At 57.0% G+C, this 49429-nt stretch carries 46 protein-coding genes (1 of these 46 cut by a window edge); 21 read left to right on the top strand and 25 right to left on the bottom strand.

Annotated elements, in window-relative coordinates:
* Positions 1-543: 543 nt before the first annotated feature.
* The 4 genes from pgaA to pgaD are packed head-to-tail and all read left to right on the top strand — an operon-like array spanning position 544 to position 6680.
* Positions 544-2982, top strand: coding sequence for a poly-beta-1,6 N-acetyl-D-glucosamine export porin PgaA (gene pgaA / locus ACOTXT_RS08115; RefSeq protein ID WP_333164706.1), 2439 nt, complete (start codon positions 544-546; stop codon positions 2980-2982).
* A gap of 2 nt (positions 2983-2984) precedes the next feature.
* Positions 2985-4928, top strand: coding sequence for a poly-beta-1,6-N-acetyl-D-glucosamine N-deacetylase PgaB (gene pgaB / locus ACOTXT_RS08110; RefSeq protein ID WP_333164709.1), 1944 nt, complete (start codon positions 2985-2987; stop codon positions 4926-4928).
* Positions 4921-6249, top strand: a complete 1329-nt coding sequence (pgaC, locus tag ACOTXT_RS08105; protein ID WP_333164712.1) for a poly-beta-1,6-N-acetyl-D-glucosamine synthase — start codon at positions 4921-4923, stop codon at positions 6247-6249. The genes pgaB and pgaC overlap by 8 nt, the downstream gene beginning before the upstream one ends.
* Positions 6249-6680 carry a poly-beta-1,6-N-acetyl-D-glucosamine biosynthesis protein PgaD gene (gene pgaD, locus ACOTXT_RS08100; protein WP_008499789.1) on the top strand — a complete coding sequence of 144 codons (432 nt, stop codon included), beginning with the start codon at positions 6249-6251 and terminating at the stop codon, positions 6678-6680. The genes pgaC and pgaD overlap by 1 nt, the downstream gene beginning before the upstream one ends.
* 52 nt (positions 6681-6732) lie before the next feature.
* Here the strand turns inward: pgaD and gss are convergent, their stop codons facing one another.
* The 6 genes from gss to ACOTXT_RS08070 form a co-directional block, all read right to left on the bottom strand.
* Positions 6733-8595, bottom strand: coding sequence for a bifunctional glutathionylspermidine amidase/synthase (gss, locus tag ACOTXT_RS08095; RefSeq protein WP_025912482.1), 1863 nt, complete (start codon positions 8593-8595; stop codon positions 6733-6735).
* Between the two features lie 183 nt (positions 8596-8778).
* The gene (locus ACOTXT_RS08090) at positions 8779-9756 is read right to left on the bottom strand and encodes an ABC transporter ATP-binding protein (RefSeq protein ID WP_023294544.1); all 978 of its coding nucleotides are present in this window, start codon (positions 9754-9756) and stop codon (positions 8779-8781) included.
* Entirely contained in the window at positions 9753-10730 is a 978-nt protein-coding gene (locus tag ACOTXT_RS08085) for an ABC transporter ATP-binding protein (RefSeq protein ID WP_025912484.1), read from the bottom strand. Before ACOTXT_RS08085 ends, ACOTXT_RS08090 begins: the two co-directional genes overlap by 4 nt.
* On the bottom strand, positions 10723-11568 hold the full coding sequence (locus tag ACOTXT_RS08080) for an ABC transporter permease (protein ID WP_032675491.1): 846 nt from the start codon (positions 11566-11568) through the stop codon (positions 10723-10725). Before ACOTXT_RS08080 ends, ACOTXT_RS08085 begins: the two co-directional genes overlap by 8 nt.
* Before the next feature lie 5 nt (positions 11569-11573).
* Positions 11574-12527, bottom strand: coding sequence for an ABC transporter permease (locus ACOTXT_RS08075; protein ID WP_025912485.1), 954 nt, complete (start codon positions 12525-12527; stop codon positions 11574-11576).
* A gap of 45 nt (positions 12528-12572) precedes the next feature.
* Positions 12573-14162 (bottom strand): ABC transporter substrate-binding protein, encoded by a 1590-nt coding sequence (locus tag ACOTXT_RS08070; protein WP_055321448.1) that lies wholly within the window; start codon positions 14160-14162, stop codon positions 12573-12575.
* Positions 14163-14407: 245 nt separating this feature from the next.
* Between ACOTXT_RS08070 and yghU the strand changes: the two genes are divergently transcribed.
* The 3 genes from yghU (at position 14408) to ACOTXT_RS08055 (ending at position 16362) form a co-directional block, all read left to right on the top strand.
* Complete coding sequence (gene yghU / locus ACOTXT_RS08065) at positions 14408-15274, top strand: glutathione-dependent disulfide-bond oxidoreductase (protein ID WP_023294549.1); 867 nt, start codon at positions 14408-14410, stop codon at positions 15272-15274.
* 158 nt (positions 15275-15432) lie between these two features.
* Positions 15433-15765, top strand: a complete 333-nt coding sequence (locus ACOTXT_RS08060) for a glycine zipper domain-containing protein (RefSeq protein ID WP_008499797.1) — start codon at positions 15433-15435, stop codon at positions 15763-15765.
* A gap of 273 nt (positions 15766-16038) precedes the next feature.
* Positions 16039-16362 (top strand): hypothetical protein, encoded by a 324-nt coding sequence (locus tag ACOTXT_RS08055; protein WP_023326061.1) that lies wholly within the window; start codon positions 16039-16041, stop codon positions 16360-16362.
* Here the strand turns inward: ACOTXT_RS08055 and ACOTXT_RS08050 are convergent.
* The 4 genes from ACOTXT_RS08050 to ACOTXT_RS08035 form a co-directional block, all read right to left on the bottom strand.
* On the bottom strand, positions 16340-17143 hold the full coding sequence (locus ACOTXT_RS08050; protein ID WP_021242104.1) for a DUF4225 domain-containing protein: 804 nt from the start codon (positions 17141-17143) through the stop codon (positions 16340-16342). The genes ACOTXT_RS08055 and ACOTXT_RS08050 overlap by 23 nt on opposite strands.
* A gap of 169 nt (positions 17144-17312) precedes the next feature.
* Complete coding sequence (locus ACOTXT_RS08045; RefSeq protein WP_055321449.1) at positions 17313-18215, bottom strand: alpha/beta hydrolase; 903 nt, start codon at positions 18213-18215, stop codon at positions 17313-17315.
* Positions 18202-19101 carry an alpha/beta fold hydrolase gene (locus ACOTXT_RS08040; RefSeq protein WP_055321450.1) on the bottom strand — a complete coding sequence of 300 codons (900 nt, stop codon included), beginning with the start codon at positions 19099-19101 and terminating at the stop codon, positions 18202-18204. Before ACOTXT_RS08040 ends, ACOTXT_RS08045 begins: the two co-directional genes overlap by 14 nt.
* 24 nt (positions 19102-19125) lie before the next feature.
* Entirely contained in the window at positions 19126-20181 is a 1056-nt protein-coding gene (locus tag ACOTXT_RS08035; RefSeq protein ID WP_055321451.1) for a sugar phosphate isomerase/epimerase family protein, read from the bottom strand.
* Positions 20182-20322: 141 nt separating this feature from the next.
* On the opposite strand from ACOTXT_RS08035, the gene ACOTXT_RS08030 reads away from it, so the two are divergent.
* Positions 20323-20913, top strand: coding sequence for a TetR/AcrR family transcriptional regulator (locus ACOTXT_RS08030; RefSeq protein ID WP_021242108.1), 591 nt, complete (start codon positions 20323-20325; stop codon positions 20911-20913).
* Positions 20914-20998: 85 nt separating this feature from the next.
* Here the strand turns inward: ACOTXT_RS08030 and ACOTXT_RS08025 are convergent, their stop codons facing one another.
* From ACOTXT_RS08025 to ACOTXT_RS08015, 3 genes are all read right to left on the bottom strand, one after another.
* Entirely contained in the window at positions 20999-21271 is a 273-nt protein-coding gene (locus ACOTXT_RS08025; protein ID WP_021242109.1) for a hypothetical protein, read from the bottom strand.
* A gap of 203 nt (positions 21272-21474) precedes the next feature.
* The gene (locus tag ACOTXT_RS08020) at positions 21475-21729 is read right to left on the bottom strand and encodes a hypothetical protein (RefSeq protein ID WP_021242110.1); all 255 of its coding nucleotides are present in this window, start codon (positions 21727-21729) and stop codon (positions 21475-21477) included.
* A 126-nt stretch (positions 21730-21855) separates the two neighbouring features.
* Complete coding sequence (locus tag ACOTXT_RS08015) at positions 21856-23403, bottom strand: methyl-accepting chemotaxis protein (protein ID WP_023326068.1); 1548 nt, start codon at positions 23401-23403, stop codon at positions 21856-21858.
* 550 nt (positions 23404-23953) lie between these two features.
* Here ACOTXT_RS08015 and ACOTXT_RS08010 point away from each other — a divergent pair.
* Together ACOTXT_RS08010 and ACOTXT_RS08005 are read left to right on the top strand one after the other, a co-directional pair.
* Entirely contained in the window at positions 23954-26500 is a 2547-nt protein-coding gene (locus tag ACOTXT_RS08010) for an autotransporter domain-containing protein (RefSeq protein ID WP_421625300.1), read from the top strand.
* Positions 26501-26681: 181 nt separating this feature from the next.
* Complete coding sequence (locus ACOTXT_RS08005) at positions 26682-27722, top strand: aldo/keto reductase (protein ID WP_023326069.1); 1041 nt, start codon at positions 26682-26684, stop codon at positions 27720-27722.
* A gap of 64 nt (positions 27723-27786) precedes the next feature.
* Here the strand turns inward: ACOTXT_RS08005 and ACOTXT_RS08000 are convergent, their stop codons facing one another.
* Both ACOTXT_RS08000 and ACOTXT_RS07995 read right to left on the bottom strand, forming a co-directional pair.
* On the bottom strand, positions 27787-28275 hold the full coding sequence (locus tag ACOTXT_RS08000; protein WP_008499805.1) for a TIGR00645 family protein: 489 nt from the start codon (positions 28273-28275) through the stop codon (positions 27787-27789).
* A gap of 82 nt (positions 28276-28357) precedes the next feature.
* Positions 28358-28861, bottom strand: coding sequence for an ESA_00282 family adhesion-associated protein (locus tag ACOTXT_RS07995; protein WP_008499806.1), 504 nt, complete (start codon positions 28859-28861; stop codon positions 28358-28360).
* A gap of 103 nt (positions 28862-28964) precedes the next feature.
* Here ACOTXT_RS07995 and ACOTXT_RS07990 point away from each other — a divergent pair, with 103 nt between their 5' ends.
* Entirely contained in the window at positions 28965-29369 is a 405-nt protein-coding gene (locus ACOTXT_RS07990; protein ID WP_008499807.1) for a hypothetical protein, read from the top strand.
* A 1-nt stretch (position 29370) separates the two neighbouring features.
* The gene (locus ACOTXT_RS07985) at positions 29371-29820 is read left to right on the top strand and encodes a hypothetical protein (protein ID WP_023294557.1); all 450 of its coding nucleotides are present in this window, start codon (positions 29371-29373) and stop codon (positions 29818-29820) included.
* A 43-nt stretch (positions 29821-29863) separates the two neighbouring features.
* On the opposite strand, the gene exbD is transcribed toward ACOTXT_RS07985, so the two are convergent.
* Both exbD and exbB read right to left on the bottom strand, forming a co-directional pair.
* A complete protein-coding gene (gene exbD / locus ACOTXT_RS07980) occupies positions 29864-30289 on the bottom strand; it encodes a TonB system transport protein ExbD (protein ID WP_008499809.1) in 426 nt (141 codons plus the stop codon).
* Between the two features lie 4 nt (positions 30290-30293).
* Complete coding sequence (gene exbB, locus ACOTXT_RS07975; RefSeq protein ID WP_045409516.1) at positions 30294-31025, bottom strand: tol-pal system-associated acyl-CoA thioesterase; 732 nt, start codon at positions 31023-31025, stop codon at positions 30294-30296.
* A gap of 251 nt (positions 31026-31276) precedes the next feature.
* Between exbB and metC the strand changes: the two genes are divergently transcribed.
* Both metC and yghB read left to right on the top strand, forming a co-directional pair.
* Positions 31277-32464, top strand: coding sequence for a cystathionine beta-lyase (gene metC / locus ACOTXT_RS07970; RefSeq protein ID WP_023344922.1), 1188 nt, complete (start codon positions 31277-31279; stop codon positions 32462-32464).
* 143 nt (positions 32465-32607) lie between these two features.
* Positions 32608-33267 carry a DedA family general envelope maintenance protein YghB gene (gene yghB, locus ACOTXT_RS07965; RefSeq protein ID WP_333165459.1) on the top strand — a complete coding sequence of 220 codons (660 nt, stop codon included), beginning with the start codon at positions 32608-32610 and terminating at the stop codon, positions 33265-33267.
* A 48-nt stretch (positions 33268-33315) separates the two neighbouring features.
* On the opposite strand, the gene ACOTXT_RS07960 is transcribed toward yghB, so the two are convergent.
* Positions 33316-34215: an AraC family transcriptional regulator gene (locus ACOTXT_RS07960; protein ID WP_008502996.1), complete on the bottom strand. Its 900-nt coding sequence runs from the start codon at positions 34213-34215 to the stop codon at positions 33316-33318.
* A 194-nt stretch (positions 34216-34409) separates the two neighbouring features.
* On the opposite strand from ACOTXT_RS07960, the gene yqhD reads away from it, so the two are divergent.
* Together yqhD and dkgA are read left to right on the top strand one after the other, a co-directional pair.
* Positions 34410-35573, top strand: a complete 1164-nt coding sequence (yqhD, locus tag ACOTXT_RS07955) for an alcohol dehydrogenase (RefSeq protein WP_008502995.1) — start codon at positions 34410-34412, stop codon at positions 35571-35573.
* 105 nt (positions 35574-35678) lie between these two features.
* Entirely contained in the window at positions 35679-36506 is an 828-nt protein-coding gene (gene dkgA, locus ACOTXT_RS07950) for a 2,5-didehydrogluconate reductase DkgA (protein WP_055322131.1), read from the top strand.
* A 41-nt stretch (positions 36507-36547) separates the two neighbouring features.
* On the opposite strand, the gene ACOTXT_RS07945 is transcribed toward dkgA, so the two are convergent.
* Entirely contained in the window at positions 36548-36949 is a 402-nt protein-coding gene (locus ACOTXT_RS07945; RefSeq protein WP_025912494.1) for a carboxypeptidase-like regulatory domain-containing protein, read from the bottom strand.
* A gap of 115 nt (positions 36950-37064) precedes the next feature.
* The gene (locus ACOTXT_RS07940; RefSeq protein ID WP_023344923.1) at positions 37065-39239 is read right to left on the bottom strand and encodes a YgiQ family radical SAM protein; all 2175 of its coding nucleotides are present in this window, start codon (positions 39237-39239) and stop codon (positions 37065-37067) included.
* Between the two features lie 199 nt (positions 39240-39438).
* On the opposite strand from ACOTXT_RS07940, the gene ACOTXT_RS07935 reads away from it, so the two are divergent.
* Positions 39439-40914 (top strand): TrkH family potassium uptake protein, encoded by a 1476-nt coding sequence (locus ACOTXT_RS07935; protein ID WP_333165464.1) that lies wholly within the window; start codon positions 39439-39441, stop codon positions 40912-40914.
* A 31-nt stretch (positions 40915-40945) separates the two neighbouring features.
* Here ACOTXT_RS07935 and ftsP read toward each other — a convergent pair whose 3' ends face one another.
* The 4 genes from ftsP to ACOTXT_RS07915 all read right to left on the bottom strand — a co-directional run bounded on the left by ftsP (position 40946) and on the right by ACOTXT_RS07915 (position 46096).
* Positions 40946-42358, bottom strand: a complete 1413-nt coding sequence (gene ftsP / locus ACOTXT_RS07930) for a cell division protein FtsP (protein ID WP_008502991.1) — start codon at positions 42356-42358, stop codon at positions 40946-40948.
* A 58-nt stretch (positions 42359-42416) separates the two neighbouring features.
* Complete coding sequence (gene plsC / locus ACOTXT_RS07925; protein WP_008502990.1) at positions 42417-43154, bottom strand: 1-acylglycerol-3-phosphate O-acyltransferase; 738 nt, start codon at positions 43152-43154, stop codon at positions 42417-42419.
* A 163-nt stretch (positions 43155-43317) separates the two neighbouring features.
* The gene (gene parC / locus ACOTXT_RS07920) at positions 43318-45576 is read right to left on the bottom strand and encodes a DNA topoisomerase IV subunit A (protein WP_008502989.1); all 2259 of its coding nucleotides are present in this window, start codon (positions 45574-45576) and stop codon (positions 43318-43320) included.
* 118 nt (positions 45577-45694) lie between these two features.
* Positions 45695-46096 carry a YgiW/YdeI family stress tolerance OB fold protein gene (locus ACOTXT_RS07915; RefSeq protein WP_106105447.1) on the bottom strand — a complete coding sequence of 134 codons (402 nt, stop codon included), beginning with the start codon at positions 46094-46096 and terminating at the stop codon, positions 45695-45697.
* A 138-nt stretch (positions 46097-46234) separates the two neighbouring features.
* Between ACOTXT_RS07915 and qseB the strand changes: the two genes are divergently transcribed.
* The 4 genes from qseB (at position 46235) to ACOTXT_RS07895 (ending at position 49273) form a co-directional block, all read left to right on the top strand.
* Positions 46235-46894 carry a quorum sensing response regulator transcription factor QseB gene (gene qseB, locus ACOTXT_RS07910; RefSeq protein ID WP_023326078.1) on the top strand — a complete coding sequence of 220 codons (660 nt, stop codon included), beginning with the start codon at positions 46235-46237 and terminating at the stop codon, positions 46892-46894.
* Positions 46891-48240, top strand: a complete 1350-nt coding sequence (qseC, locus tag ACOTXT_RS07905) for a quorum sensing histidine kinase QseC (RefSeq protein WP_333165468.1) — start codon at positions 46891-46893, stop codon at positions 48238-48240. Before qseB ends, qseC begins: the two co-directional genes overlap by 4 nt.
* 105 nt (positions 48241-48345) lie before the next feature.
* The gene (locus ACOTXT_RS07900) at positions 48346-48927 is read left to right on the top strand and encodes an NAD(P)H-dependent oxidoreductase (protein ID WP_014833281.1); all 582 of its coding nucleotides are present in this window, start codon (positions 48346-48348) and stop codon (positions 48925-48927) included.
* A 31-nt stretch (positions 48928-48958) separates the two neighbouring features.
* Positions 48959-49273, top strand: a complete 315-nt coding sequence (locus ACOTXT_RS07895; RefSeq protein ID WP_008502984.1) for a putative quinol monooxygenase — start codon at positions 48959-48961, stop codon at positions 49271-49273.
* 96 nt (positions 49274-49369) lie between these two features.
* Here the strand turns inward: ACOTXT_RS07895 and ACOTXT_RS07890 are convergent, their stop codons facing one another.
* Positions 49370-49429 carry the final stretch of a MurR/RpiR family transcriptional regulator gene (locus ACOTXT_RS07890; protein WP_032664435.1) on the bottom strand. Its footprint extends 828 nt past the window's final position, so the window shows 60 of its 888 coding nt (coding positions 829-888); its start codon lies off the right edge, out of view; its stop codon occupies positions 49370-49372.

The following is a 49429-nucleotide window of genomic DNA, read 5'->3' as shown; positions in this document are numbered from 1 at the left end:
CAGGGCCAAAATCAGCCACGAAGAGACGATTTTGGGCTGAAAATTGGAAAATTGAGCCACAGGACGTCGATAAAGGACGGTTTGGGGCGTCATATCGGGAGCTGCGGACCACTTAATCGCAACTTCCCTAAACATTAAGAATTTTTGTCATGAAACTTCCCAAACATGCACCAGAAAGTACTTTAATTGAGGCTAGCAAGCGTCATTAAAAATATATACAAAACTGTCACAATAAAAATAAAATCATTATATTTCAATGAATTACAATTAATCACTCAATTCAAAATAAACACAAAAATCTGCTCATTACAGAATTATCTCAAAACGACACAGCCGCTTTTCAGCATATTTATCGGGCAACATATCGGGTGTACATTACCTCCCATCCAGTCCACTAAGATGAGGCGCCATAATTACCTTTAAGTAAGTACCCCTTAACGTTACTGCATTCAGATTTAATGTTCTCATTTATGGCCTTTAACGCAGAGTTAAAAGGCAGCCGTGTTATGCAATGGATTCATGATAAACAAATGGCAAATAGATATGGAAAGATCGCTTCGCTTCAGTACATTATTCTTTTATCGCACCCCAACATTATTGTTTCTGTTATTGCTCTTTCCTGTTCTGGTTCAGGCGACGGAATCCGTTTATGAGCAACAGATTCAACAGGCGCGTAACGGTAATTACACGTCGTTTCTCGATTATCTTCAGCGCTATCAGCAGCAGCATGCCCTGACGCCCGAGCACGTTGCGGACTGGTTACAGGTGGCGGCCTGGGCAGGTCATGATGACGAGGTTATTCAGGTCTGGCAGCGCTACAGCATTTATATGCCGCTGCCCGCCCGCGGCGTTGCGGCTGTCGCGCAGGCCAGACGAAATCAGAAAGCGTGGGAGCCCGCTCTGGCGCTCTGGAAAGAAGCGCGCAGCCTTGCGCCGGATAACGACGATTATCGTATCGGCTATATCAAAACCCTGGCCGATGCCCGTAAAGATACGCTTGCCCTTCAGGAGGCCCGACGGCTGGTGGCGGAGGCCCCCTCGCAGGCGCATCTTCAGACGCTGGCATACGTCTGGCTACGCCAGGGAAAAAGCTGGGATCGGCTTTTAGCCGACACGCGCGCGCTGTATGTCGCGCCAGAAAATCACGCGCTTCTCCGCGAGCGGGTCGACGCGCTAACGGATAACCGGGTCAATACCCCCGCGCTCCTGCTTTCACAAAAGGTGGCGCTAGCCCCCGCGGAGCGTCGTCGTCTTGAGCTGAATGCCGCCGCCGAAAGCGTTCGCCTTGCAGACGTGCCGGGCAGAACAGAAAAGGAGCGCCTGCAGCTTGCGCAATCCGCGCTGAATCGTTACGACGCGCTGCTTTCTCGCTGGCAGAGCGAGCCGCAGGCGGCGGAAGACGTCGTGCTTGCGCGTATCGACCGGCTCGGCGCGCTGTATGCCCATGCCGATTACCCGCGGGTCATCAGCGAATATCAGGATCTGACGGCAGCCCGGCATCCGGTGCCGGGCTGGGCAATCGGCTGGGTGATCTCCGCATATCTGCAGGAGAAAAACGCTGCCGCCGCCTTCGCGCTTCTGCAACGCTATCCGCAGTACGCATCCGATCCGCAGGACGAGGAGCACGCGCTTTTCTACGCCTGGCTGGATACGGGAGAGTATCCGTCCGCCCGCCGGTATGCAGAGCGCCAGACCCGCAACGTTTCCTGGACCCGTTACGATTTCGGTTCCCCTACCCCTCAGCCGAACGATCGGTGGCTTACCGGTCAGTCGCTCCGTTTTAACTATTTGCTGGCGACGAATGCCCTGCCGGAAGCCGAAAAGCTGGCGCGACGTCTGGCAGCAACCGCGCCGGGCAATCAGGGATTGCAGATTGACTACGCCACCCTGCTTCAGGCGCGAGGCCTGCCGCGCGCGGCCGAGCAAACGCTGAAAATGGCGGAGGCGCTGGAGCCCTCGAATCTGGAGCTTGAGCAGCAGCAGGCTTACGTCGCCATGGATCTGCAGGAGTGGCGGCAGATGGATTTACTGGCCGACGACGTCGTTGCCCGCGCGCCGCGCGATCGCAGCGCCAGGCGTCTGGACAGGCTCCGCACCGTCCACCATATGTCCGAGCTGCGCCTCAACGCGAGCAAGGGTTTGCACTCCGATAACCCCGTCAGCGGGACGCACGATCTCAACTGGGACGCCATGCTCTATGGCCCGCCCGTAGCGGATAACTGGCGGCTGTTTGCCGGCACCCGCTATGCAGAGGGCAATTTCGATGAAGGCAAAGGCTCCAGCCGTCACCTGTTGGGCGGCATCGAATGGCGGCCACGCGATCTCCAGCTCGAAGCCGAGCTCTCAAGCAACCGCTATCACGGCGCGAACAAGCCGGGCGCTCGCCTCTCAACGACGTACAGCCTCACCGATAGCTGGCAGGTCAGCGGCAGCCTTGAGCGCCTGTCGCGCACCACGCCCCTGCGGGCGTTACGCAACGGGATCAGCGCCAACCGGGGGGAAGGCGGCGTGCGCTGGTATCAAAACGAGCGCCGTGAGTATCAGTTCAGCGCCGCCCTCAGCCGCTTCTCGGATCATAACCGCCGACAGGAATACACCCTCACGGGCAAGGAGCGTCTCTGGCAGACCCCGTCCCTGACGCTGGATCTCGAACCGGGGATCGCCGCCAGCAAAAACAGCCTGCGGGACACCCTCTATTACAACCCGGCACGGGATCTTTCCGTGACGGCCGCCCTGGCCGTTGACCATGAGATGTATCGCCATTACGACACCCTCTGGAGCCAGCAGTTCGTGGCGGGAGGCGGCCGCTACTGGCAGAAAAATCAGTCCGCTGGCGCCATCGCTCTGCTGGGTTACGGACAACGCGTTCAGTGGAACAACGTCATGGATACCGGCGTGATGCTGAACTGGGACAAGCGCCCTTACGACGGCAAACGCGAGAGCAACCTCTCCGTCACGTTTGATGCGACTTTACGCTTTTAAGGATGATGAAGATGAACACACGTTTTTCCACGAGCCTGATACTCATCGGCTGGCTCTGCCTCAGCGCAAATGCCTGCGCGCAGGCATTTTCGTTTATTGCGCCCAAAGATCGGCCGCAGCTGGAGGCGAGCAAACCCTGGCCGCAGAACCAGTTTCTGGTGCTGGCCTACCACGACGTCGAAGACGATGCCGCCGATCAGCGCTACCTCTCCGTGCGCACCAGCGCGCTAAACGAGCAGATCGGCTGGCTGCTGCACAACGGTTATCACGTCATCAGCGTGCAGGACATTCTGGATGCCCATGACGGAAAAAAAACGCTGCCGCCCAAAGCCGTTCTGCTCAGCTTTGACGACGGCTACAGCAGCTTTTACACCCGCGTCTGGCCACTGCTTCAGGCGTGGAACGTCCCTGCGCTCTGGGCGCCGGTGGGCAGCTGGGTGGATACGCCGGAAAATCAAAAAGTTAACTTCGGCGGTCTGATGACGGCCCGCGATCGTTTCGCGACGTGGGATATGGTGCGCGAGCTCAGCCGGTCTCCGCTGATTGAGATCGGTTCGCACACCTGGGCCTCGCATTACGGCATTGTTGCCAACCCGCAGGGCAGCCGCGAACCCGCCATCGCCAACCGCTTTTACGATAAAGCGACGGGCCGCTATGAAACCGATCGGCAGTTCAACCAGCGGATCGGCGATGACGTTCGCAAAGTGACTGAAAAAATCACGCAGGTGACGGGCAAGGCGCCGCGCGCCTGGGTCTGGCCCTACGGTGCCGCCAACGGCACGTCGCTCGCCATCGCCAGACAGCAGGGTTATCAGCTGGCCTTTACCCTTGAGGACGGGCTGGGGAACGTGCAGGAGCTGGGCAATATCCCCCGTCTGCTAATCGCCGGCAATCCCTCGCTTAAGGCGTTTGCCAGTACGGTCAGCCAGGTTCAGGAGCGCGAACCCGTGCGCGTCATGCACGTCGATCTCGACTACGTTTACGATCCCGATCCAGCCCAGCAGACGCAAAATATCAACAGGCTGATCCAGCGGGTCTACGACATGAAAATTAGCCATGTTTTCCTGCAGGCGTTTGCCGACCCGCAGGGCGACGGCAGGATCAGGGCGCTCTATTTCCCCAACCGCCAGCTGCCGGTCCGGGCCGATCTCTTTAATTTTGTCTCCTGGCAGCTGCAAACCCGGGCGGGCGTGAAAGTCTTCGCGTGGATGCCGGTGCTCTCGTTCGATCTCGATCCTGCCCTGCCGCGCGTGCAGCGTCGGGACCGCTCGTCAGGCCAGCTGTGCGAAGCCACCGATCCCTATATCCGGCTCTCCCCGTGGGACCCGCAGGTGCGCCAGCAGGTGACGGACATCTATGAAGATCTGGCCCGCTATGCCAGCTTCAACGGGATCTTGTTCCATGACGATGCGGTGCTGACCGACGTGGACGATAGCCCTCAGAGCACAACACGTCAGAAAAGCCAGACGCTTATCGGGTTTACCCACGCCCTGAGCCTCGCGGTGAAGCACATCCGTGGCCCGCAGATAAAAACCGCGCGCAACATGTTCGCCTTGCCCATACTGCAGCCCGAAAGCGAAGCGTGGTTCGCGCAGAATCTTGACGATTTTCTGGCGGAGTATGACTGGACGGTGCCGATGGCCATGCCGCTGATGGAGTCCGTCCCGGCAGACGAAAGTGATGCCTGGCTGACGCGTCTGGTTAACGCGGTCGCCGCGCGTACCGGCGCGCTCGATAAAACCATTTTCGAGCTGCAGGCCAGGGACTGGGATGGGAAACCGCAGCGCGCCGTCTCCGACAGCCAGCTGGCACAGTGGATGCGCGTGCTCCAGCTGAACGGCGTCAAAAACTATGGCTACTACCCCGACGATTTTATCAACAACCAACCTGATATCTCACACATCAGGCCTGTATTTTCTTCGTACTGGTACCCTGACAATGACTGATCGCATTATCGCCTTTTCCATTTTATGTCTGGTATTCGGGTTGCCGTTAGGCGTGGCCGCCCTCTTTACCGGCGAGCTGATTCTGGATTTTGTGTTCTTCTGGCCGCTGTTCATGTCCGTGCTCTGGATAACCGGCGGGCTCTATTTCTGGTTTCAGCTTGAACGCCACTGGTCGTGGGATAAAGAGACGCCCGCCCCGACGCTCGCCGGTGAGCCGCTCATCTCCATTCTTATCCCCTGCTTCAACGAGGGAAGGAATGCCCGGGAGACCATCAGCGCCGCGCTGGATCAGCGGTATGAAAATATCGAAGTTATCGCCATCAACGACGGCTCGTCTGACAACACGGCGCAGGTGCTGCATGCGCTGGCGCAGGAACATCCGCGCCTGCGGGTGATTAATCTCGCGGAAAACCAGGGGAAAGCGCTGGCGCTCAAAGCCGGGGCAGCGGCGGCCCGGGGCGATCTGCTGGTCTGCATTGACGGCGACGCCCTGCTCGACCGCGATACGGCAGCGTATCTGGTGGCCCCGCTGATTCAGTATCCCCACGTCGGGGCGGTCACCGGGAATCCGCGTATCCGCACGCGCTCCACGCTGATTGGCCGCATTCAGGTGGGCGAGTTCTCATCGATTATCGGGCTCATCAAGCGGACGCAGCGGATCTATGGCCGGGTCTTTACCGTCTCGGGCGTCATCGCCGCCTTTCGCCGACAGGCGCTGGCGGACGTCGGGTACTGGAGCCCGGACATGATCACCGAAGACATCGACATCAGCTGGAAGCTGCAGCTGCGCCACTGGGATATCTTTTTCGAGCCGCGGGCGCTGTGCTGGATCCTGATGCCGGAGACGCTGAAGGGCCTGTGGAAACAGCGTCTGCGCTGGGCCCAGGGCGGTGCGGAGGTGTTTCTGGTCAACCTTCGCAAGATAGTGCGCTGGGAGCATCACCGCATGTGGCCCCTGTTTCTTGAGTATGCCCTGTCAACGCTGTGGGCCTTCGCCTACGCCATGACGGTGCTGCTGTTCATCCTCAGCCATATCGCCCCGCTTCCCGCGAACCTGACCGTTGAGAGCCTCTTTCCCCCAGCGTTTACCGGGCTGCTGCTGGGGGTGATGTGCCTGCTGCAGTTCCTGGTCAGCCTGTACATCGAGCGGCGCTATGAACGGAAGGTGGCCAGCTCGCTTTTCTGGGTGATCTGGTTCCCGATGGTGTACTGGATGATCGGCCTGTTCACCACCCTCGTCGCGTTTCCAAAAGTCATGCTTAAACGCCAGCGCGCCCGCGCGCGCTGGATCAGTCCGGACCGGGGAAAAGGACGCATTTAATGAACGAAAATACCTTAATTCTGACCGAACATCGGCTGTTGCCACGTCTTTTCGATGCCGCGTTAACGCTGGTGGCGTGGGGAGGCTTTCTGTTTTTCCTGTATGCCCGGCTCTGGATGCAGCTCACCGAGGAGAGCGACCACCGCTGGAGCGTGATTATTGCGTCCTTTAATACGGTGTTGCTCTACCTGCTGTTCGCCGCGCTCAACGGCTGGCTGCTGATTTTGTGGTATCAGTACAATCGCCGTCGGGCCCACGCGAGGCGGCGTCAGCCGGGTTATTTTCACCAGGAAGAGCTGGCCCGCAGCTTTAATGTTTCACCGCAGATCATCTCCGAGATGAGCCAGTACAACCTGCTGACGGTCTATCATGACCAGATTGGCCGCATCATCGATCTGAAAATCAACGGGCAGGAAGAGGAAGAACAGTAACGAAAAGCCCCCGCAGGATGCCCTGCGGGGGCTTTTTTATTGCGGGTAAGAGCTACTTATCTTTAACCACGATCAGCGGCTCAATATCGCTCTCTTTCTTCACCACCAGCGAGTCATCGCCGCGCAGGCAGGTCCCACCGTAGTTCCCGCCCACGGTAAAGGTACAGACCTGTATGTACTTGCCGTCGACCTTCGGCAGGCACCACAGCTGCTGGTAGATGTTTTTGCGGTCAACAAACTTGCCGCTGGATTTATCCAGCAGTTCGTCCTGGGCGCTGATCAGATCGATATTGCTGCCGCAGCGTCCGGCAATCGGCTTAACGGCGTATCCGGTCTGCTTCAGCAGATCGTTGACCTCAAAATCGGTGTCGAGCAGGTAACGGTGGTTCGGGAACAGTTGCCACAGCACCGGGAGAATCGCCTTGTTGCCGGGAATAACGGTCCACAGGGGTTCAAAGACCAGCACCTCCGGGCGCAGCAGGACGTCAATCAGGCGCACTTCGCCTTCAGGATGCCCGGTGCGGATCGGCACCGCGGCGTATTCGGTTTCGCTGACCTCGCGGATCTGTTCAATCGCCGTCTCCCACGCCCAGGTTTTCCACACGCAGTTGACGTGGCGGCCTTCGTCGTCAATTAGCTGCCCAGCGGCGTCCCAGCTCAGGGCACCAAGCCCGTGCAGAATTTTGGTTTCAAACCCGGCCTGCAGCAGAGAACGCTGGATAAAGAGCGCGTGATAGTCCTCTTCGACATCGTTGTCCTGCATGATGTGCACGAACGGCCGGGCGTGGCTGTGCTTCCAGGCACCGGTCAGCTCTTCCAGCAGGCCTTCCGCCGGGTTATGCCCGTTGCCGCGATAGCCGTTTTTCACCCACTCCTCAAGGATAAGCCCGCCCTCGGTATGACAGGACGCGGAGTCCGCGTTGTACTCGTAGACCTTGATGCCGCGCTCATCCATGCAGAAATCCATACGACCGGTGATCATATGGTGACGACGCCACTGCCAGGAGAGGCGCAGGCGCGGCCAGAGGATTTTCGGGATGTCGAAAAGCGCCAGCAGGCTGTCGTCTTTCAGCACCTTGTCCGTCGCGTGCAGGTACATCAGGTGCAACTCGTTGGTGGCTTTGATCAGCTCCTGCTCGGCGCTTTCGGTAATGGTGAAGTACTGGCAGGGATCTTTGTTGATCACGTGACCGTTGGCGCGGATATACGCCTGCTGCAGCGCGTCATTTTCGTTGAGCCATTTCCCGTCGAACTGACGTGTGTTTTTCAGCCGCGCGCCGCTGATTTTCAGCAGTTCGCCGTCGATTTCCGGCTGCGGAATGCTGTGTTCTGTGTCGTCGGTCTGGATCATCCAGCCGAGAATTTCCGTGTCGCTGAAGGTGTCGTGGAGGGTGTAACACCCGTTCTCCACGCTCAGGCGCAGCTCGCGCGTCCACTGCTGCCCGAGCGGCAGCGGGGAGTGAATCACGTTCTGCTCGGCGATACGCACCTTATCGTCCAGAAGCTGGGTGATCACCGCCACGTGGCCGGTCTCGTGAAACTCGCCGCCCTTTTGCCAGATCAGCAGCGCCCCGGCGCGCGGCGCGCGTTTTGAGCCGTTGGCAAACGCCTGAAGGGGCAGAATGTTATCGTTCACCACCTGACGCAAAAAGCGCAGAGAGAAAATTTCCCACGCCATACCGACGTCGGTAAACACGAAGCCATAGTTGAGGAACAGGAAACGGCGGGCAAACTCAACGCACTGCCACTTGTGGCCCATGTATTCGTTGCCGATATAGCTGCGGAAATCCGCATCTTCCGGATAGTTTCGCGGGTCCAGACTGCCGTAATTTGAAGAGTAAATCGCCACGCCACCGGGCGCATAGCCTAACAATGTCCCGAATGGCGCATCACTGCTTAACGTTCCTTTACGCATGTATCCAACCTAAAACAGGCAGGCGGCAATTTTTATGGGTTGTCGTCGTCTGCACGTTGTAATTAACCTGACAGAGGAGCGTTTATCATACACCTGCGTGGTAAATAATTCGCCTTACCCGGCCGACAAAACGCAAAACCCTGTAGGTCGGGTAAGCGAAGCGCCACCCTACACGTTTAAGGCTCACATCTTAAACAGCCAGCACGCCGCGAAATGCCCTGGCGCGATCTCCTGCATGGCAGGCTCCTGCGTCTGGCAAACCGGCATGGCGTGCGGGCAGCGGCTGCAGAACTTACAGCCCGGCAGCGCGGACGTAGGGCCGGGCATTTCGCCGCGCAGGGTTGCGTCTTCGAGGTTGCGAATCCGCGGGTCGGGCTGGGGAACCGCCGCCAGCAGCGCGCGGGTATAAGGGTGCGCCGGACGCTGATACAGCTCATTCGCCGGGGCCACCTCCACCAGTTTGCCGAGGTACATCACCCCAATGCGGCTGGAGATATGGCGCACCATCGAGAGATCGTGGGCGATGAACAGATAGGTCAGCCCCAGCTCCTGCTGCAGGTCCTGCAGAATATTCACCACCTGCGCCTGCACCGAGACGTCCAGCGCCGAGAGCGGCTCATCGCACAGCACAAATTCAGGACGCACGGACAACGCGCGGGCAATACTGATGCGCTGGCGCTGCCCGCCGCTGAACTCATGCGGAAACCGCTCAAGGTGTTCCTGCTTAAGCCCCACTTTGTAGAGCAGCGTTTCCGTTCGTTCGCGCTGTTCTTCACGGCTGTAGCCGTGGATCTGCATCGGCTCGGCCACCAGCTGCCGCACCGTCATGCCGGGGTTGAGCGAGGAGTAAGGATCCTGAAAAATCGCCTGCATCCGCTTACGCAGCGGCTTGAGCTCTTTTTCGCGGGCGTGGGCAATCGCCTGTCCGGCAAAGTGGATCTCGCCCGCGGTGATATCGAAAAGGCGCAGGATGGCGCGCCCGAGGGTGGATTTCCCGCAGCCGGATTCCCCCACCAGGCCAAACGTCTCGCCGGGCTGGATATCAAAGCTCACGCCATCAACCGCCTTCACCGCCGCGCCTTTACGCAGCAAACCGCCGTTAAGCGGATAGTGCTTGCGCAGATCGCGCACGCTTACTAAAGGGGCCTGTTGTTCACTCATGCCTGAATCTCCTTATCGGCCCATAGCCAGCAGGCGGCGCGATGGCCTTCACCCATGGCGTAAAAAGCGGGCTGCCGTTCACACTGGGGCATGCGTTTCGGGCAGCGTTCGGCGAACGGACAGCCCGGCGGCGGGTTAAGCAGGCCAGGCGGCGCGCCTTCAATGGGCGATAAACGTTGGTTGACCTCATCCGGGCGCGGCAGCGAGGCCAGCAGCCCCTGGGTATAAGGATGCGCAGGGCGATAAAAAATGTCCTCCACGCTCCCCTCCTCCATCACCAGCCCGCCGTACATCACCACCACGCGGCTGCAGACCTGCGCCACCACGCCGAGATCGTGGGTGATCAGCAGAATCGCGGTTTGGGTCTGCTGTTGCAGGCTTTTCAGCAGACGCAGGATCTGCGCCTGAATGGTAACGTCCAGCGCGGTGGTCGGCTCATCGGCAATAAGCAGCTTCGGGTTGCAGGAGAGCGCAATGGCGATCATCACCCGCTGGCGCATCCCGCCGCTGAACTCGTGGGGATACTGGTCGTATCGGCGTTCCGCCTCGGCAATCCCCACCTGTTCCAGCATGGCGATCGCCGCCGCTTTGGCCGCTTTTTTGGTGAGTCCTTTGTTGCGCATCAGGATCTCGGTCATCTGTTTGCCGATGGTCAGCACCGGGTTCAGGGCGGTCATCGGATCCTGAAAAATCATCGCGATCTCGTTGCCGCGAATGGCGCGCATCTGCGCGGGCGTTTTCTGCGCCAGATCGTCATTCTGGAAGCGAATGCTGCCGCCGGTTATCCGTCCGTTGCTCCCCAGAAGCTGAATGATCGACTTACAGGTGACGCTTTTCCCGCAGCCCGACTCGCCGACGATGCCGACAAGTTCCCCCGGCTGAACCTGAAAGCTCACGCCGCGCACCGCGTGAACCTCGCCCTCGCGGGTGCGGAAGGTGGTTTGCAGGTTCTCCAGCGCTAATAAGCTACTCATCGCGATTCGCTCCTGGCTCAAAGGCGGTACGGAACACATCGCCCAGCACGTTAAAGCTGAACACCGTCAGCAGGATCAGGATGCCGGGGAACATCGCCAGCCACGACGCTTCGCCAATATAAGACTGGGCGTTGTTGAGCATGCTTCCCCACGACGCCGCCGGTGCCTGCACGCCGAGCCCTAAGAAGCTGAGCGTCGACTCCATCAGAATGGCCGAGGCGATATTGAGCGTGGCGGCCACGATAATGGTCGGCAGCACGCCGGGAATAATGTGGCGCACGATAATGCGCAGCGGGTGCTCCCCCGATGCGCGGGCATAAAGCACATACTCGCGCTCTTTCACCGACAGGGTTTCTGCGCGCACCAGCCGCGACATGTTCATCCACGTCAGCAGGCTGATGATCAGAATGATGTTATCCACGCCCGGCTTGAGGTACGCATTCACCACCAGCAGCAGGAAGAAGGCCGGAATGGCCATCAGGATATCCACGGCGCGCATCATCAGGTTGTCCAGCCAGCCGCCAAAGTAGCCGCTCACCGTTCCCACCACCGTGCCGATAAGCGTGGAAAAGAGCATGGCGAGAAAACCGACCATCAGGGAGATCTGGCCGCCATACAGCGCGCGGGTGAAGTAGTCGCGCCCGTACTCGTCGGTGCCGAACCAGTGTGCGGCATCCGGCGGCAGCGTGCGTGCGCCGAGCGCCATCCGATCCGGATCGTACGGACTCAAGCCCGCACAGAGCGCGGCAACAACGAAAATAAAAAGCACAAACAGGGAGAACTGCGCCGGACGGTTGCGGCGCAGCTGGTGACGAACCTGCTTCCAGCGTCTGCTCATGCGGGTTACCTCAGCGTACGAATGCGGGGATCGGCGAAGCGATAAAGCAGATCGGCGATCAGGTTACCGACGATCAGCATCATCGACGAGAGCATGATGATCGCCATGATCAGCGGGTAGTCCAGCGAGGCGATCGACTGGATCCCGAGCAGCCCCATCCCCGGCCAGGAGAAGACGCTTTCCGTCACGTAGGCCCCCACAATCAGCTCACCGAACGACAGCCCAAACAGGGTGATCACCGGCAGCAGCACGTTTTTCAGCACGTGGCGGAACAGAATGCTGGAACGCGTGGCGCCGTAAGCCAGCTGGGTCTGCACGTAGTCGGCCGAGAGCTGCGAGATGGTGTTGGAGCGGATGTAGCGCACGTAGCTGGAGAGGTTGTAGAACGTGAGGGCAATACACGGCAGCACGCCGTGGCGCAGCACGTCCAGCGTATTATCCTCCATGCCGATGGTGCGCATCCCCATGCTGGGGAACCAGTTAAGCTGCACGGCAAAGACCGTAATGAGCAAGATGCCGAACCAGAAAATCGGCACCGAGATGCCGATATAGGCGAACAGGTTCAGCAGGTGATCCAGCCAGCGGTGCTTAAATGCCCCCGCCAGCAGGCCCAGCGGGATGGCCAGCACGATCGCCAGCAGCAGCGACGCGCCCATCAGCCCCAGGGTGGCCGGAATGCGTTCGCCGATCATCTCCAGCACCGGGCGGTGGTAAATCAGCGAATAGCCGAGATCGCCCCGCAGGACGTTCTTCAGCCACAGAACGTACTGCGTGACCAGCGGCTTATCCAGCCCCAGGCTCTGGCGAATACGTTCGATATCTTCCGGAGCCATGCGCGGCGTGATGTACGCCGCCACCGGATCGCCGGGCGCGAGCTTGACCAGCAAAAACGCCACCAGCGAAATAAAGAACAGCATCGGCAGCAGCTGCAGCAGCCGACGCGTGAGAAGTGTGTTCACGACATGCCCTTACCAAGGCCCCGACCCGACGGCCGGGGCAATCGCTTATTTCTGATAGATTTTTGACAGATCCTGGAACAGATAGACCGGTTTCGGCTCCGCTTCCTGGGTGCCGCCGAAACGCTTGTCTACCGCGACGGTCGCATTGGTATAGGCGATCGGGTAGTACGTCATGTCGTTCGCCACGATCTGCTGAATTTGCTTGTAGATATCGGCACGTTTCGCGGCGTCGGTTTCCACGGCGCCTTTATCCCACAGGGCATCAAACTGCGGATTTTTGTAGTGCGCGTAGTTATAGGCTTCGTTGCTCATGAACAGCGATTTGTAGCCGTCCGGCTCTGAGCCCATGATGTAGCCGCCCAGGTTCAGCTCCCACGCGGTGTTGTTCATATCGAGGCTGCGCTGGGACATGGCGTTGGAGTCCAGCGGCATCAGCTCCACGTTCACCCCAATGCCCTTCAGCGCCTGCTGAATGTAGAGCGCCATGCTCTCCTGGGTTTTGTTGGTATTCACATACGCCAGGCGCAGCTTGAGGTTGTCCGGCGCGCCGGACGCTTTAAGCCGCTCTTTAGCTTTTTGCAGGTCGAATGTGTATTGCTCGACGTCATCCGTCTTGTAAAGCGTATCGGGCGTCAGGAAGGACGTCGCCGGTTTGGCGTAGTCCAGCGAGGTAAAGGCGGTCTGGGTCAGCTCGTCTTTGTTGATGGCGTACGCAATGGCCTGACGCAATTCTTTGCTCTTCATTACCGGCACGTTCTGGTTGAACGTCATATAGGCCAGACGGCCTTCCGGATAGACCACGAAGTCAAACTTACCGGTATTTTTCAGGCGGTTCACATCCTGCGGGTCAACCATCTTGAGGTTGATTTCACCGTTTTGCAGCGCAAGGTTGGCGGCGTTACTGTCTTTGGCGAAACGGTAGGTCACCGAATCTAGCTTCGCTTTGCCGTTCCAGTAATCGTCAAAACGGGTCAGGGCGTAATATTGTCCGGCGCGGTACTCTTTAAATTTGAACGGCCCGGAGCCGACCGGTGCATCGTTTTTGCTGCTCTTTTCCAGGTCGCCTTCGCTGGCGAACACGTGCTGCGGGATCGGGTAGATCTGTACCAGCGTGCCGGTAAAGGCCGCGCTGACCTGCGGTAAGGTGAACTTAACGGTGCGGTCGTCAACCTTGCTCACCTGTACCGGCTTATCGCCGTAGGTGAACATGCTGCGGAAGAAGCTGTGCTGTTTGGCATCGAGCAACTTGTTGAACGTAAAGACCACGTCGTCCGCCGTCAGCGGCTGGCCGTCCTGCCATTTCAGGTTGGGTTTTAACGTCAGGGTGTAGCTGAGGTTGTCGGCAGAGGGCGTCAGGCTTTCCGCCAGGCCCCATTCGATCTTACCGTTGTTGAAGCTATAGAGCGGGGCATAGAGCGCCTGCATGATCGTCAACGTGGTACGGTCGCTGGCGTAGAGCGGATTTACAGCTAACGGGTCGCCGGAGGTAATACCGATAATCAGCGAACCGCCCGCTTTTGGCGCATCGCTTTTTGCCGCTGAGGGCGTATTTGTCTCTTTATTTTTCGCATCATCACAGCCCGCCAGGCCTAACGCGAGCGAAACAACCACTGCCGATAACAGAAGCTTGCGCATCTCACTAACTCCTTGCCTTATAAAGTGTTTATGACTGCATCTTTTATTTATGTTGAAGCATCATATGCAGCTTTATCCGTTTACGCATTAATTATGAAAATGCGATTTTCGATTAAGCTTATGCCGGATTTGATATATATAAGCGCCGGAAGGAATAGCGGCAGATCGATTACGCTCAGTTCGTTAAACGCTTCACAAATCTCCTGCTACACTGCCTCAACACATCACTCAAAAGGCAGGCCAACATGTCAGACAACACGTATCAGCCACCCAAAGTGTGGGAATGGAAAAAGAACAACGGCGGCGCGTTCGCCAACATCAACCGCCCCATTTCCGGCGCGACCCATGAGAAAGATCTTCCTGTCGGTTCTCACCCGCTGCAGCTCTACTCGCTCGGCACACCGAACGGCCAGAAGGTGACGATCATGCTCGAAGAGCTGCTGGCGCTGGGCGTGACGGGCGCGGAGTACGACGCGTGGTTGATCCGCATCGGCGAGGGCGACCAGTTCTCCAGCGGCTTCGTGGAGGTGAACCCGAACTCGAAAATCCCGGCGCTGCGTGACCACTCCACGAGCCCGCCAACGCGCGTCTTTGAATCCGGCAATATCCTGCTCTATCTGGCGGAGAAATTCGGCCACTTCCTGCCGAAAGATCCGGCGGGACGCACCGAGACGCTGAACTGGCTGTTCTGGCTGCAGGGCGCGGCGCCGTTCCTCGGCGGCGGCTTTGGCCACTTCTATAACTATGCCCCGGTGAAAATTGAGTACGCGATTGACCGCTTTACCATGGAAGCCAAACGCCTGTTCGACGTGCTGGATAAACAGCTGGCGCGCGGTCGCTACGTGGCGGGTGAGGAGTACACCATTGCCGATATCGCCATCTGGCCATGGTTCGGCTGCGTGGCGCTGGGCAGCGTGTACAACGCCGCTGAGTTCCTCGACGCAGAAAAGTACACCAACGTGCAGCGCTGGGCGAAAGACGTGGCGAACCGCCATGCCGTTAAGCGCGGACGCATCGTTAACCGCACCAGCGGCGAGCTGAACGAGCAGCTTCACGAACGCCACGCGGCGAGCGACTTCGAGACCAATACGGAAGATAAGCGTCAGGCGTAATGTTCTGCCGGGCGGATCGCCGCCCGGCAACCGAGATCCTTTCGCAGGGCATGATTGGCCTAAAGGTTGAGCCGGTATTGCTGGCACTATCTGTGCGTTTTTCTCACCTCAGAGTGAGAAGCGACGTATCAACCGACAGCAGTCACAAAGGATCTGTTATGAAACTGATTAAAACAACGCTGGTTATCAGCGCCCTCATTTTTTCCACCTCGGGAATGGCCATCGATAAAACCGCCGCTGGCGCGGTAGCAGGCGCTGCCATTGGCGCGGCCACGGGCAAAGATCTGAAATCCACCGTTGGCGGTGCCGTTGTTGGCGCAGGCACGGGTGCCATGTTCAAAAACGGCGACAAAGGTAAAGCCGCGCGTAAAGGCGGCGCCGTAGGGGCTGCCGTGGGCGCAGGCGCCGCGGCGGTTACCGGCAAGAGCGTGCTGAAAGGTGCAGCCGTGGGCGCGGGCACGGGCGCGCTGATTGGTGAAGCGACGCACTGATAAACGCCGTAGTTCTGCCTTTCGAACCGGCATGATGCAGAAACCCAGCTATTATGCTGGGTTTTTTGTCTTATCTCGGTTCCGTTTGAGAAACGGGAAGTATTACCGCGAGCGTTACGGGTAGCCTCCTGTTTGCGGTATCCTTATGTTCGGGACTTTCTACGGAAAGTTGTCCGCATTTCATGTTCCGTAATTTCTTTTATTTTGCTTACGCTGGCCACCTGGGATTATTGGTCTGATACAGTATACTTTCGCCTGTTTAGGGAGGACGTGATGGCTATCAGTGAGAAAGACCTGCTTGAGGCAGGTTTCAGCAAAAGCGAAGTAGACAATTTACAGGGCCGACTCGCAGCAGCCGGAGGCACAATGCAGCATCTCATCGATGCGCTCTCACGGCGCTTCTGGGTTTCGGTATGGATCACGGTCGCGCTGGTTCTGGTTATGCTGGTCACCCTTATCGCTGGCAGCCGGACACACATTCTTTCCGGGGGCATGAGTTCCCTTGTTGTCCTGATCATTGCCTGGGTGACCTTTCCACCAGCTCTGGGCTGGAAAGCATTCCGCCTGCAGAAGACTATTTCCCGGAAGGCTCGATAGTCAGTAAATCAAGCGCCACTTTGGCTTTAACACCCCATCCCGCAATTTTAAGCGCCATCGCGGGACGTGGCGTATCGGATACTTTCCTGAAGAAATCGGGCCTGGTCCAGTACCACAGCCGTTGCGCTTCGGGTTTCAGCCTCAGACCATACGCGCCGTAGACTTCACTAAAGAGCGTGACAGCCTTGTAGGTCCCCAGCCCCTGCTGCCGGCTGAAGCCCAGGAATTCTGCGACCTCCATTGAGCCGTCAGCGAAAATTCCCTCCGTCTGCTTATCACCGAGCAGGTTGTGTGCGGCTTCACGTGAAATAGTGTTAAGCCCGTTAACAACAATCACGGCACCGGCCACCACCCCCAACGGCGTCATGGAGGACATCATGACGATCCCACCAAAGATAGCCGCTCCGGCTACCACCACGTCAACAGCTGAGATGATGTAACCTACAATTTTGTTCTCGTGCCGGACAACCTTCACCTCGGCATAGAGTTTTGCATAGCCGGTTTTGAGAGAATGGGACTGTTCAAGCAGACTGGTGTTCTCTGCACGCAACGCCTGCAGGCAGGCCATACAGTCATCATCCGTTTTTGCCCGGCGTGCGGCCTCAAACTGGGCCATGATGAATGCCCTTATCTCATCCACAAACTGAATCCGGATAAAACCATCCTGAAGATGCATAGCCGCGACCGTGTTGGCCGTATTAACCAGTTTTCTGGCCTCCAGATTGATCATAGTTTCCGCCCAGGCTCGGGGATTCTGGCCGGGTAAAAGCAACGTGTCCATTTTATCGCCTCGCTGATCTGTTTCAGAAAGCATATTCCCGGAACGATTTTTGACAACAAAAATGGGTATTGCCCCGGCAATATTGCAGAACTAACCGATACCGCATCGCGGCATGGAGGCGAGAGGTAAAGATAAAGGGCTCCGTTTGGAAAACGGAGCCTACTCTGAACTATATACAAGCCCGTTCGAACAACCGCCCTGCGGCTGGCGTTAACCCTGACATATGCATGCAGGCATGCACCATTCCCGGCAACCGTTCACAGCGCACAGGCACCCCCGCCTCCTCAAGCCGTCGCGCATACGCTTCAGCCTCATCGCGCAGGGGATCATATTCACAACTCAGGAGGGTTGCTGGCGGTAACCCCCTCAGCGAGGCCATATGCAGCGGCTCGGCATAGGGATGACGACGGTCTCCCAGATAGTTTTCCCAGCAAAACGCCATCGCATCACGCGTTAAAAAATAACCTTCAGCATATTCACAATAGCTTTCGGTCGACATTTCGCGACTTAATGCCGGGTAGAGCAGCAACTGATGCTCAATGTGAGGTCCGCCGCGATCCCGGGCCAGCAGCGCTGTCGCTGCAGCGAGATTTCCGCCTGCACTGTCGCCCCCCACCGCCAGACGGGTCGCATCTATCCCCAGAAGCGCGGCCTGTTCACTGGCCCAGTATAGTGCCTGATAAACATCTTCTAACGGCCTTGGGAAGGGGAACTCCGGCGCCAGACGGTAATCCACGGAGAGTATTTTCCTGCCAGTGGCATTGGCCAGTGCCTGACAGGGTCGATCATAGAGCGACAGCGACCCCAGACACCATCCACCGCCGTGAGCAAATAGTATGGCAGGCTGCGCAATGTCCGCGTTTGAGGCAGCTGGGCTATAGGCACGAAGGGAAATGGCGTAACCATCATCGGCGATGACAACATAGTCCTGCATGTCATCGCTTAATTCATCCTCTCCCTGCAGCCGCAACAAATCTACTTCGGTGGCGGCACGCAGGTCACCTAACGACGCCGGTTGCGGCGCGCCCGATGATGCAGCCAGAAAGTCAGCAATGTGTTTATCCAGCGGCACGATCGTTGCCCTCTGAGAGAAAGGGCACGATCAGCCCAATAAACGCCTCATGACACTCTTCGGTAATAAAATGCCCGCAGTCCGCCACCGTCTCGCCACGCAGATCAAGGGCATTGCCCTGGAGGGTTATCAGCGGTGCATCGCGCGTGGCATGTTCGGCCCCCACCGTTAATACCGGCATGGTTAAAGGCGTTTGCGCACGGCGCTGGTTCTGCCGGATGGTTTCCGGGATAGCGCGATAATAGTCGAAGCCCGCACGCAGCCCGCCGGGTGTCGAATAGGCGGCGATATACACCTCTGCAGCGACCTGTTCACGGCGATGCGACCAGCGATCGAAAATATAGCTGAGATACTGTGATTCTCGCCCGCTGGTCAGGGTTTCGGGGAGATCCGCCAGTTGATTGAACATGAAGTGCCAGAGAAAGATGTTCTCTTCCGGTGCGACGAAAATCGGTGGTGGCGGTGCCAGTCCAGGGATCACCGCTTCTGTCAGCACAAGTCGTTCTATTGCCTGAGGAAAATCGCTCGCTATGGCATAGCCAACCCACATGCCGATATCGTGGCCCACTATGCTATAACGCGCATGACCCCACTGCGCCATCATGGTATGCAGCATGGCACCGACACGTCCGGTGTCATAGCCGTCGCGCGGTTTATCGGACTCACCAATACCCGGAGGGTCGACCGCTATCGCCTGAAAACCCGCCGCCGCCAGCGCCTGAAGAACATAGCGCCAGGTATACCAGGTCTGCGGCCAGCCCGGTATCAGTAATACCGGTTGACCTTTTCCCGCCACGACGCAATGGATGCGCTGTCCGTTCACTTTCGTATAGACGTGTTCTGCCCTGAGATCCGCATGCGCGATCTCACCGTATTGTTGTTCCATGGGGACTCCCTGTAATGTCGTGGCTTAGCGAATGCCGAGTAGTGCGTTGATTTGCTGAGGGTTAACCGGCGCACCGGCGAAATCATCAAAGACTTTATCGGTAATGTGAATAATATGGTCGCGGATGAACGCAGCCCCTTCTCTGGCACCATCCAGCGGGTTTTTCAGACAGCACTCCCACTCCAGGGTTGCCCAGCCAGCATAATCGTATTGGGTCAGCTTCGAGAAAATGGCCCGGAAATCCACCTGGCCGTCACCCAATGAGCGAAAACGTCCTGCACGATCAACCCATGACTGATAGCCACCATAAATACCCTGACGACCGGTCGGATTAAATTCAGCGTCTTTCACGTGGAACATGTTGATCATGTCCTTATAAATATCAATAAACTCCAGATAGTTAAGCTGCTGGAGCACCATGTGGCTGGGGTCGAAAAGTATCCGGCAGCGGGGATGTTCTTTTACCTTTTGATAAAACATTTCAAACGTCACCCCATCATGCAAATCTTCACTCGGGTGGATCTCATAGCAGAGGTTAATGCCCTGCTCTTCGCAGGCGTTAAGTACCGGCATCCAGCGTCTGGCCAGCTCGTCAAAGGCGGTTTCAATTAACCCTTCCGGGCGCTGCGGGAACGGGAACAAATAGGGCCACGCCAGCGAGCCAGAAAAGGTACCCAGATCGCTGAGGCCAAGCCTGGCAGAGGCCTTGACCGCCATCAGCAGCTGTTGCCGTGCCCATTCGCTACGGGCCTGCGGGTTGCCGTGGACTTCCGGCGGCGCAAAGCTGTCGCATAAGCTGTCGTAAGCAGGATGGACCGCCATCAGTTGGCCGAAGATATGGCTGGTCAGTTCACTTACCACCAGGCCTTGCTCCGCCAGCATACCGGTCAAATCATCACAGTAGGTCTGACTTTCTGCCGCCGTCGCCACGTCGAAGAGACGGCGATCCCATGCCGGAATTTGCAGGGCGCTAAAACCCGTTTCCGCCGCCCACCGGGCTATCGCAGGCAAATCATTAAAGGGGGCCGCGTCATCGCTGAACTGGGCCAGATGGAGAGAGGGACCTTTGAGGGTTTTCATCGTATACTCCTATTGTTTGTCGATTGACAAACAATAGGAGTAAAGCCGGATAACCGCAAGCGAAAATTATAAATTCGTTGGTAATCCAGATGATTTAGGCGATCCTGTTGCACAGAATTCAGGAACAACCGGAGCAACAAAATGGCAGGCAGACCGCGCCAGTTCGATCGTGACCAGGCGCTTATCAAAGCGCGCAACCTGTTCTGGAGACAGGGTTATGAAGGAACCTCGATGTCAGATCTGGTGGCAGAGCTGGGTATCGCGTCGGCACGGATTTACAAGGCGTTTGGTTCAAAAGAACAGCTCTTTCGGGAAGCTATCGCTGATTACGAAAATCAGGAAGGCAGTTTTGCGGATCGGGCCTTAGCCGCTGGGGGCACAGTGCGGGATACCCTCCAGACGCTATTAATGGATGCGGTTCACCTGTACTGCCATCCGGATTTGCCGCAAGGATGTATGGTGGTGGCCTCTGCAGCCAGCGTCAGCGCAGAAAATGAGCCGATCAAAACCTGGCTGGCGCAGCATCGCCTGCAGCGTACACAGCAGATCATCGACCGTCTCCATCAGGCAGTGCAAAACGGTGAACTGCAGGATACGACCGATGCAGAGAGTCTGGGAGACTATTTCGCCGTCTTTTTACACGGTTTGTCGGTGCAGGCCCGGGACGGTGTTCCGGAATCACGTTTGCAGGCGGCGGTTAAGCAGGCGCTTAACCTGCTGCCGCCTTCCTGAGTGCGACGCTGAGGAAGGCCGCACAGCGTGGCCTTAGCGCGTTCTGCCGTAAGGCGGAATTACTGACACGTTACGCAAAATCGCATCAATGGTGATCGTCATACTGATGCTCAATCACCATTCCTTCCGCCACGCTCGCCAAATGGCGTGCACGCGGATGATAGACCGGAGCAGGGGCGGCATACGTTGTTTGTACAGGTGCAGGCGCAACGCTTACCGCCTCAGGAACCGTGGCTGACTGCGGAACAATCACGACCTTATACCCGGCAGGAACATCGACCGTGACGCTCTGGGCCATCGCTGTATTGACCACGGCAAAACCTGCCAGGGCAGCAAATAAAATAATACGGTTTTTCATAAATTGAATTATTTCCGGCTTCAAGTAGATAATTCATTATGTCGGCGAATTCTTAAGACAATATTAATTTTCATGTTCTGGAATGTGCAGAAAATGCCAAATATATTGTTACAAGCGAATAATTTAATATTTAAAAAATATTGACTTACGTTTTTTTAAAAAGGCGGCAAGAAATACGCTTGCATGCCGCCTCGCCTGTTATGTTAATACTTAATATCCCGCGCTTTTTGCCGCCCGGCCTGTTTCATCTGACGTTTATCCTGGCGGCAGTCGTGATTACTCTGGTTATTGTTCGCCACGCAGGTCTGTTTCACCTGCCGTGACGCGTCGCGGGTTTCCTGCCTGACATCACGCGCCACGCGCCGCGCCTGCGCCTGCTGGGTCGCACTGGTGGAAACCGAGAAAAGCGTCAGAAAAATGAGAGAAAAGACAGGGATAAAAGATAACGATCTGTTCATAGCAACACCTCGTAGAAGAGAGTCCAGAACGTCAGGGGTTAGCAAAAGAATAGCAGTTTCAGAGCACGCGGAATGGGGAAGGCGTTAATAATGTAAGGCCGCTCAAGGCGGCCTTACAACGTTGCGTTATGCCGTCAGGCGGAACTTCTGCACCGAGCGCTGAAGATCTTCGGTCTGACGCTCCAGCGCCGAAGCCGCCGCGGAAACCTCCTCCACCAGCGAGGCGTTTTGCTGGGTGACGCCGTCCATCTGGGTAATGGCGATACCGACCTGCGAAATGCCCTTACTCTGCTCCTCAGAGGCAGAGGCGATTTGCTTCATAATGGTCGTCACTTCCGTCACGTCCCGCAAAATCGCATCCATGGTCGTACCCGTGTCGCTTACCAGCTTTGCACCCTGCTCGACGCGGGAAACGGAATCGGTAATCAGCCCCTCAATCTCTTTCGCCGCGTTGGCGCTGCGGCTTGCCAGGTTGCGGACTTCGCCCGCGACGACGGCGAAGCCGCGCCCCTGTTCGCCCGCGCGTGCTGCTTCAACCGCCGCGTTAAGTGCCAGAATATTGGTCTGGAAGGCAATGCTGTTAATGACGTTGGTGATTTCAGCAATTTTCTTCGAGCTTTCCGAAATACCGCTCATGGTGCTTACCACCTCTTCCACCAGCGAACCGCCGCGGCTGGCGGTGGTTGAGGCCACATCGGCCAGCTGGCTTGCCTGACGGGCGCTCTCCGCGTTCAGTTTCACCGTAGCGGTCAGCTGTTCCATGCTGGCTGCCGTCTCTTCCAGCGCCGCCGCCTGCTCTTCGGTACGGGAGGAGAGATCGTTGTTACCGCTGGAAATCTCCGTCGCCCCGCGCCAGATATTTTCACTGCCGGAGCGGATCGTGCTGACCGCCTCGCGCAGGCTGTCCTGCATGGCGCTCAGCAGCGGCACCAGCTGTCCCACGCAGTTGCGGCCGAACGGCTCAATGGGCTGGCTGAGATCGCCCTGAGCAATCTGGCGGAACTGCTGGCGAATGCGGTCCAGCGGTTTGACCAGCATCGCGACCAGGTAACGGTCGGTGAAGAGCAGGATCAGCAGACCGACGATCGTGGCGACGATAATCACCGTACGGGTCATGCTGGTCAGGCCGTCCACCACCACGCGGGTGCTGTCGAGCGACTTCGCGGCAGCATTGTTGAACTCTTCAGCCGCCGCGCCGAACGCGCGGCTCAGCGTTGGTGTGACGTTATTGGCCTGCTGACGATAGCCGTCCAGCGCGCCCAGTTTCGCCTGCTGCATTTGCGGCGTCACGCCCTGTTCGAGCAGCGCCTGCCAGGCACCGATCACCCGGGAAGAGACCTGGGGATCCATTGGGCCTGGGGAGATCGCCTTCATCTCGGCCAGCTTCTTGCCCATGTTATCCAGCGCCTGCTGGGCAGAGGCCAGATCCGGCGTGCCGCCTGCGGCTTTGACTTCCATTGCGCGGCTCAGACGGGTCACAAAGCGGAAATACTGATCGTTGCCCTGGCTGAGCACCGTCATCTGCTTGACCAGCTGGCGGTCCACCTCGTTGCCATCTGAAACGCGAGACAGAGACCAGGTGCTGTACAGCCCAACACCCGCCCACATTAAACAAAAGATCCCGAGAATCGCCAGCATGACGAAACGGATCGTGAAATTACGGAGCATATTCATAAGTCTTCCTTGCCGTGAGGGTGAATTCGCCCAGAGGCGAGTCTTACCCTCGTTATCGGCAGAAACTGACGAAGTTATACTATTTCGCGCGTAATTTTATAAAAATCTTCGCTACCCTGACGTTCGCCGGAAAAGGATAATCACTGCGGGGAAAATCTGACTGCTCAATACATGTTTTCATATTTCAGCAGCCGTCGAAATGTAAAACAGACAAACAGTTAATTAACCTCACAACCCGAAAGGATGAATACCCTGATGAATGAGACGGTCAAAGAACCGCACAACCGGTCAAGAAACCCTTTAATTTGTATGCAAATCATTCCAAAGCATTTAGCTCATGAATTAAATTAAATTTATTAATCAGATTTAATTATTTAAACACTAATTATTGTGCAGGATATTTTTTTAGATTTCATTACATCCTTACCTGCTGAGGAAGTTCTTATTTTAAATAAATTCATTTAAAAAGAGCCGGACAATTTTCGACTCATCCAGAGAACTTCAAATGCGCAAATTAATGAATCGTACATTGCTTTCGCAATGTGTATTAGTGGCTTTAACGTCATTTGGCGCCCAGGCTAACGTAACACCCGCTACGCCCTGCCAGCCGGGCGTGACATCGCAGACCTGCGGCTTAACGAAATATGTAGATAATAGTTTCTATGAAGATCCCGGCGTGACTAATGCCATTATGGCCGACACCACCGCAAATAATATCTTTATGGATGGAAGCCGTGAATCAGGGGATACCCAGTCATTAACCGTTTCTGGTACCGACATGTCCGGCCATTATATTCAGGGCAGCAACGGGGGGACGGCTAATATTACGGTGAATAACGGCGCCACCGTCGATATGATCGAAGTGGGCAATACCGGTGCAACCACCAATACGACGGTGACCATCGATGACGCCACGCTGAATGGCGAAAATGACGCCGGAAGCTACGAGGGCAAGAAAGCCTATATGATGGGTTCCGCCATTTATCTCGACCCCATGGATAAAGGTTACCACACCGTCAACGTTGAGGACGGCAGCATACTGCACGGCAGTATTCTCAGTGCGGGAGCCGGTGCACAAAATATTGCCATCAGCAACAGCACGATGGATAAAGGCGGTATTTACGCGGGTAGCGATAATTCTGATACCAATATTACGCTGACTAACGCTTCCGTGGATGCCTCTCAGAGCGAAATCGCGCAGAACATCGACACGCTGGCGGTAAAACTGAGCGGATACAAGCCCTTCAGCGACATCAACCTGGATGCCTTTGGCGATGTCGCCATCGCGATGTACGGAACGAAGGCTGATTCGCTGGCGCTGGATAACAGTACGGTCACCGGCGACATTGGGGCCTTTAACGAAAACGGCACCACGCTGATTTCATTGACCAATAACAGCGTGGTAAATGGCAATGTGACCGTCGATGGTAACGCCGCAAATTCCGTTCTGGTGGATAACAGCACCGTGAATGGCGAGATAAATACCAGCCAGAGTACGGGCAATAGCACAATTACGCTGCAGAACAACGCGACCGTCAACGGTGATATTACAACGGGTGCAGGTGATGATACGGTCGTCCTGACCAATGATTCACATGTCAATGGCAATGTTAACGGTGGTGACGGCAGCGATACCCTGTCAATGGATGCGGGCAGTTCTATATCCGGACAAATAAGCCAGTTTGAAACGGTAAATACCACCAGCGATAACAGCATTGCCATTGATAAAATTAACGATGCAACCAGCTGGAGTTTGCAAAACGGTTCAACCCTGATTGCCAACACCACCGGCAGCAATGCGCTGGTTACCATGAGCACCGACAGCTACGTGAATTTCGGTAATATTACCGGCGCCAATAACGCCGTGGTGGTGAACAGCATTACGCCGTCAGCGCAAAATCAGCAGGGAATAGTCCTGGGGACCTTCACCACGTCGGGCAGCAGTGCGCCGCAGAATTATGCAGCAGCCACGTTTACCAACGGCGACCAGACCGTGGAGAACCGTAGCGGCGCCTATAACTACAACAACAGTCTGAATATTGTTGCGGCCGACAGCGCGCCTCAGGCTCAGCTGACTGCAGATAATAGCCAGAGCTGGAATATTGAATTTAACAGCCAGAAGGGCAACCTTGCGAGCGACGTTCAGGGGCTGGTAGCCGGCCTGGATGCAGCGGAACAGGCCGGACATCAGGTAGCGGATGACATCAGCAACCACATGAACCAGGTGCATCTGGCAAACCTGCTGGGAGAACAGCAGGACGGTGCGCAGGTCTGGGGCGATTTCCTTTATCAGAACGGTAATTTCAGCAACGACGTCGACTATAAAAGCATCACTCAGGGTGCGCAGGGCGGCGTAGACTGGACGGCACATCTGGACAACGGCGACAGCGTCACCGGCGGTATCGCGCTGGCGTGGACGCGCAGCCGCGTGCAGGACACCAGCGACGGCGCGGATAGCTTCAAAGACAGCGTTTACGGTAACTACTACAGCCTGTATGGCGGCTGGCAGCAGGCGCTGAACGGCCGAACCTGGGGTCTGTTTGCTGACGGCAGCTTCAGCTACGGCGATATGCGTTACTCGCTGTCTGCCAACAACGTGACGGGCGATACCAGCGGCATGACGGAAGCGCTGCACGGCTCCACCGATGGCAGTCTGTATCTGGCGCAGGCCCGCACCGGGGTGAACGTGTTGCTGCCAGGCGAAACGCTGCTGCAACCCTACGCCACTCTTGGCTGGGATCAGACCAAAGCGAACGGCTTCTCTGACAGCGAAGTCACCTTTGCCGACAGCCAGGTCTCTTCCTGGAACGGCGGCGCGGGCGTGAGGCTCACCACCACCCTTCGCGATTTGAACAAGAACGTGAAGGTGATGCCGTGGATCGACGCGCGCTTCCAGAAAGAGTTCAGCGATGACACCGACATTCAGGCGGCGGATTATCACAACACCTCCGGTCACAACAACACCATGGGCATCTTTGGGGCAGGTATCAACGCCACCATCGCCCATAACTTCACCCTGACCACCGGCGTCTATGTCGGTACTGGCGATGTGGATAACGATGCCAGCGTACAGGCGGGGATGAGCTACAGCTTCTGATTGTCGTCTGATTGCCCGGTGACCTGCGTGTACCGGGCAGTGCGGGACTCAACGTCTGACGCATCCCGGGGAAAATTGCTGGCAGGGAGTTCTGCCATCGCTTCTCCCCGGGATTTGTGTTTTGATAAGGACAGAATGAAAACGCCGTTTCAAAATTTCATTGATAAGAAAAGGAGACATCATGTCCTGGTACCCTGCCCCTGACCGCTACGAGAATATGCAGTACCGCCACTGTGGCAAAAGCGGCCTTCGCCTGCCCGCGCTGTCGCTTGGCCTGTGGCATAGCTTCGGCCATATTCAGCCTCTTGATGCCCAGCGGGCGCTGCTGCGTAAAGCCTTTGACCTCGGCATTACCCATTTCGACCTTGCCAACAACTACGGCCCGCCAGCAGGCAGCGCGGAAGAGAATTTTGGCCGTCTGCTGCGGGAGGACTTTGCCGCGTATCGCGACGAGCTGGTTATCTCCACCAAGGCGGGTTACGACATGTGGCCCGGGCCATACGGCTCAGGCGGATCGCGCAAATATCTGCTCGCCAGCCTCGATCAGAGCCTGAAACGCCTGGGCGTCGACTACGTGGATATTTTCTATTCCCACCGCGTGGATGAAACCACGCCGATGGAAGAGACGGCCTCTGCGCTTGCCCACGCCGTGCAGAGCGGCAAAGCGCTGTATGTAGGCATTTCCTCCTATTCAACCGAGCGCACGCAAAAAATGGCCGAGCTGCTGCGCGAGTGGAAGATCCCCCTGCTGATCCACCAGCCGTCCTATAACCTGCTCAACCGCTGGGTCGATAAGACCGGTTTGCTGGATGCGCTGGCGGCCAACGGTACCGGGTGCATCGCCTTTACCCCGCTGGCGCAGGGGCTGCTGACCGGAAAATACCTGAACGGTATTCCTGAAGATTCACGCATGCAGCGTGAAGGCAAGAAAGTCCGCGGTCTGAACGAAAAAATGCTGACCGAAGCCAACCTGAACAGCCTGCGTCTGCTGAGTGAAATGGCGCAGGCGCGCGGTCAGACCATGGCGCAGATGGCGTTGAGCTGGCTGCTGAAAGACGCGCGCGTGACGTCAGTGCTGATTGGCGCAAGCCGCCCGGAACAGATTGAGGAGAACGTTCGGGCGCTGGATAACGTGTACTTCAGTGAGGACGAACTCAAGCGGATTGACCAGCATGTTGCGGATGGGGAGTTGAACCTGTGGCAGGCGTCGTCTGATAAATAAGGCCGCACCGAGCAGTCCCCTCTCCCCTTTGGGGAGAGGGTTAGGGTGAGGGGTAAGGCGTACTTTACTTCTTACTGATCTTATCCAGATACCCCATCACAAACGCAGACAGCACAAACGTCAGATGGATAATGACGTACCACATCAGTTTGTTATCCGGCACGTTCTTCGCGTCCATAAACACGCGTAGCAGGTGGATAGAAGAGATCGCCACAATCGACGCGGCCACTTTATTCTTCAGCGACGAGGCATCCATTTTGCCCAACCAGCTGAGCTTCTCTTTTCGCTCGTCGATATCCAGCTGAGAGACAAAATTCTCGTAGCCGGAGAACATCACCATTACCAGCAGCCCGCCCACCAGGGTCATATCCACCAGCGACAGCAGAACCAGAATCAAATCCGCCTCGGCAATGGAAAAGATATTCGGCAGAACGTGCAGGATTTCCTGAAAGAACTTAATCGTCAGCGCGATAAGCGCCAGCGAAAGGCCAAAATAGACGGGAGCCAGTATCCAGCGAGAGGCGTACATGGCATTTTCAAAAAAGCGTTCCATAAAGTCCTGTTTGCAAAAGAAACCAGCGCCCAGTATATCCCAATGGCGCTGACTGTTTGCAATAGCTCACCAGTATGGTCACTCAGACGTTGTCGGGGTTAACCTCGGGACGGGCGTATTCCGGCCAGACCAGCACCACCAGCTCCGGGTAGGCTTCAAGGCTGAACTCACGAAAACACTGACGCAAATTTAATACGTCCAGATCGGAATAAGAGACCTTCTCGCCGTTAAGGCAGCGTTTTTTGATATTGTCATAATATTTATACACGGCTGAATTGAGATCGCTACAGCGACGCTGTGCTTCAAACAGTCCGGGCGTGTCATTAATTTCCGACATTTTCATGCGTTTAATTGTCGCGTGTAAAAAGTCGATATATTCATGGTTCACCCGCCAGTACCAGACAGGCGTAACGGAGTTCATCAATACAGAGAAATGGTCTTCCCCTTCCTCTTTTGTCATGAGTTCCGGTTGCGGCGGTTCACTGGTGTCTTTCGACACTTTCGTTTTATTGAACTCCTGCATCAATAAAAGCACACCAGCGGTCAGTAATAGTAATGTGATGACCGTAAAAAAGATGCTGTTCATGGGTAGGCTCCATTTTTTTTGATTTTAAATTTGCCTCATGATATTGTCAACGAATCTCACGCCTTTACCAACCCCACCCTGTTGAAATTAAAGGAAATTAAAAATGCTGCCCGACTATCTCGTCCCGGCTAAGTACCACATTACGCCTGTGGAACAGCAACCGACGGAAGCAGAAAAAGAGGTCAGTTTCACTCAGGGGAAAAGAAAGCTCTCTGATTTCGAGCCTGATATATTAATTGGTGTTTCCCGTACCGGCAAATCCCGTAATATGTTGCTGGAAGAGCACGATCGTCATATAAAAGACCGCTTATTTCGCGCCATAAAAATTGAAGCCTTTGTCCACCTGCTGAATGATCTGCAGGCCGAAGGTGAAATAGATGCCCAGAAACTAAGTCAAATATTGGCCGAAAAAACCAAAGAAATTAACGAAGCGGGCAATGAAATTTGGCTTAACTTAATTACGCGCGAAAAAAACAACCCAATTTTTTATAGCCTGGGGGAGGATTAACGTGAAGGAAGTTAAAAATAACGACGTTTATTTGACTTTGGATGATAAAAAAAGTGATGAATTTATCTTAAAGCAAAATCTCGACGCGCTGCGAAACACAAAAAATGACGAGATGACGCGCATTACACAGGACCTGGTATCGATCCCGGCGACGCTGGTGCGGCTGAAATGGCAGAATCGCCGTGAGATTTATCCGCTGCAGGTCAAAGAAGAAATTTACGGTGCCGTGATGAACGCCATTATGGAACAGCGGCCAGAGCTAAAAGAGAAGCTTCTGGGACGCCTTGAGGCCAACTACCAGTATCTGCTTGCCAGAGAGATCGCCACCCTGCGTCTGACGCGCAAACTGTCAGACGGCGAGTACCGTACCTCAAACGTCACCTGCGTTGCGCTTGATGAGGACGCGCTGGCAACCCCCTCTACCGCACCGACGGAAAATAAAAACGCATAAACCCAACAGGCATAAAAAAAGCCGGCTTTCGCCAGCTTCTTTATCACTTCGCGGCCGCTTTCTCTTCGCCGACCAGCCCAATCTTCAGATAACCCGCCTGATGCAGCGTGTCCATTACCTTCATCATGGTTTCATAATCCACGGTTTTATCCGCACGGAAGAAGACCGTGGTGTCTTTCTTACCGCCGGTAAGCTGATCCAGCGCCGGGATAACAGAGTCGGCCGTTACCGGGTCGTTCCCGAGGAACATCGATTTATCGGCCTTCACGGACAGATAGACAGGCTTTTCCGGGCGCGGCTGCGGCTGGCTGGACGAGGCTGGCAGATTCACCTTCACGTCCACCGTCGCCAGCGGCGCGGCCACCATGAAGATGATCAGCAGAACCAGCATGACGTCGATAAACGGCGTCACGTTGATCTCATGCATTTCGCCGTTATCGTCCAGATTTTCGTTTAGACGCATCGCCATAATATCAACCCACGCGCAGTTTGGACGCCGCGTGCACCGGCTTAACGGCGCTGGCATTCAGGTCGAGATCGCGGCTCTGCAGCAGCAGAACCTGCGCGGCAACGTCACCGAGGGTGGCTTTGTAGCTGCCAATCATCCGCGCGAAGATGTTGTAGATAACCACCGCCGGAATCGCCGCGACCAGACCAATCGCCGTTGCCAGCAGCGCTTCTGCGATACCCGGCGCAACGACCGCCAGGTTGGTGGTTTGGGTCTGCGCGATACCGATAAAGCTGTTCATGATGCCCCAAACCGTACCGAAAAGACCGATGAACGGCGAAATCGCGCCGATGGTGGCCAGATAACCATTGCCGCGCCCCATGTGTCGGCCAACCGCCGCCACGCGACGCTCCAGACGGAAACCGGTACGCTCCTTGATGCCTTCGTTATCTTCACTGCCCGCGGAGAGTTCCAGCTCGTTCTGTGCTTCATTCACGAGCAGGGCAGTCAGGCTTTTCGCGTGGAAGGATGAGGTCATATCTGAGGCCTGATCCAGAGAGCGAGCTTCAGCCAGCTGCTGCTGTTCCCGCTTGAGGCGACGCTTCTGCGAAAGCAGCTCGGCGCTCTTGCTGAAGAAGATAGCCCAGGTGACAACGGACGCCAGAATCAGGCCGATCATCACAATCTTAACCACGATGTCAGCATGCTGATACATGCCCCAAACGGAGAGATCCGCCTGCATCAAATTATTACCCACTCTGTATCTCCAGGACGCAAATCACAAAATCTGAACGTAATAATATCAAAACATCGTCGAATTGATAGTAGTTCTCATTAGTATTTGCATAGTGCCGCAATTTTCGTTCACTTTCCTTGCGCTTACGCAGTAAAAATTTCTTATGCGCTTTTTTGCTAATATTTTCTGCTTATTCGATAAGCCTGCGGGTGCAGTTTTTTCCAATCGTGGTAGTCTGGACGTCCAGACGTATAAAAACAGGGTTAGCGAACATGACAACGAAGCATCTTGATACCACGCTGGTACAGGCAGGACGCAGCAAAAAATATACTCAGGGATCGGTCAACAGCGTGATTCAACGCGCCTCCTCGCTGGTGTTTGACACCGTTGAGGAGAAAAAAAACGCCACGCGCAACCGCGCAAAAGGTGGGCTGTTTTATGGCCGTCGCGGCACGCTAACCCATTTTTCTTTACAGGAAGCGATGTGCGAGCTGGAAGGCGGCGCAGGCTGCGCGCTGTTCCCGTGCGGCGCGGCGGCGGTCGCCAACACCATTCTGGCGTTTGTGGAACAGGGCGACCATATCCTGATGACCAACACCGCCTATGAACCCAGCCAGGACTTCTGTACCAAAATCCTCAGCAAGCTCGGCGTGACGACCGGCTGGTTCGACCCGCTGATTGGTGAAGGTATTGCCGAACTTATTCAGCCAAACACGCGCATTGTGTTCCTGGAATCGCCGGGGTCTCTCACCATGGAAGTTCACGACGTGCCGGCTATCGTCAAGGCCGTGCGCAGCAAAGCGCCAGAGGCGATCATTATGATCGACAACACCTGGGCGGCAGGCGTGCTGTTCAAAGCGCTGGAATTCGACATTGATATTTCCATCCAGGCGGCGACGAAATACCTGATTGGCCACTCTGACGGCATGATTGGTACTGCGGTTTCCAACGCGCGCTGCTGGGATCAGCTGCGTGAAAACGCCTATCTGATGGGCCAGATGGTGGATGCCGACACGGCGTACATGACCAGCCGCGGAATCCGCACGCTGGGCGTTCGCCTGCGTCAGCACCACGAAAGCAGCCTGAAGGTGGCCGAATGGCTGGCGCAGCATCCGCAGGTTGAGCGCGTAAACCATCCGGCGCTGCCGGGCAGTAAGGGGCATGAATTCTGGCAACGTGACTTTACGGGCAGCAGCGGTTTGTTCTCGTTTGTGCTGAAAAAACGGCTGAATAATGACGAGCTGGCAAGCTATCTGGATAATTTTAGCCTCTTCAGCATGGCCTATTCTTGGGGCGGTTTTGAATCCCTGATCCTGGCTAACCAGCCGGAGCAGATCGCGGCCCTGCGCCCAGGTGGTGAAGTGGACTTCAGCGGTACCCTGATTCGACTGCATATCGGTTTAGAAAATGTTGACGATCTGATTGCGGATTTAGCAGCAGGGTTCGAGCGTATCGTGTAGAGTGCTGGCTGACAATGTACTCTCTGGACGCTTTTGTGGACACCGCAAGCAGAAAAGTCTGCATGAGTTGCGCCCGGGATCAAACCCGACGGGCGAATTAGGGAGTACAATAGCGCTATATCTGCTGTTCCACAGGAAAGTCCATGGCTGTTATTCAAGATATTATCGCGGCGCTCTGGCAACATGATTTTGCCGCCCTGACGGATCCTCACGTCATAGGCGTCGTCTATTTCGTGATGTTCGCAACGCTGTTTCTGGAAAATGGATTACTGCCAGCTTCGTTTTTACCCGGTGACAGTCTGCTTTTGCTTGCCGGGGCGTTGATCGGCAAAGGCGTCATGGACTTTACGCCCACGATGGTTATCCTCACTTCCGCAGCCAGCCTGGGCTGCTGGCTGAGCTATCTGCAGGGCCGCTGGCTCGGCAACACGCGCGTGGTCAAAAGCTGGCTGGCGCAGTTACCCCATAAATACCATCAGCGTGCAACCTGCATGTTTGACCGACACGGCCTGCTTGCGCTGCTGGCCGGACGTTTTCTGGCGTTCGTTCGCACCCTTCTGCCGACGATGGCGGGCATTTCCGGTTTGTCGAACCGCCGCTTCCAGTTCTTCAACTGGCTGAGCGCCCTGCTTTGGGTTGGCGTGGTGACGACATTCGGCTATGCGCTGAATATGATCCCCTTCGTGAAACACCACGAAGATCAGGTGATGACCTTCCTGATGGTGCTGCCGATGTTCCTGCTGGTGGCGGGTCTGGTGGGAACCATCGCGGTAGTGATTAAGAAGAAGTACTGCAGCGCATAATTCAACAAAGCCGGGTGGCGCTATCGCTTACCCGGCCTACGTTTTTCGTCAGGCTCCCTGCATCGTTCTTATACGTGACGCATCCTCTCCCGGCGTGACGCCGAAATAGCGCTTAAACTCCCGACTGAACTGCGACGCACTTTCATAGCCCACCCGCATCGCCGCCGCGCTGGCCTTCATGCCGTCGTGGATCATCAGCATCCGCGCCTTATGCAGCCGGTAGGTTTTGAGGTACTGCAGCGGCGAAGTGCTGGTCACCGATTTAAAGTTATGGTGAAACGCCGAGACGCTCATATTGGCTTCCGCCGCCAGCTGGTCGACGCTGAGGTTTTCGGTGTACTGGCTTTCGATACGCTTGAGCACGCGGCTTATCAGGCTGAAGTGGGTCTGTCGGCTCACCAGGGCAAGTAACGCGCCGCCGCCCGGGCCCAGCAGCACGTGGTACAGAATTTCTCGGATAATCTGCTTGCCCAGTATGCGCGCGTCCAGCGGCCTCTCCATGACGTCCAGCAGACGCTCAATGGCGCAGAGGATCTCTTCCGACAGCGTTGCCGAGTTGATCCCGCTTGAGGCCATCGAAGGCTGGAAGAGTTCATCTTCGCCAATCTCCATCAGCAGCTCCTGCAGCTGGAGGATGTCGACATTGACGCGGATCCCCGCCAGCGGAACCGCCTCTGTCGCGAAGGTTTCACATTCGAAGGGTAAAGGTACTGTCAGCAGCAGATATTCATTGGTGTCGTAGCGGAACACGCGCTCGTTGATATAGCCAATTTTATGGCCTGAAAAGAGAAAAACGATGCCCGGCTGGTACATGACCGGCGTGCGCGTTCCGGGCTGCGTGCCGTAGAGCAGGCGAATGTCCGGCAGCAGATCGCTGGCACGATTTTCATTATCTATCAATCTCTTAATCTGCGCAGTGAGCTGCTGGCAGATAGCCTCACGGTTCATCTTGCGTTACTCCGGGTGCGGTTTTCGACGTTGACAGTGTGCGTTGTTTTCCGCGCTTTCTCCAGCGCTCTGTAGAAATGGGCAAGACATCGGCAGGAATGTGCATTGAGGGCGTAGCCCCGGACGGCCACAATGAGCAGCATCAGGTCGCCCTCTGCGCACCACGGTTTTTCACCCACTAAAGGGAACGAGCAATGAACAACTTTAATCTTCACACCCCAACCCGCATTCTGTTTGGTAAAGACGCTATCGCTGACCTGCGCGCACAGATCCCTGCTGACGCCCGCGTGCTGATCACCTACGGTGGCGGCAGCGTGAAAAAAACCGGCGTGCTGGATCAGGTTTACAGCGCGCTGGACGGTCTGGACGTGCGTGAGTTTGGCGGCATAGAGCCAAACCCGTCCTACGAAACGCTGATGAACGCGGTGAAAATCGCCCGCGAAGAAAACATCACCTTCCTGCTGGCGGTCGGCGGCGGCTCCGTGCTGGACGGCACCAAATTCATCGCGGCGGCAGCGCACTATGCTGACGGCATCGATCCGTGGCACATTCTGGAAACCCGCGGAAGCGACATCAAAAGCGCCATCCCGATGGGCTCCGTGCTGACCCTCCCGGCCACCGGTTCTGAATCCAACAAGGGCGCGGTGATCTCCCGTAAAACCACCGGCGACAAGCAGGCCTTCATGAACGAACACGTTCAGCCCGTGTTCGCCATCCTGGACCCGGTTTACACCTACACCCTGCCTGCGCGTCAGGTCGCGAACGGCGTGGTCGATGCCTTTGTTCATACCGTTGAGCAGTACGTCACGTATCCGGTGAATGCCAAAATCCAGGATCGTTTTGCGGAAGGCATTCTGCTGACGCTGATTGAAGAAGGTCCGAAAGCGCTGAAAGAGCCGGAAAACTATGACGTTCGCGCCAACGTGATGTGGGCCGCCACACAGGCGCTGAATGGCCTGATCGGTGCTGGCGTGCCGCAGGACTGGGCGACCCACATGCTGGGCCACGAGCTGACGGCGATGCACGGTCTGGATCATGCGCAGACGCTGGCCGTTGTGCTGCCTGCGCTGTGGAATGAAAAACGTGATACCAAACGCGCCAAACTGCTGCAGTACGCTGAGCGCGTGTGGAACATCACCGAGGGTTCTGACGATGCGCGTATTGATGCCGCCATCGAAGCGACCCGCAGCTTCTTTGAAGGTCTGGGCGTGCCAACGCGTCTGTCTGGCTACGGTCTGGACGGCAGCTCTATCCCAGCCCTGCTGGCGAAACTCGAAGAGCATGGCATGACCCATCTGGGCGAGCACGGCGACATCACCCTGGACGTCAGCCGCCGTATTTACGAGGCGGCACGCTAAGCGTTTTTGTCCCCCCGACTTTCGTTTTTTGACATTTCGTCCAGACTTAATGCACACCCCATCGCCGGAGTCTCCCTCCGGCGATGCGCACCTGAAGGAGGAAAAATGGCAAACCAAACCGTAATCAAGCTGCAGGACGGCAACGTGATGCCCCAACTGGGGCTAGGTGTATGGAAAGCCGGTAACGACGAGGTCGTCTCCGCCATTCATAAAGCCCTGGAAGTCGGCTACCGGTCGATTGACACCGCCGCCGCGTACAAAAACGAGGACGGCGTGGGGACCGCTCTGGCCAGCGCCGGTGTCCCCCGCGATGAGTTATTCATCACCACGAAACTGTGGAATGACGATCAAAAGCGTCCCCGTGAGGCCCTGCAGGAGAGTCTGGAGAAGCTCCAGCTCGATTTCGTCGACCTTTATCTCATGCACTGGCCGGTTCCGGCCATCGACCATTACGTTGATGCCTGGAAAGGGATGATTGAACTGCAAAAAGCGGGGCTGGTGAAAAGTATCGGCGTCTGTAACTTCCAGGTTCATCACCTGCAGCGGCTGATTGACGAGACGGGCGTCGCGCCTGTGATTAACCAGATCGAGCTGCACCCGCTGTTGCAGCAGCGCCAGCTTCACGCCTGGAACGCCACGCATAAGATTCAGACCGAATCCTGGAGCCCGCTGGCTCAGGGTGGTGAAGGGGTATTCGATCAGAAAATTATCCGCGACCTGGCGGATAAATACGGCAAAACCCCGGCGCAGATCGTCATTCGCTGGCATCTGGACAACGGCCTGGTGGTGATCCCGAAATCGGTCACGCCATCGCGCATCGCCGAGAATTTCGACGTCTGGGATTTCCGTCTGGACAAAGATGAGCTGGGGGAAATTGCGAAGCTGGATAAGGGCATGCGGCTTGGGCCAGACCCGGATCAGTTTGGCGGATAATACTTAAAACGAGCCCGGTCTTCCGCCGGGCTCGTTTTAATTTATAAACCGGACTGACATCTCGCTTCTCCGGGAAGATCAGGTAATGTGCAAATAACGTTGTACGCTTTCCCTTCCAGTTTATGTGGCCCACCGAGACCGCCGCCTACTTCTGCACCATATTCCTTTCCGTTGACGCTTATCTGGAGCGGGGTGTGATAAATCCAGTCCATCGGACCTATTGGCAGAAAAAAGATCCACTCATGCTGGCTCTGAAAAGCAAAACGACCGTTGTCGTCAGAAAGCGTTTGCTCCCTCTCTAATGTTATTTTAGCGCCCGGGACTGGCTTACCTGCGCTGTCGATTAGACGTCCTTCCACTTCTGGCTGTGTCTGGCGGTGCATTACACAACCGCATAACGTAAGGCCAATCAGCATCGCTCCTGTTAACTTCCTAATTTTCATTTTGGGCCTCCTACCCTTATGCAGAAAAAAGCCGGGTGGCGGCTGCGCCTTACCCGGCCTACGCGCTGGCCTGTAGGCCCGGTAAGCGCTAGCGCCACCGGGCTTTGTTACAGGTTTAACCGATCTTACGTTTTACGGTCTTCTTCGTTCCCGCTCCACCGTTCGAACGCTGATGCACAATCGGCGTGTGCTTGGTCAGCGCCGGGCGCGTATTGCGATTCTGGCGACGCGCTTCGCGCATCTCCTCCAGCGTCGGGGCCGGTACCAGACAGTCGCGGCGCGAGCCGATCAGGTGCTTTTTGCCCATCTCTTCCAGCGCCTGGCGGATCAGCGGCCAGTTGGCCGGATCGTGGTAGCGCAGCAGCGCTTTGTGCAGACGACGCTGTTTATCCCCTTTAGGCACCACCACGTCTTCACTCTTATAACCAATCTTACTCAGCGGGTTCTTGCCGGTGTAGTACATGGTCGTCGAGTTGGCGAGCGGTGACGGATAGAAGTTCTGCACCTGATCCAGGCGGAAGCGGCGCTGCTTCAGCCACAGCGCCAGGTTCACCATGTCCTCATCACGCGTGCCCGGGTGGGCGGAGATGAAGTACGGGATCAGATACTGCTCTTTGCCCGCCTGCTTCGAGTAGGTGTCGAACAGCTGCTTAAAGCGATCGTAGCTGCCCATGCCCGGCTTCATCATCTTCGACAGCGGGCCTTCTTCGGTGTGCTCCGGCGCAATCTTGAGATAGCCACCCACGTGGTGCGTCGCCAGCTCTTTGATGTAGCGCGGATCTTCCACGGCGATGTCATAACGCACCCCGGACGCGATGAGGATCTTCTTGATGCCCTTCAGATCGCGCGCGCGGCGGTAAAGGTTGATCGTCGGCTCGTGGTTGGTGTCCATGTGCTCGCAAATGCTCGGATAGACGCAGGAGAGACGACGGCAGGTCTGCTCCGCGCGCGGTGATTTGCAGCGCAGCATATACATGTTCGCGGTTGGGCCGCCAAGATCGGAAATCACGCCGGTAAAGCCCGGCACGGAGTCGCGAATGGCTTCGATCTCATTGATGATCGAATCTTCAGAGCGGCTCTGAATAATGCGCCCTTCGTGCTCGGTAATGGAGCAGAAGGAACAGCCACCGAAGCAGCCGCGCATGATATTGATCGAGAAGCGGATCATCTCATACGCCGGGATGCGGGCGTTGCCGTACGCCGGGTGCGGCACGCGCTTGTACGGCAGCGCAAAGACGCTGTCCATCTCTTCGGTGGAGAGCGGGATCGCCGGCGGGTTGATCCAGATAAAGCGCTCGCCGTGCTTCTGCATCAGCGCGCGGGCGCAGCCCGGGTTGGTTTCATGGTGCAGAATACGGGACGCGTGCGCGTAGAGCACCTTGTCAGCTTTCACCTTCTCGTAGGACGGCAGCAGTACGTAGGTCTTTTCCCACGGCTTCGGGCGCGGCGGCTGCACGACGATCGCCTTCGCTTCCGCCTTCTTTGGCTCTACCGGTTTGTTATCGGCACACGGCAGATCGTCGCCGTACGGATGTGGGATCGGGTCGATTTTGCCCGGCATATCGATGATGCGGGAATCTACCCCGCGCCAGCCCGGCAGCGCCTCTTTCACCATAATGGCGGTATTGCGCACGTCGCGGATGCTGCTCACCGGCTCGCCCTGCGACAGGCGGTGCGCCACTTCCACCAGCGGACGCTCGCCGTTTCCGTAAATCAGCATGTCGGCCTTGGAATCCACCAGCACCGAGCGGCGCACGGTATCTGACCAGTAGTCGTAGTGTGCGGTACGGCGCAGGCTCGCCTCGATGCCGCCCAGGATCACCGGCACGTCTTTCCAGGCTTCTTTGCAGCGCTGGGTGTAGACGAGGGTTGCGCGGTCCGGACGTTTGCCCGCCACGTTATCCGGCGTGTAGGCGTCGTCATGGCGCAGCTTACGGTCGGCGGTATAGCGGTTGATCATCGAGTCCATGTTGCCAGCGGTCACGCCGAAGAACAGGTTCGGTTTACCCAGACGCATAAAGTCGTCTTTGCTGTTCCAGTCAGGCTGGGAGATGATCCCCACGCGGAAGCCCTGCGCTTCGAGCATACGGCCACAGATGGCCATGCCGAAGCTCGGGTGGTCAACGTAGGCATCGCCCGTGACCAGAATGATGTCGCAGCTGTCCCAGCCCAGTTGGTCCATCTCTTCCCGGGACATCGGCAGGAACGGCGCCGGTCCAAAGCAGGCCGCCCAGTACTGGGGCCAGGAGAAGAGGTCACGATCCGGCTGGATCAGGGAAATTGCGCTCATAATGCTTCCGAAGAAAAAATAAACAAAAGGAGCGGGATTATACGCTGTTCATCTGCCAGATTTGAAGAAAAGGATGCAGGAAGCAGGCAGATATTCACGGAAGTCGTTAAAATACGCCGCCCTGATAATTTTGGATCATAATATTCACTCTATTTTCCGGTGATTTGCCCCGGAATGCGTGTTTGTGCGGAGCTCAGTTGTGAAGCCCAACGATTCGTTACATGTCTCCCAGCTGCGGGTTGTCCTGCACCTCTGCGGTTTCCTTGTGCTGCTGTACAGCCTTTCCATGCTGCCGCCGATGGTTATCGCCCTGCTGAACAAAGAGCGGACCTACTTTGCCTTCCTGACCACTTTTTTAACCTTTTTTAGTCTCGGAGGCTTAACCTGGCGGGCAACCCGCCACGCCGGCATCCAGCTGCGCACCCGCGACGGTTTCGTGATTATCGTGCTGTTCTGGCTGCTGTTTTCATTGATTAGCGCCATGCCGCTCTGGATGGATGACGAGCTTCAGCTCTCCTTTGCTGACGCGCTCTTTGAAGGGGTTTCCGGGATCACCACTACCGGAGCGACGGTGATCGGGGACGTCAGCGCCCTGCCTAAGTCGTACCTCTATTACCGCGCTCAGCTGAATTTCATTGGCGGGTTAGGCGTCATCGTGCTGGCCGTCGCGGTCCTGCCGCTGCTGGGCATTGGCGGCATGAAGCTCTATCAGTCAGAGATGCCGGGGCCGTTCAAGGAGGAGCGTCTGACGCCCCGCCTTGCCGATACCGCGCGCACGCTGTGGGTGACCTACTTCGCGCTGGGCGTGGCCTGCACTCTGGCCTACTGGCTGGCGGGAATGTCCTTTTTTGACGCCGTCTGTCACGGGCTTTCGACCGTGTCACTGGGCGGCTTCTCCACCCGCAGCGAGAGCATTGGTTTTTATGACAGCCACGCAATCGAGCTGGTTGCCGGGGCGTTTTCGCTGCTCTCCGCGTTTAACTTCACCCTCTGGTACGTCGCCATTGTCCGACGCACCCTGAAGCCGATTCGTCGCAGCCCGGAGGTTAAATTCTTCCTGAGCGCCGCTGCGGCGATTATCCTCATCACCGCCTGGCAGGTCTGGCATGCAGGCATGTACAGCCCCACGGATAGCCTGGTGCACGCCTTCTTCCTTGCCAGTTCGATGATGACCGATAACGGCCTGTCGACCGCCGACTACGCCCAATGGCCCACCCACACCATCTTCCTGCTATTGAGCGCCAGCTTTTTTGGCGGCTGCGTAGGCTCGACCTGCGGCGGGATCAAAGCCCTGCGTTTTTTGATTATGTTCAAGCAGAGTATTCAGGAGATGAACCAGCTGGCGCATCCGCGCGCGCTGCTGAGCATTAAGGTGGGCAAAAGCGTGGTGAATGAACGCGTCCTGCGCTCGGTCTGGAGCTTCTTCTTTCTCTACGTGATGATCACGGGCTTTTTTGTCTGGGCGCTTAATCTGATGGGCTACGATCTGTTTACGTCATTCGCGACGGTCGCCGCCTGTATCAACAACATGGGGCTGGGATTTGGCGAGACGGCGTCGACGTTCGGCACGTTAACAGAAGGGGCTAAGCTGTTGATGTGCGCGGCGATGCTCTTAGGGCGTCTGGAAATTTACCCGGTGCTGATTCTGTTCTCGCGCTTTTTCTGGCGGGCATAAACCATTCCCGGCGAACCGGGAATGTCAGTGGTTATGGCGCGGGGTTGATCAGCATCTGCCCTACGGAGCCCCTGTCCATCATCTCCAGCGTCTGGCTGTGGAACAGGAACGGGAAGTGCGGCCACGAAGGCTGGCCGTAGTAGACGAGCAGTTCAACCTGACCGTCCACCCAGACGGTATCTTTCCAGCCGCGATCTTCCGGGAACGGCATCGCGCCGTTAACGTTGCGGATCAGGAAGCTTACCCCTTCAATATGGAACGACTGCGGCATATCTGAACGCACCGTCCAGCGCTCCCAGGTGCCCTGTTGCGCGGTGATGTCGATGCGGTTGACGTCCCACAGCGCACCGTTGATGCCCGGATCGTCGCCCAGGCTGATATCACGGCTGCGCACCGGGGAGCCGCTCATGATCTCCTGCGGCAGCAGGCGCATGGGCAGGCTATCGGTCACCAGCGGCAGCAGGCCGGTTGGACGCAGGGTCAGCACCAGGGTCGAGACAAGAATGCTCGACGGTTCAAAGAACCCGCGAATACGGTCAACAATGCTTGCCGCTTCGCCGCAGGTCACAGAGACTTCATCCCCGTTGGTCATATCAATGAGAATTTCGCGACGCTCACCCGGCGCGAGCGCCAGCTGTTTGACGGACACCGGTGCCGGTAAAAAACCCTGATCGCCGGAAATAACGTGCAGCGGACGGCCATCGCTCATCTGCAGCTGATAGCGGCGCGAGTTAGACGCGTTGAGCAGGCGCAGGCGCACCCAGCCACGGGACACTTCGACATACGGGCTCTGCGCGCCGTTAACCAGCAGCGTATCGCCAACGAAGCCACCGCTCCCCGGCTCGCTGTATTCCGGCGTACCGAAATTATCCAGACGTTTGTCCTGGATGATAATCGGGAAGTCATCCACGCCGTAGTGGTTCGGGATCGGCAGGGATTTGCTGACTTCATCTTCCACCAGCCACATGCCGGCCAAGCCGTTATAGACCTGCTGCGCCGTGCGGTTAGGTGTGTTGGCGTGATACCACAGGGTTGCCGCGCTCTGGCGAATCGGCAGCACGGGCGCCCAGTCGGCGCTGGGTGACATCATGCGCGCCGCGCCGCCAATCAGCGGGCCAGGCACCTGCAGGCCGCTGATGGTCATGGCGACATTTTCAGGGGTACGGTTACTGTAGATGAGCTTTACGTCATCGCCATTCCACACGCGTATGGTCGGCCCAAGGTAACGTCCGTTAATGCCCCAGACCGGCGCACGCGTCCCCTGGGTAAAGGACCAGTGGCTGCGCTGCAGCGTCAGGAAAAGCGGCTGGCCGCGACGGGATTCAATGAGTGGCGGAATAGGCAGCGGCTGTTGCTGCCCGGCGGCGCTGGCTGTCAGCGGCATCGCACCCGCACAAAGGGCGATCCCCGAAGCCTGAATAAACTGACGCCGACTGAGTGACATATAAGCTCCATCTGAAACGACTAACAACGCGGGAATTCGTTTTCCCTTCAACGCCGGGTTAGATCTTACCGGCGGCTTCTCTCTCTGCGACTTCTTTGTCGAGCAGCGCAATATGCTCAGCCATCAGATCACGGCAGTGCGCTGCCAGCTCGCGCACCTGATCTTTACCGTATTTGCTGGTATCGACGGGTGGCAGCATTTCGACAATCACCAGCCCGTTATTCAGGCGGTTAAGATTAATCTTATTCGAAGTATTGGAAACGCACACAGGAATAATTGGAACACCTGCCGCAATTGCGGCATGAAACGCACCGGTTTTAAACGGCAGCAGGCCGCGGCCGCGGCTGCGCGTCCCTTCCGGGAACATCCAGATTGAGATCCTGCGCTTTTTAAAATGATTCACCACTTCTGCAATGGTGCCGTGCGCTTTTGCACGGTTATTACGGTCAATCAGCAGGTTACCGGTAAGCCAGTACAGCTGACCAAAAAACGGGATCCACAGCAGGCTTTTTTTGCCCACCGTCACGGTCGGTGGAAGCACGATATTGGAGGCCGTCACCATATCGTAGTTGTTCTGATGGTTGGCGATATAGATGGCGTTACCGAAATTCTCCGCTCCTTCCGGCAGGCGTTTTTCAACTTTCAGACCAAACAGCGGCGCAAGACGCCCGAACATATGGCCAAAGGTGGCGACATGCTTCGGATTACGCGGGCTGAACAGGCAATAAATAGAGCCGAAAATACAGACCAGAATACAGTAGATAACGGTAAGAATAAGACGAACAATATATAGCATAGCGACCTCTGAAGCCCTGACAGCTGACAATTATACTTCACCTGTGGCCAGGTAAGGACTTTATTACGAGCGCGTATTGTTAATCGCAACGCACGAATTAACAACGATTTTACGGGAAATTTTATTGAAATTCCCCCTCCGGACAGAGGGGGATATCATGACATTACTCTTCGCTGTCACCCGCAGCGCTGCGTGCAGGAGAGTCAATCTCCACGCGGTCGATACGCTGCAGGCCGCGCATCAGCGAGCCGCGGCGACCGCGCTCGCCCACCACCTTCTGCAGCTCTTCCGGACGAAGCTTGATTTTGCGCTTGCCGACGTGAATGGTCAGCGTGCTCTGCGGCGGCAGCAGGAAGAGGTGCGCCAGGCCATCTTCGCCTTTCGCGGCCTCCGCCGACGGGATGTTGATGATCTTGTTGCCCTTGCCTTTTGACAGCTCCGGCAGATCGCTGACCGGGAACATCAGCATACGTCCGGCGGTGGTGATCGCCAGCAGCATGTCGCTTTCGTTCTCGATCACCAGCGGTGCCATTACGTGAGCGTTGTCCGGCAGGCTAATCAGCGCCTTACCGGCACGGTTGCGGGAAACCAGATCGTTAAAGGTACAGATAAAGCCGTAGCCTGCATCAGACGCCAGCAGCAGCTTCTGGTCATCGGCTTCCATCAGCATATGGTCAACCGTCGCGCCCGGCGGCAGCGTCAGCTTGCCGGTCAGCGGTTCACCCTGCCCGCGCGCGGAAGGCAGCGTGATCGGGTCAATGGCATAGCTGCGACCGGTGGAGTCGATAAACGCCACCGGCTGGTTGCTCTTGCCTTTCACCGCCGCTTTAAAACTGTCGCCCGCTTTGTAGCTGAGCCCCGGCGCGTCGATATCGTGGCCTTTGGCGCTGCGCACCCAGCCGCTCTGCGACAGGACAATGGTCACCGGCTCGGACGGCTGCATGTCGTGCTCGTTCATCGCCTTCGCTTCTTCGCGCTCGTGCAGCGGAGAACGACGGTCGTCACCAAACGCGTCGGCATCAGCCTGCAGCTCTTTCTTCAGCAGGGTGTTCATCTTGCGTTCGGACGCGAGGATCGCCTGCAGCTGATCGCGCTCTTTTTCCAGCTCGTTCTGCTCGCCGCGGATCTTCATCTCTTCCAGTTTGGCGAGATGGCGCAGCTTCAGCTCGAGGATCGCTTCGGCCTGGGTTTCGCTGATGCCAAAGCGCGACATCAGGGCGGGCTTCGGCTCGTCCTCGGTACGGATGATCTCAATCACCTCGTCGATATTGAGGAACGCCACCAGCAAACCTTCGAGGATATGCAGGCGCTTAAGCACTTTCTCCAGACGATGGTTCAGACGACGGCGTACCGTATCGCGGCGGAACGTCAGCCATTCGGTGAGGATCTCCAGCAGGTTTTTCACCGCCGGGCGTCCGTCGAGGCCGATCATGTTCAGGTTAATGCGGTAGCTTTTTTCCAGGTCGGTGGTGGCGAACAGGTGGTTCATCACCTGCTCCATGTCCACGCGGTTAGAACGCGGCACGATCACCAGACGGGTCGGGTTCTCGTGGTCAGATTCGTCACGCAGGTCGTCCACCATCGGCAGCTTTTTATTGCGCATCTGGGAGGCGATCTGCTCCAGCACTTTGGCACCGGATACCTGATGCGGCAGCGCGGTGATCACCACGGCGCCGTCTTCTTTATTCCACACCGCGCGCATGCGCACGGAGCCGCGACCGTTCTGGTAGATTTTGCGGATTTCCGCGCGCGAGGTGATGATCTCAGCTTCGGTCGGGAAGTCCGGGCCCTGCACGATATCCAGCAGATCGTCGAGCGAGGTTTTCGGCTGCTCAATCAGGGTGATGGCGGCTTTCGCCACTTCACGCAGGTTGTGCGGCGGAATGTCCGTCGCCATACCGACCGCAATCCCGGTGGTGCCGTTCAGCAGGATGTTCGGCAGACGCGCGGGCAGCATCTTCGGCTCCTGCAGCGTACCGTCGAAGTTCGGTACCCAGTCAACGGTCCCCTGACCCAGCTCGCCCAGCAGCACTTCGGCATATTTAGAGAGGCGGGATTCGGTATAACGCATCGCCGCGAAGGATTTCGGGTCGTCCGGCGCACCCCAGTTCCCCTGACCATCCACCAGCGGGTAGCGGTAAGAGAACGGCTGCGCCATCAGCACCATCGCTTCATAACAGGCGCTGTCGCCGTGCGGATGGTATTTACCCAGTACGTCACCGACGGTACGGGCGGATTTCTTGAACTTGGCGGTGGCGTTCAGCCCCAGTTCGGACATCGCATACACGATGCGGCGCTGAACGGGCTTCAGGCCATCCCCGATAAACGGCAACGCCCTGTCCATGATGACGTACATGGAGTAGTTCAGGTAGGCGTTTTCCGTGAATTCATGTAGCGCGAGGCGCTCTGCCATATCGCTCATTACGTGTGATTCCTCAACTCAGAAACCGAAGGGTTTCAGGCAATATTGCCGCAGATACTACCCTATCTGACGAGTTGAGTCACAAAGAAAAAGGGCCGCTTATGCGGCCCTTTTCGGGTTATTTGTTCAGCTTAATGACCTGCTTCACGTCGATTTCAAAATCGTTCCACTCTTTATCGACCTTGCCCTGGATTTCCACTTTATCCTGCGGGGTGACGGTCACGCCGTTCCAGCGCTTGTGGTCAATTTCCACGTTCACCGTGCCGGTCTCATCGCGGAAGGTGTAGCGGTCATCGGACAGGCGCTGGGTGATGTTCCCGCGCAGCTTCACCCAGCTGTCGTCCTTCATCTCTTTCACCTTCACCGCGGTGGTGAGGTTGGCGTCGTTATCGACAAAACCGCCTGCCTGCGTCTGGGGCTGGGTTTGCGTGGCGGACGGGCCGTTAAATCCGCCCTGCGCAGCAAAAACGGGGGCAGTGGTCATCATCATGATGGCGGCAATGGCAGCGAATTTTTTCATATTAACTCTCCCTTTAATCTGGTTTCGCAGTCCATTAAACAGGGTAATCCTTAACAACTTCTTAAGGGAAAAATTTATTTATTATTGCTGTACAGCAGGCGCTTACAGAGGGTTTACTGACGGCATCAAGGAGGGAATATGCGCATTTTACTGGTAGAAGACGACACGCTAATCGGCGACGGTATCAGGGCGGGTTTAAGCAAAATGGGCTTTAGCGTGGACTGGTTTACCGACGGTAAAACCGGTCAGGCCGCGCTCGCGTCTGCACCCTATGATGCCGTGGTGCTGGATCTGACGCTGCCGGAAATCGACGGTCTGGACATCCTGCGCGCGTGGCGCGAAAGCGGGCGCAGCGAGCCGGTATTGATCCTGACCGCGCGGGATGCGCTTAACCAGCGCGTGGAAGGGCTGCGTCTTGGCGCGGATGATTATCTCTGCAAGCCGTTCGCGCTGATTGAAGTGGGTGCCCGCCTCGAGGCGCTGGTCCGCCGCAGCCACGGCCAGACGCATAGCGAGCTACGCCACGGCAAGGTCACGCTCGATCCGACCCGTCTCGTCGCCACGCTGGACGGTGAACCGCTGACGCTGAAGCCGAAAGAGTTCGCGCTGCTGGAACTGCTGATGCGCAATGCAGGCCGCGTGCTCCCTCGCAAGACGATTGAGGAAAAACTGTATACCTGGGACGACGACGTCTCCAGCAACGCGGTAGAAGTCCACGTTCATCATCTGCGCCGCAAGCTTGGCAGCGAGTTTATCCGCACCGTGCACGGCATCGGCTACACCCTGGGTGACGCATGAAGCTGACGCAACGCCTGAGCCTGAAGCTGCGCCTGACGCTCCTCTTTTTAGCGCTCTCCCTGACGGCATGGTTTGCCGCCAGCCTGGTGGCCTGGCAGCAGACCACCCACAAGCTGGATAAGCTCTTCGACACGCAGCAGATGCTGTTTGCCAAACGGCTGCTGACGATGGATCTGGACGAGATCCGCGCCCCCGAGCGGATGCGCGAGATCCCAAAAAAAGTGAAGCATGGCCGTCTCGATGACGACGCGCTGGCTTTCGCCATTTACAGCGTCGAGGGCAAAATGCTGCTGAACGACGGCGAGAACGGGCGCGATATTCCGTACCACTATCGCCGCGACGGGTTTGCTAACGGGCAGCTCCAGGACGACAACGACGAATGGCGTTTCCTGTGGCTGACCTCACCCGACGGGAAGTACCGCGTGGTGGTCGGTCAGGAGTGGGAGTACCGCCAGGATATGGCGCTGGACGTGGTCAGCTCGCAGCTCACGCCCTGGCTGGTGGCGCTGCCGGTGATGCTGCTCTTGCTGGTTCTCCTCTTGAGCCGGGAGCTGAGGCCGCTCAAAAAGCTAGCGCAGACCCTGCGCTCCCGCTCGCCGGATGCGACAGATAACCTGCCGACGGAGGGCGTACCAACAGAAGTGCGCCCCCTGCTCGACGCGCTGAATCACCTCTTCGCACGTACCCAGGAGATGATGACCCGCGAGCGCCGCTTTACGTCCGATGCCGCCCACGAGCTGCGCAGCCCGCTGGCGGCCCTGAAGGTGCAAACTGACGTGGCGCAGCTCTCGCAGGACGATCCGCAGGCGCGGGAAAAAGCGCTGGCACAGCTGCATGCGGGAATCGACCGCGCTTCGCGGCTGGTGGATCAGCTCCTCACCCTGTCGCGTCTGGACTCGCTGGATAACCTTGACGATGTCGAACCGATCACGCTTGCCGATTTACTGCAGTCGGCGGTGCTGGATATCTGGCATCCGGCGCAGCAGGCAGGGATTGATATTCGCCTCATCAACCATGCCCCGCAGGTCAAACGTCAGGGGCAGCCCCTGCTGCTCAGCCTGCTGGTGCGCAACCTGCTGGACAATGCCATCCGCTACAGCCCACGCGGCAGCGTGGTGGACGTGACGCTGGACGCGCGTAGCTTTAGCGTGCGCGACAACGGTCCCGGCGTTGACCCCGAGGTGCTGGCGCGCATCGGCGAGCGTTTTTATCGTCCACCGGGCCAGAACGCCACGGGCAGCGGGCTGGGGCTTTCTATCGTCAGGCGCATTGCCGCGCTGCATGGGATGCACGTCTCGCTAAGCAATGCGGCGGAAGGCGGCTTTGAGGTGAAGATCAGCTGGTAACGGATTATTGCATCTCCAGCAAAAGACTTTGCACATTTTGCTCATTTTTCCGCTCCGTCCTCGCGCGTAGAATACCCGGCATACTCTCATCGTCGAGGACAAAAAATGAGCAACATTCTGATTATTAACGGTGCAAAAGAATTTGCGCACTCTAAAGGCCAGCTGAATGACACCCTGACCGAGGTCGCGGACGGTTTCCTGCGCGACGCCGGGCATGATGTTAAGGTCGTGCGCGCGGACAGCCACTACGACGTGAAAGCCGAAGTGCAGAACTTCCTGTGGGCTGACGTGGTGATCTGGCAGATGCCAGGCTGGTGGATGGGCGCGCCGTGGACCGTGAAAAAATACATGGACGACGTGTTCACCGAAGGTCATGGCTCGCTGTATGCCAGCGATGGCCGCACCCGCTCTGACGCGTCCAAAAAATACGGTTCAGGCGGCCTGATTCAGGGCAAAAAATATATGCTGTCACTGACCTGGAACGCCCCGCTGGAAGCCTTCACCGAGAAAGATCAGTTCTTCGAGGGCGTGGGCGTAGACGGTGCTTATCTGCCGTTCCACAAGGCGAATCAGTTCCTGGGCATGGATCCGCTGCCGACCTTTATCGTCAACGACGTGATTAAAATGCCTGATGTCCCGCGCTATATCGCAGAATATCGCAAGCATCTCGCGGAAATTTTTGCTTAACTGGTAGCCTGGAATTAAAGGAGTAGTAAACATGCTTACCGTTATCGCAGAAATCCGTACTCGTCCAGGTCAACATCACCGCCAGGCGGTGCTGGATCAGTTCGCGAAAATCATCCCGACCGTACTGAAAGAAGAAGGCTGCCACGGCTACGCGCCGATGGTGGATGCCGCCACTGACGCCAGCTTCCAGGCGACCGCGCCGGACTCGATCATCATGGTTGAGCAGTGGGAAACCGTCGCGCATCTTGAAGCGCATCTGCAGACCGCGCACATGAAAGCGTGGAGCGACGCGGTGAAGGGCGACGTGCTGGAAACCCACATCCGCATTCTGGAGCAAGGGGTTTAAGTTCGTGGAATTTGCCGGGTGGCACTGCGTTTACCCGGCCTACAAAACCTGAACCGTAGGCCCGGTAAGCGCTAGCGCCACCGGGCTTTGTTGTTTTTAGCTGCTTTTCTTCCCCGGCTTTAACCCGCGATGGAGCTCGTTGATGCGCTTCATTGA

This window comes from Enterobacter cloacae complex sp. IR5422, from assembly GCF_049238165.1.
In the GTDB taxonomy this organism is placed as follows: domain Bacteria; phylum Pseudomonadota; class Gammaproteobacteria; order Enterobacterales; family Enterobacteriaceae; genus Enterobacter; species Enterobacter roggenkampii.
This window is presented reverse-complemented; position numbering and strand designations above follow the sequence as displayed.

Coding starts and splice junctions, on each gene's coding strand:
- pgaA (WP_333164706.1), top strand. CDS start 544: ATGGAAAGATCGCTTCGCTTCAGTACATTATTCTTTTATCGCACCCCA.
- pgaB (WP_333164709.1), top strand. CDS start 2,985: ATGATGAAGATGAACACACGTTTTTCCACGAGCCTGATACTCATCGGC.
- pgaC (WP_333164712.1), top strand. CDS start 4,921: ATGACTGATCGCATTATCGCCTTTTCCATTTTATGTCTGGTATTCGGG.
- pgaD (WP_008499789.1), top strand. CDS start 6,249: ATGAACGAAAATACCTTAATTCTGACCGAACATCGGCTGTTGCCACGT.
- gss (WP_025912482.1), bottom strand. CDS start 8,595: ATGCGTAAAGGAACGTTAAGCAGTGATGCGCCATTCGGGACATTGTTA.
- ACOTXT_RS08090 (WP_023294544.1), bottom strand. CDS start 9,756: ATGAGTGAACAACAGGCCCCTTTAGTAAGCGTGCGCGATCTGCGCAAG.
- ACOTXT_RS08085 (WP_025912484.1), bottom strand. CDS start 10,730: ATGAGTAGCTTATTAGCGCTGGAGAACCTGCAAACCACCTTCCGCACC.
- ACOTXT_RS08080 (WP_032675491.1), bottom strand. CDS start 11,568: ATGAGCAGACGCTGGAAGCAGGTTCGTCACCAGCTGCGCCGCAACCGT.
- ACOTXT_RS08070 (WP_055321448.1), bottom strand. CDS start 14,162: ATGCGCAAGCTTCTGTTATCGGCAGTGGTTGTTTCGCTCGCGTTAGGC.
- yghU (WP_023294549.1), top strand. CDS start 14,408: ATGTCAGACAACACGTATCAGCCACCCAAAGTGTGGGAATGGAAAAAG.
- ACOTXT_RS08060 (WP_008499797.1), top strand. CDS start 15,433: ATGAAACTGATTAAAACAACGCTGGTTATCAGCGCCCTCATTTTTTCC.
- ACOTXT_RS08055 (WP_023326061.1), top strand. CDS start 16,039: ATGGCTATCAGTGAGAAAGACCTGCTTGAGGCAGGTTTCAGCAAAAGC.
- ACOTXT_RS08050 (WP_021242104.1), bottom strand. CDS start 17,143: ATGGACACGTTGCTTTTACCCGGCCAGAATCCCCGAGCCTGGGCGGAA.
- ACOTXT_RS08040 (WP_055321450.1), bottom strand. CDS start 19,101: ATGGAACAACAATACGGTGAGATCGCGCATGCGGATCTCAGGGCAGAA.
- ACOTXT_RS08035 (WP_055321451.1), bottom strand. CDS start 20,181: ATGAAAACCCTCAAAGGTCCCTCTCTCCATCTGGCCCAGTTCAGCGAT.
- ACOTXT_RS08030 (WP_021242108.1), top strand. CDS start 20,323: ATGGCAGGCAGACCGCGCCAGTTCGATCGTGACCAGGCGCTTATCAAA.
- ACOTXT_RS08025 (WP_021242109.1), bottom strand. CDS start 21,271: ATGAAAAACCGTATTATTTTATTTGCTGCCCTGGCAGGTTTTGCCGTG.
- ACOTXT_RS08020 (WP_021242110.1), bottom strand. CDS start 21,729: ATGAACAGATCGTTATCTTTTATCCCTGTCTTTTCTCTCATTTTTCTG.
- ACOTXT_RS08015 (WP_023326068.1), bottom strand. CDS start 23,403: ATGAATATGCTCCGTAATTTCACGATCCGTTTCGTCATGCTGGCGATT.
- ACOTXT_RS08005 (WP_023326069.1), top strand. CDS start 26,682: ATGTCCTGGTACCCTGCCCCTGACCGCTACGAGAATATGCAGTACCGC.
- ACOTXT_RS08000 (WP_008499805.1), bottom strand. CDS start 28,275: ATGGAACGCTTTTTTGAAAATGCCATGTACGCCTCTCGCTGGATACTG.
- ACOTXT_RS07995 (WP_008499806.1), bottom strand. CDS start 28,861: ATGAACAGCATCTTTTTTACGGTCATCACATTACTATTACTGACCGCT.
- ACOTXT_RS07990 (WP_008499807.1), top strand. CDS start 28,965: ATGCTGCCCGACTATCTCGTCCCGGCTAAGTACCACATTACGCCTGTG.
- exbD (WP_008499809.1), bottom strand. CDS start 30,289: ATGGCGATGCGTCTAAACGAAAATCTGGACGATAACGGCGAAATGCAT.
- metC (WP_023344922.1), top strand. CDS start 31,277: ATGACAACGAAGCATCTTGATACCACGCTGGTACAGGCAGGACGCAGC.
- yghB (WP_333165459.1), top strand. CDS start 32,608: ATGGCTGTTATTCAAGATATTATCGCGGCGCTCTGGCAACATGATTTT.
- ACOTXT_RS07960 (WP_008502996.1), bottom strand. CDS start 34,215: ATGAACCGTGAGGCTATCTGCCAGCAGCTCACTGCGCAGATTAAGAGA.
- yqhD (WP_008502995.1), top strand. CDS start 34,410: ATGAACAACTTTAATCTTCACACCCCAACCCGCATTCTGTTTGGTAAA.
- dkgA (WP_055322131.1), top strand. CDS start 35,679: ATGGCAAACCAAACCGTAATCAAGCTGCAGGACGGCAACGTGATGCCC.
- ACOTXT_RS07945 (WP_025912494.1), bottom strand. CDS start 36,949: ATGAAAATTAGGAAGTTAACAGGAGCGATGCTGATTGGCCTTACGTTA.
- ACOTXT_RS07940 (WP_023344923.1), bottom strand. CDS start 39,239: ATGAGCGCAATTTCCCTGATCCAGCCGGATCGTGACCTCTTCTCCTGG.
- ftsP (WP_008502991.1), bottom strand. CDS start 42,358: ATGTCACTCAGTCGGCGTCAGTTTATTCAGGCTTCGGGGATCGCCCTT.
- plsC (WP_008502990.1), bottom strand. CDS start 43,154: ATGCTATATATTGTTCGTCTTATTCTTACCGTTATCTACTGTATTCTG.
- parC (WP_008502989.1), bottom strand. CDS start 45,576: ATGAGCGATATGGCAGAGCGCCTCGCGCTACATGAATTCACGGAAAAC.
- ACOTXT_RS07915 (WP_106105447.1), bottom strand. CDS start 46,096: ATGAAAAAATTCGCTGCCATTGCCGCCATCATGATGATGACCACTGCC.
- qseB (WP_023326078.1), top strand. CDS start 46,235: ATGCGCATTTTACTGGTAGAAGACGACACGCTAATCGGCGACGGTATC.
- qseC (WP_333165468.1), top strand. CDS start 46,891: ATGAAGCTGACGCAACGCCTGAGCCTGAAGCTGCGCCTGACGCTCCTC.
- ACOTXT_RS07900 (WP_014833281.1), top strand. CDS start 48,346: ATGAGCAACATTCTGATTATTAACGGTGCAAAAGAATTTGCGCACTCT.
- ACOTXT_RS07895 (WP_008502984.1), top strand. CDS start 48,959: ATGCTTACCGTTATCGCAGAAATCCGTACTCGTCCAGGTCAACATCAC.